Here is a 56318-nt window from a genome sequence, read left to right as displayed (position 1 = left end):
CCACGCCCGGCCGCTGGCCGTCGGGTTGAATTGTGCGCTTGGTGCGGCATTGATGAAGCCGTATATCCAGGAACTCGCGCGGGTGGCGGAAGGGACGTACATCAGCTGTTATCCGAACGCCGGGCTGCCCAACCCGATGAGCGAGACGGGTTTCGACGAGACGCCGCAGGACACCTCCCGGCTGCTGCACGGGTTTGCAGCGGAGGGGCTGGTCAACATCGTGGGGGGCTGTTGCGGCACGACACCGGACCACATCGCGGCGATTGGCGCGACGGTCGCTGGTTGCGCGCCGCGTGCGGTGCGGTGGCATCGCGACGAATGATCGCCGGCGCAGTCGCCCGAACGGGCGGTGCGCGTATACTTGGTCGCACGGCCGTCGTCGTGCGCGGGGGAGGGAGTTGCTCGCGTCAACGCGGGCCTTCCTAACCCATGAGCTTGCCCACCTTGCGCCTGGACCATGCCCGAGCCCTGCTTCGGCAGGCCGGGGTTGCGCTGCCGGAGCCCGGCGCTGGCGCGGCGGAGCTCCAGGCGATCATTGATGCCTTGTGCGAGCTGAGCGAGCGCGATCCGCTGACGGGACTGCCCAACCGACGGGCGTTCATGGCCCGGCTGGCGCAAGAGCTGGACCGCTCCAGTCGATCCGGCGAGGTGGCGTTGCTGTTGATGTTGGACATCGATCACTTCAAGGCGGTGAACGATCGCTTCGGGCATCTTGCCGGCGATGCGGTGATCCGCGCCGTGGCCGATACGTTGAAATCGCACATCCGCCCCATGGATACCGTGGGGCGTCTGGGGGGCGAGGAGTTTGGGGTGGTCTTTCCGAATTGCGGCCCCGGGTCCGGCGCGCAGTTGGCCGAGCGATTGCGCGCTGCGGTGGAAGCCGCTCACGTCCCTTTGCCGGATGGGGTGACGGCGTTGCGCGTGACGGTCAGCGGCGGTGGGGCGTACGCGCCGGCGTGGGTGCGCTCGTCCATCGAGCATTGGATGGAGCGGGCCGATCGCCAGCTCTACGAGGCCAAGCGCCAAGGCCGCAACCGCGTCCTGATCGAGCCGGTGGCGCACAGCGAGGTCAGCGCCGAGGAAAAGGAGCGGTTGTTTGCGTGGCCCGATGCGGACGGGCTTATCATCGACCCCGCCGACGCGATCTGAGCGTCGGATGACCAACCGTGACATGAACACACCCCTGACCACTGCCCCAACCCCTGCACCCGCCGCGGACAGCGGGGGCGTGCTGCTGCGGCCGAGCAAGGGTCGGGTGATCGCGATCACCAGCGGCAAGGGCGGGGTGGGCAAGACCTTCCTCTCGGCCAATCTGGCTGCGGCGTTGACCCGGCGCGGGCTGCGCGTGCTGGTGCTCGATGCCGATTTGGGGCTGGCGAACCTGGACGTGGTGCTCAACCTGTACCCCAAGTTGACGCTGCACGATGTGTTCACCGGCAAGTGCGAGCTGGATGACGCGATCATCAAGGCCCCGGGTGGGTTTTCGGTCCTGCTGGCAGGCTCGGGGATGGTGGAGTACTCGCGCCTGACGCCGGAAGTGCGGGAGGACTTCCTGCGTTTGATGGGGCAGGTCGTGCCCCGATTCGACGTGGTGCTGCTCGACACCGGGGCGGGGATATCGGATGTCGTCTTGTTTGCCTTGTCGCTGGCGAGCGAGATTTTGCTGGTCGCCACACCCGAGCCGACCTCGCTGACCGACGCCTATGCGACCATCAAAGTGTTGGCCACCCAGCAGCAGCGCCAGTTGGTGCGGCTGATCGTCAACCAGGCCGTGCGCCCGGGCGACGGTCGGGCCATCACGGCGCAATTGCAAGCCGTGTTGAACCGGTTCGTTGGCGGAGGGGCGGCCACCGGGGATGCCAAGCCAAAGGCGATTCGGCTCGTCCACATGGGGGACATCCCCGTGGACAAAGCCGTCAAGGAGGCGGTGATGCGCCGCCAGCTGCTGCTGCTGCACACACCGGGTTGCCCGGCCAGCTTGGCGGTGGGGCAGATCGCTGGTCGGCTGGTGGATACGGTGCTGCGCGCGCAAGAGCACGCTTGACGTCCGTGGGTTGACCCCCGGCGCACAACCCGTGGCGGCGTCCCCGGATGGCCGATGGCGAAGGCCGGTCAGTCCGGGGTGGAAGCGGCGGCGGAGGCCGGTGGTGCAATGGCCGTGACTTCGATTTCGACCCGTGCGCGCGGCTCGACCAGGGCGCTGACCTCGACAGCGCTCATGGCGGGGTAGTGGCGACCGATCACCTGGCGGTACACCGCGCCGAGTTCGGGCAGGCGGCGCACATATTCCTCGCGGTCGGTCAGATACCAGGTCATGCGCACGATGTGCTCGGGGCCGGCACCGGCGCAAGCCAGCACCGCACAGACGTTGCGCAGGGCCTGCCGGCATTGGTCGATGAAGTCGTCGCTGTCGAAGATTTGCCGGGCATTCCAGCCGATCTGGCCGCCGACGAACAGCCAGCGCGCGCCCGGTTCGGCGCTGACGGCGATGCCATTGGCGTATCCCTTGGGAGGGGTCCAGTCGGGGGGCTGCAAGAGGGTCAGGGTGGGCATGGGGCGCTCGGGGGACTAGGGGGTGGTCGATGCCTGCTGGCGCAGCACGTAGCGCTGCAGCTTGCCCGTCTCGGTGCGCGGCAGCCGGTCGACGAAAGCGATCTCGCGCGGGTATTTGTACGGGGCCAGCGTCTGCTTCACATGCTCCTGCAAGGCGCGCACCAGCTCCAGGGACGGGGTGTGGCCGGGTTTGAGGACGCAGAAGGCCTTGACGATCATGCCCCGCTCCTCGTCGGGCTGCCCAACGACGCCGCATTCGGCGACGGCCGGGTGCAGCAGCAGGGCGTCTTCCACCTCCGGGCCGGCGATGTTATAGCCGGACGAAATGATCATGTCGTCCGCGCGGGCCTGGTAGATGAAGTAGCCGTCCGCATCCTGCACGAAGGCGTCGCCAGGGTAGTTCCAGCCCCCGCGCACATAGGCGGTCTGCCGTTCGTCGTCCAGGTAGCGGCACCCGGTGGGGCCGACCACGGCGAGCTTGCCGACGCTGCCGCGCGGGACTTCATGCCCATCGTCATCGACCACGCGGGCGCGGTAGCCGGGCACGACGCGGCCGACGGCGCCGCGACGCACCTCGTCCCCCGCGGCGGAGATGAAGATGTGGAACATCTCGGTCGAGCCGATGCCGTCGATCATCTCCAGCCCGGTGACGTTCTTCCAGAGCTGCCGGGTGGTATCGGGCAGGCCTTCGCCGGCGCTGACGCTCAGGCGCAGCCCGGGGATGCCCCCCTGGGCCTGGGCGAACGGGGCCATCTGTCGGTAGAACGAGGGCGAGGTATAGCAGATCGTCACGCCTTGCCGGGCCAGGGTCTGCACCATACCTTCGGGCGACAGCGGACCCGCCGGGTAGTACACCGAGGCCCCGGCCCACATCGGGAAGATCAGCAACCCGCCCAGGCCAAAGGTGAAGGCCAGCGGCGGGGTGCCCGCCACGATGTCGTCGGGGCGTTGTTGCAGCACATGGCGCGGCCAGCACTCGCAGGCCGCCAGTACGTCCAGGTGGGTGTGCACGGCCGCCTTGGGTTTGCCGGTGGTGCCCGAGGTGAAGGCCAGCAGTGCGATGTCGGTGGCCGCCGTGGGGCAGGCGGGAAAGTCGCTGGACTCGCGCGCGGCCCAGGTTTCCAGCGCGGCCTCCCGGGCCGGATCCCCATCGGGCACGGCGAAGGGAATGATGGGCAGGCCGCCGGCCGCACGGGCCGCCGTGTCCAACTCGTCCTGCAAGGCGTGTTCGCACAGCGCCAGGCTGGGGCGCGCTTTGGCCAGGATGTCGCCCAGCTCCTTGGCGCGCAGCAGGGGCATGGTGGCAACGGCGATCAGGCCGGCCTTGACCACGGCCAGCCACGCCAGCGCCAGGGCCACCCCGTTGCGCCCACGCAGCAGCACCCGGTTGCCGGGCACCAGGCCGTGCCGGTGGATCAGCACATGGGCCAGCCGGTTGACCTCGTCGAGGGCCTGTGCGTAAGTCAGGGTGCGACGGTCGTCGCGGAACAACACCCGCGCGCCCCAGCCCCGCTGATGCACGGCGTCGTCCAGCAGCCGTGCCACCAGGTTGACCTGGGGCGGGAACTGCAGTTCCGGCAGATCGTAGATGAGCTGCGGCCAGCGCTCGGGCGGCGGCAGCCGGTCGTGCACATAGCGGTCGATCTGGGCGCTTTTGCCGGGGGCGAGGGTCATGGCGAACCTCCTGGGGGTCAACCGGCGGCGGCGAGGACCGCCTTGCCGAGAATGAGCAACTGCACCTCGGTCGCGCCTTCGTAGATGCGCAGCGCACGGATGTCGCGGTAGAGGTGCTCCACGGTCTGGCCGCTGCGCACGCCCAGCCCGCCGTGCATCTGCACCGCCATGTCGATGACGCGCTGGGCATTTTCGGTGGCGACCATCTTCGCCATGGCCGCGGCGGCGCTGGCCTCGCGGGGCAGGGGGGCATCCGGTGGCGCCTGATCGCGCAACCAAGCGGCGCGGTAGGACAGCAGCGCACCGGCATCGATCAGGGCCTGCATTTCCCCCAGGCGGGCCTGGGTGAGTTGGAAGTCGGCCAGCGTCTGGCCGAACATGCGCCGGCGCTTGGCATGGGCCACCGCCTCGGCGAGGGCGCGCCGCGCCATGCCCAGGGCCGCCGCGGCCACCGAGGGACGGAAAATGTCTAGCGTGCGCATGGCCAGTTTGAAGCCGCCGTTGACCTCCCCCAGCAGGGCATCCGCTGGCAGCGCGCAGCCGTCGAAGCGCAGGGTGGCCAGCGGGTGGGGGGCCAGGAGGGGGATGTGTTCTCGCGTGTCCAGGCCCGCCCGGGGTGCGGGCACGATGAAGGCGCTGATGCCGCGGGCGCCGGTGTCCGGATCGGTTTTGGCGAAGGTGACGTAGAAGTCCGCCAGGTCGCCGTTGCTGATCCAGGTCTTGGTGCCGTCGAGTCGCCAGCCGCCGGCCACCGGGGTGGCGCGGGTTTGCAGGGCCGCGACGTCGGAGCCGGCCTCGGGCTCGCTCAGGGCAAAGGCGGCGATTTGCTCGCCGCGCGCGACCGCTGGCAGGTGGGCCGCGCGCTGCGCAGCCGTCCCCGCCAGGGTGATGGCGCCGGAACCCAGCCCCTGCATGGCGAAGGCAAAGTCGGCCAGCGGGGAGCGGTAGGCCAAGGTTTCGCGCGCGATCACCAGGGCGCGCGAGTCCAGCCGCGGCAGTGCGCCGCCGTCGGCGGCCGGCACGCAATAGCGCAACCAGCCGCCCGCGCCCAGGCGCCGCACCCAGTCGCGGCAGGCGGCGCGGTCGTCCCGTTCGTCCACCACCTGTTCCACGGCCCAGGCCGCCAGGGCGGGCCCCAGGGTGCGGTGCGCCTCGTCGAAGAAGGGTAGCGCCAGGTGGCCCAGGGACGGTGCCGCCGGCAGGTCGGCGTGCGGATGGGGGGTGTCGAAGGCCACCATGTCAGTCGCCCTCGAAGACAGGGCGCTGCTTGGCGACGAAGGCCTCGTAGGCGCGGCGGAAGTCCTGCGTCTGCATGCAGATGGCCTGCGCCTGGGCCTCGGCCTCGATGGCCTGCTCGACGGTCATGGCCCACTCCTGGTTCAGCATGGTCTTGGTCATGCCGTGGGCAAACGACGGTCCGCTGGCCAGCGACGCGGCCAGTGTGTGCGCCGCCTCGGCCAGCGCCTCGGGCGCGTGCAGGGCGTTGAAAAAACCCCAGGCCAGCCCCTCGGCGGCGGTCATGGTGCGGCCGGTGAAGAGCAGCTCGGCGGCGCGGCCCTGTCCAATCACCCGGGGCAGCAGCGCGCAGGCCCCCATGTCTGCCCCCGCCAGGCCGACCCGGGTGAACAGGAAGGCGGTGCGCGCGCGCTCGGTGCCGAGCCGCAGGTCGCTGGCCAGCGCGAGCATGGCGCCCGCGCCCGCGCACACGCCGTCGATGGCCGCGACGATGGGCTGCGGGCAGGCGCGCATCGCCTTGACGACGTCCCCCGTCATGCGGGTGAAGGCCAGCAGCTCCGGCATGGTCATGCGGGTCAGCGGTCCGATGATCTCGTGCACGTCACCGCCCGAGCAGAAGTCGTCGCCGGCGCCGCGCAGCACGACGGCGCGTACGTCCGTCGCGAAGGGCAGGGCGCGGAACCAGTCGCGCAGCTCGCCGTAGGAGTCGAAGGTGAGGGGGTTTTTGCGTTCCGGGCGGTTGAGCGTCACGGTCGCGATGCCGCCGTCCACCGTGCAGGCGAAGTGACGCGGGCGGGTGTCGGCGGCCGCCCGGAATTGCGGCCGCATGGGGTTGTGTTCGGGGATGGGGGGCTTCATGGCGGGGTCTGTCCGTGCTTGACCTTGGCCAGCAGCCGGTAGAGCTGCTCGGCGTCGCGGGGGCCGAGGCGCGCGAAGGCCTCGACGATCCATTGCTCGTGCGCGTGCGCCATGCGCGCGAACGCCGCGCGCCCGGCGGGGGTCAGCCGCACCCGGTAGGCGCGGCGGTCGTCGGGGACGCTCAGGCGCTCGACCAGCCCCTCGCGCACGAGCTGGTCGGTCACGCCGGTGACGTTGCCGCCCGTGACCATCAGCCGGCGCGAGAGCTCCTTCATCTGCAGCCCCTCGGGGTGCCGTTCCAGCTGGGCCATGAGGTCGAAGCGCGGCAAAGTGGTCTGGAATTCGGTGCGCAGCCGCCGCCGCACGCGCTGCTCGACGAGCTGGGTGCAGGTCAGCATCCGCAGCCACAGGCGCAGCGCCTGCGGGTGCTCGCTGTGCAGCCGGGCCTCCAGGTCGGCGGGGGCGGGGTGTCGGTCCATGGGGTCAGGCGCTGCGCTGGCGCGCCAGCTCGCGATAGAGTTGGTCGCGGCCGCTCAGGTACGGCAGCGGCCAGTCGATCCAGGGGCTGCCCAGCCGGGCCGCCTCGTGCAGCGTCCAGGCCGGATCGGCCAGATGCGGGCGGGCAATGGCCACCAGATCGGCACGGCCGGCGGCGACGATGCTGTTGGCGTGGTCGGCCTCGGTAATGGCGCCCACGGCCATGGTGGCGATGCCCACCTCGTTGCGGATGCGGTCGGCGAACGGCGTCTGGTACATGCGGCCGTAGACGGGGCGGGCGTCCCGCGTGGTTTGACCGGAGGACACGTCGATCAGGTCGCACCCGGCGGCCTGGAACAGGCGCGCCATGGCGACGGCATCGTCCGGGGTGTTGCCGCCCGGGGCCCAGTCGTGGGCGGACAGGCGCACGCTCATCGGGCGATCGGCGGGCCAGACCGCGCGCATGGCGGCAAACACCTCGAGGGGATAGCGGCAGCGGTTTTCCAGCGAGCCGCCGTAGGCATCGTCGCGCCGGTTGGTCAGCGGGCACAAAAAGCTGGACAGCAAATAGCCGTGGGCACAGTGCAGCTCCAGCCAGTCGAAGCCGGCTGCGGCCGCGCGCCGCGTGGCCTCGACGAAGGCGTCGCGGATGCGGTCCATGTCCGCGCGGGTCATGGCGCGCGGCACTTGGTTCTGCGGCCCGTAGGGGATGGCGCTGGCGGCCAGCAGCGGCCAGTTGGGGGGGGCGTCGGGGCGGCCGTCGGCGTTGGGCAGGGGCTCGTCGATGGCCTCCCAGCCGCGCTGGGTGGAGCCCTTGGGGCCGCTGTGCCCGAGCTGCAGGCCGATGGCGCAGTGCCCGTGGCGGTGCGCGAAGTCCACCACGCGGGCGAAAGCGGCGGTCTGCGTGTCGTTCCACAGGCCTGGGCAGCCGGGGGTGATGCGCCCGTCGGGCGTCGGGCTGGTCATCTCCACCATGACCAGTCCGGCGCCGCCCAGCGCCCGTGCCCCCAAGTGGACCAGGTGGTAGTCGCCGACCACCCCGTCCTCGGCGCTGTACTGCGCCATGGGCGAGACGACGATGCGGTTTTTGAGCGTGAGGCCACGCACCCGGTACGGCAGCAGCATGGGGGGCGGGGGTGGGCGGTCGGCCGGCACCGCCAGCCCCGCGCGCGCGGCCAGCCAGCGTTCGTAGCCCTCCAGCCAGGTGCGGTCGCGCAGGCGCAGGTTCTCGTGGCTGATGCGTTGGCTGCGCGTGAGCAGCGAATAGGCAAACTGCTCGATCTCCATCGCGGTGTAGCGCTCGACGTGCTCGAACCACTCGGTGGAGTTGCGCGCCGCGTTCTGGATTTTGAGCACCTCGACGCGGCGGTGGTCCTCGTAGCGTTGCAGCACGGTCTGCAGCGATCCGCCGGCCGCGAAGGACTCGGTCAGGTCGATGGCATCCTCCAGCGCCAGCTTGGTCCCGCTGCCAATCGAAAAATGCGCGGTGTGCGCGGCATCGCCCATGAGCACGATGGGCACGCGGCGGCCATCGGGCAGGTCCTGCCAGTGCACCCAGCGCCCGCAGATGACGCGCGGAAAGCGGATCCAGATCGCCGAGCCGCGCAGGTGCGCGGCGTTGCTCATCAGCGCATGGCCGTCCAGGTGGCGGGCGAACAGCCGCTCGCAAAAGGCAATGCCCTCCTCCTGGCTCATCGCGTCCAGGCCATGCGCTTTCCAGACGGGCTCGGGCGTCTCCACGATGAAGGTCGAGGTCTGCGCATCGAACTGGTAGGCGTGCGCCTGAAACCAGCCGTGCTCGGTCTGCTCGAACGCAAAGGTGAAGGCGTCGAAGGTCTTGCGCGTGCCCAGCCACACGAAGCGGCAATGCCGGGTGTCGATGTCGGGCTGGTAGGTGTCGGCGTAGCGCTGGCGGATGCGGCTGTTGATGCCGTCACTGGCGATCACGAGGTCGGCGCCCATCTGCACCGCGAGCGCCTGGTCGTCGGTGACGTCGGTCTCGAACACCAGCTCCACCCCCAGCGCCTGGCAGCGCGCCTGCAGAATGTTGAGCAGGTGCTTGCGCCCGATGCCGCAAAAGCCGTGGCCGCTGGAGCGCACCGAGCGGCCCTTGAAAAATACCTCGATGTCGTCCCAGTGGTTGAAGGCGGTGCCGATTTCCGCCGCCGTGGGGGCGTCCGCGGTGCGCAGGTGGTCCAGCGTGGCGTCGGAAAACACCACCCCCCAGCCAAAGGTGTCGTAGGGGCGGTTGCGCTCGACGACGACGACGCGCGCATCGGGGCGCTGTCGCTTCATCAGCAGCCCGAAGTACAGGCCGGCCGGGCCGCCGCCGATGCACAGAATGTTCATGCCGCACCCCCAAATAATTGAGGTTTGAAGGATTTGCCCCCATTGTGGGGTGGGCAGGGTTCGGCGCGCAGCGGGGAAACCCTAGGCCGCGATCCCGAGGCCCGGGGCAAGACGGGGTCGATGGCGGACGGGGCCGGCGTTGGCGTGCCGCACCGAACGGATCACAATGAGGGGGCGCAGCCTGCGCGCCCACAACCCCGTCAGGAGAGTGCGATGCTGTACCGATTCAAGTCCAAAGCCACCGGCGATGTGGTGATGCTCCAGCCCAACGGTCGTCGCGTGCTGGAGATCCTGGGCAAGGACCCGGAGGGGCCGGGCATCATCCTGCCGGAGCAGATCCCTGCGGCCATCGAAGCCCTGCGCGCGGCGGTCGCCGCCGAAGAGGCGGAGGCCGAGCGCAAGCGGCTGGAGGCCGAGGCGCAAGGCGAAGAGCCCCCCGTCCCCCCCGAGGAGCGCGTGCCGCTGCGCGCCCGGGTCGCGCCCTTCATCGAGATGCTGCAGCACTGCCAGCGCGAGGGCTGCGAAGTGGTCTGGGGCGTTTGAGCCCCGCGCGGTCAGTCGGCGTACTGGCCCGCGGCGTCGACCACCGCCTTGATCTTGGCCATCTCGCTGGCGACGAAGGCCTTGTGGCCTTCGGGCGTGACGCGCTTGTCGTTCGGCGCGGCGACGATGGCGCCCAGCGCCTTTTGCTTCTGGACGAAGTCGGGGTCGCGCAGTGAGGCCCGCAGCGCCTCGTTGAGGCGGTTGAGCACCGGGGTCGGCGTGCCCTTGGGCGCGTACATGCCGTGCCAGATGGTCAGGTTGAAGTCTTTCAGCCCCATCTCCTGCAGCGACGGGTAGTGCCGCAGGATGGGGTGGTCGGACAGCGGTTTGGCCGTCGTCACCGCAAAGGCCTTGATGCGCCCCCCCTCGATCTGCTGCGTGGTGTTGGTGGTCTGGTCGCACATCACGTCGATGGTGCCGCCGATCAGGTCGTTCATGGCCGGGGCCGTGCCGCGGTACGCGATGGTGGCCATCGACTTGTCGAGCTTGACGGCGTACTGCCACATCAGCCCGCACAGGTGCGAGGCCGACCCCAGCCCGGCATGGCCGAGGTTGAGCTTGCCCTGGTTGGCGCGGATGTAGTTTTCGAAATCGCGGTAGGTGTTGGACGGCAGTTGCGGCTTGCCCACCAGCGTCATGGGCACATCGTTGATGATGCCCAGGTATTCGAAGTCCTCCAGCGGCTTGTACGGCATCTTGCGGTACAGCGCGGGGGCGGCGGCCATGCCGATGTGCCAGACCAGCAGCGTGTGCCCGTCGGGCGCGGCGCGCGCCACCTTGTTGGCCCCGATCGTGCCGCCCGCGCCGGCGGCATTCTCGACGACGATCGTCGCATTGTTGAGGTGCTTGCGCATCGTCTCGGCCAACTGGCGGGCGACGGTATCGGTCGGCCCGCCGGCGGCGAAGGGCACCACGAAGGTGATGGGCTTGGACGGGAACTCTTGGGCGGCCGCCGCAAAGGCAACGGTCGACAGCGTCAGGGCGAGTAGCGCTTTCATCGGTGGGGGCTCCGGTCGGTGGAATGAACGCGCCGGATACTAGCCCGGGTGGCGCGGGTTGCGCCATTCGGGAAACCACACCCCCCGGGGTCAGATTTCGATTTTGGCGCCCAGCTCGACCACGCGGTTGGCCGGCAGGTTCAGAAAATCCGCCACCGACGCCGCGTTGCGGTGCATGCTGGCAAACAGCTTTTCGCGCCAGGTCATCATGCCCGCGCCTCGGCGGGGCAGCACGATCTCGCGCGAGAGGAAGTACGACGTCTCCATGTCGTTCAGCTGCACCCCGTGGCTGCGCAGCAGTTGCAGGGCTTCGGGCACGTCCGGGTCGTTCTTGAAGCCAAAGTGCAGCACCACGCGCCAGCAGTCGTGGCCCAGCGGCTCCACCTCCACCCGCTTGTCGAAGCCGATCCAGGGCACCTCGTGGTGGCGCACGGAGACAAAGAGGTTCGTCTCGTGCAACACCTTGTTGTGCTTGAGGTTGTGCAGCAGCGCGTTGGGCGTCACGCCGGTCTCGGCGTTGAGGAAGACCGCCGTGCCCGGCACGCGTGCCGGCGGGCTGAGAAAGACCGAATCCAAAAACGGCTTGAGATCGATGGCTTCTTCGCGCAGCCGCTCCGCGAGCAACTGGCGCCCGCGCTGCCACGTGGTCATCAGCGTGAACATGACGATGCCGATGGCCAGCGGGAACCAGCCGCCGTTGATCACCTTGACCGCGTTGGCGGAGAAAAACAACACGTCCACGACCAGAAAGGTCCCGGTGGCCGCCACGCACAGCAGCCACGGATAGCGCCACGCATAGCGGATGACGAAGAAGGTCATCACCGTGGTGATCAGCATGTCGATCGTGACCGCGATGCCGTAGGCCGACGCCAGCGCGCTGCTGGAGCCGAACAGCAGCACCGCGGCCACGATGCCGCCGTACAGCGCCCAGTTGACGAAGGGGACGTAGATCTGGCCCGTGTCGCGCACGGAGGTGTGCAGGATGCGCTGGCGCGGCAGATAGCCCAGCTGCACGACCTGCTTGGTGACCGAATAGGCCGCCGAAATCAGCGCCTGGGAGGCGATGACCGTGGCGCAGGTGGCCAAGCCGATCAGCGGGACCAGGGCCCAGGAGGGGGCCATCTCGTAGAACGGGTTGCTGACGTTTTCCGGGTGCTGCAGCAGCATCGCCCCCTGCCCGAAGTAGTTCAGCAGCAAGGCCGGCATCACCAGCCCGAACCAGGCGAGCCGGATCGGCCGCTTGCCGAAGTGGCCGAGGTCGGCATAGAGCGCCTCGGCCCCGGTGACGCAGAGCACAATCGCCCCCAGCGAAACGAAGGCCAGGCCGGGGTTGTCGAGGATGAAGCGCAGCGCATGGTGCGGCAGCACCGCCTGCAGCACCGCCGGGTTGCGCACCAGGTGCATCAGGCCCAGCAGCGCCAGCACCACGAACCAGACCGCGGTGATCGGTCCGAACAGCTTGCCGACGCTGGCGGTCCCGCGCTTTTGCACCGCGAACAGGGCGGTCAGCACCACGAGGGTCACCGGCACCACGAAGGGTTCGAGCCCCGGGGCCGCGACTTCCAGGCCTTCCACGGCCGAGAGCACCGAAATGGCGGGCGTGATGATGCCATCGCCAAAAAAGATGGCGGTGCCGAAGATGCCGATGGCGAGCAGCCGCCGGCGCAGGCGGGGCCGGTCCTCGACCGCCATCGAGGCCAGCGCGAGCATGGCCACCAGCCCCCCCTCGCCGTTGTTGTCGGCCCGCAGAATCAGTGTCACATACTTGAGCGAGACGATGATCGTCAGCGTCCAAAACACCAGCGACAGGATGCCGAAGATGTTTTCGGGCGTGACGGCGAGGTTGCCGTGGGCGAAGACTTCCTTGAGCGCGTACAGCGGACTGGTGCCGATGTCGCCGTACACGACGCCGAGCGCACCGAGCGTCAGCGCTGCCAGCCTGGAGCCGTCGGTCGCGGAAGAAGAGGGATGCGCCAAGGGTCGCCGGGGTGGTTGCGAGGCCGCCATTGTGCGCCTGTCCCGCCACGGGCGCGGCGGGATGTTGCGTTGCAGCAACGGTGACCGCCCAGCGGTCGGTCCAAGGTGGGTCAGTCGTAGGTGCGGGCGTCCTCGATGACCTTGCCGTCGTTGGGCAGCGCGCCAACGGTCAGCAGCTCGACGTCGCCGCGCAACTTGGTTACGTCGCGCAGCGACTCCTGCAGCGCACGTTGCAGCGCCTCCGACGGGGTGTCGGTTTCCACGCGCAGGGCCATGCGGTCCTCGGCCATGCGGCCGCTGACCACCAGCCGCGCGCGCCGCACCTCGGGGTGGCGGCGCAGCACCTCGGCCACCTGCGAGGGGTGGACGAACATGCCCTTGATCTTGGTGGTCTGGTCCGCGCGCCCGAGCCAGCCGCGGATGCGGGTGTTGGTGCGCCCTGTCGGGCACGGGCCGGGCAGCACTGCCGACAGGTCGCCGGTGCCAAAGCGGATCAGCGGATAGTCGGGGTTGAGCGCCGTGACCACCACCTCGCCGACCTCGCCATCGGGCACGGGGTCGTCGGTTCCGGGGCGCACGATTTCCAGAATCACCCCTTCGTCCAGCACCAGCCCCTCGCGGGCCGGGGTTTCGTAGGCGATCAGGCCAACATCGGCCGTCGCGTAGGCCTGATACGCCGCGATGCCGCGCTCGGCCAGCCAGTCGCGCAGGCTGGGCGGGAAGGCCTCGCCGGACACCAGGGCCTTGCGGATGGGCAGGCGCACGCCCGCGGCCTCGGCTTTTTCCACGAGGATGCGCAGGAAGCTCGGCGTGCCGCAGTAGCCCACCGGCTTCAGATCCATGATCGCGGCGAGCTGCTGCTCGGTGTTGCCCACCCCGCCGGGGAAGACCGTGCAGCCGATCGCCTGCGCGCCGGCTTCCATGATCCACGCGCCGGGCGTCAGGTGGTAGCTGAAGGCGTTGTGGATCAGGTCGCCGGCCTCGAAGCCGGCTGCGGTGAGTGCCCGGGCGCTGCGCCAGTAGTCGGTGCCCTGGCCCTCGGGCTCGTAAATGGGGCCGGGCGATTGGAAGACGCGCCGCGCCCCGCGTGCCTGCAGCAGCCCGCGCCAGCCGATCGTGGACAGCCCTGCGAAGGGGTCGCCGCCGGCGGCGCGGCTGGCGTGCTGGCGCTCCATCAGATCGTGCTTGCGCAGCACGGGCAGGCGCGCCAGTTCGGCGCGCGAGGTGACGCGCGCCGGATCGACGTCGGCCAGGCGTTCGGCCCACGCAGCGCCATGCGCGCGCGCATGGGCGATCAGGTCGGGCAGGGCGGCGAAGAGGGCGGCCTCGCGTTCGGCGGGGGCGCGGGTCTCGAGGGAATCGTGGTAGGCGGGCATGGCGGGCAAACGGCGCAGCGACGGGCGAACTCGACGGGGGCAGGGGGTCAGGCCAGCCAGCGCTTGCGGCGCTTGTAGCTCTTGACGTCGCGGAAGCTCTTGCGCTCGCCGCCGCCCATGCCGAGGTAGAACTCCTTGACGTCCTCGTTGTTGCGCAGGTCCTCGGCGGCGCCGTCCATGACGATGCGGCCCGACTCCATGATGTAGCCGTAGTTGGCGTAGCGCAGCGCCATGTTGGTGTTCTGCTCGGCGATCAGGAAGCTGACCTTCTCCTTCTGGTTCAGGTCCTTGACGATCTCGAACACCTCCTCCACGATCTGCGGCGCCAGGCCCATCGACGGCTCGTCCAGCAGCACGACGCTGGGGTTGGCCATCAGGGCGCGGCCGATCGCGCACATCTGCTGCTCGCCGCCGGAGGTGTAGGCGGCCTGGCTGGTGCGGCGCGTCTTCAGGCGCGGGAAGTAGGTGTAGACCTTCTCCAGGTTGGCGGCGATCTCGCCCTTGTCCTTGCGCGTGTAGGCGCCGGTCAGCAGGTTTTCCTCGATCGTCAGGTGGGCGAAGCAGTGCCGCCCCTCCATCACCTGTACCACGCCGCGCTTGACGAGGTCGGCGGGCGTGAGGTTCTCGATGCGCTCGCCGCGCAGCTCGATCGAGCCCTTGGTGACTTCGCCGCGCTCGCCCTTGAGCAGGTTGGAGATGGCGCGCAAGGTGGTGGTCTTGCCGGCGCCGTTGCCGCCCAGGATGGCGGCGATCTGGCCCTCGGCGAGCTGCAGCGAGACGCCCTTGAGCACGAGGATGACGTGGTTGTAGATGACCTCGATGCCGTTGACGGTGAGGACGGGAGTGGGTGTCGTCATGGGGTGACCTCGGTAACGTGGCTGGGTGCGCAGGCACCACACGTCAGCGCCGCGGACCGACGCTGGCGGGTGGTGGCGGGGGCTGCGGAACGCCTGCCCCCACCGCGGGGTGGTCGGCATGGACCGACCGACCCCTGCCCGGACCATCAGGACTGGCAGTCCTGCGGCGTGCGACGCTGGATCTTCTTCTCGGCGGCGTACTTGTCCGCCGCGGCGCGCACCATCGGCTTGAGGATTTGCTCGTCCGCCTGGTACCAGTCGCTGGTGAACTCCCAGCGGCTGCCGTTCCAGGTGTGGATGCGCGCCCAGGCCGCCCCCATGTGGTCCTGGCAGCTCGTGGAGATCGGCCGCATCACGCCCTTGAAGCCGAGGGCGTCGAGCTTGGCCTGCGTCAGGTTCAGGTTCTCCAGACCCCAGCGGACCTGCTCGCCGGTCATGACCTTGCCCTTGCCGAAGCGCTCCTGTGCCGCGCGCACACCCTCGACGGCGAGCATCGCGCTCATCGCTCCGCGCACGTACAGCACCGAGCCGACCTCATCCTTCGGCCCCGTGCCTTGGCCCTTGCCGTGCACCTTCTCCAGGATCTCCTTGACGAAGGGGGCGTTGGGCTCGGCGCCGTGTTGCATGGTGATCGCGTTGTAGCCCTTCGCGCCTTCACCGATGTCCTTGACGTCCGGCTCGGCGCCGGCCCACCAGACCCCGTAGATCTTGTCGCGCGGGTAGCCGACCGCCTGCGCTTCCTTGAGCAGGGTGGAGTTCATGACGCCCCAGCCCCAGTTGACCACGTAGTCGGGGCGCTGCTGGCGGATCTGCAGCCAGGTGGACTTCTGCTCGACGCCGGGGTGCGGTACCGGCAGCAGAATCAGCTGGTAGCCGTGCATCGAGGCGCGCTCCTGCAGGATCGGGATCGCCTCCTTGCCGAACGGGCTGTCGTGGTAGACCAGGGCGATCTTTTTGCCCTTGAGCTTGTCGGCGCCGCCTTCCTTCTTGGCGATGTGCTGGATGATCACGTCGCCGGCCACCCAGTAGGTGCCCGCGAGCGGGAAGTTCCACTTGAAGACGCCGCCGTCCTGCGATTCGCTGCGGCCGTAGCCGGCGGTGATCAGCGGAATCTTGTCGATCGGCGCCTTCTCGGTCAGCGCGAAGGTGATGCCGGTGGACAGCGGCTGGAACATCGTCGCGCCGCCGTTCTTGCCCTTGAGGCGCTCGTAGCACTCGACGCCGCGGTCGGTCGCGTAGCCGGTTTCGCACTCTTCGTAGGAGATCTTGACGCCGTTGATGCCGCCGCGCGCGTTGGTGAGCTTGAGGTAGTCCACGAAGCCGTTGGCCCAGGGCACCCCGTTGGGGGCGTACGCGCCGGTGCGATACACCAGCACGGGGAAGAACTGCTCCTTCGCCTGCGCGTGCGCGGCGGTGCCCACCAGCGCACTGGACAGGGCGGCAGTCGCTGCCGCGGCAGCGAGGATCACGGGACGTAGCTTCATGGTCTGTCTCCTAGTGTGGTTGAAGCACGGGTGGGGGAATCGAGGATCAGTGCGGGAACGGCCAGATGCGCAGCTTCTGCTTGCCGACGCTCCACAGCTTGGCCAGGCCGTGCGGTTCGACGATCAGGAACCACACGATCAGCGCGCCGAAGATCATGTACTCGGCATGGGACACCGCGGCGGTCGAGACGTCAATCCCGAACAACCCGCCCAGCCAGGGCAGGAACTGGTTCAGGAAGATGGGCAGCACGACGATGAAGGCCGCCCCGAAGAAGCTGCCCATGATCGAGCCCAGGCCGCCGATGATGACCATGAACAGCAGCTGGAACGAGCGGTCGATCGAGAAGGCCGCCGGCTCCCACGAACCCAGGTGGATGAAGCCCCACAGCGCGCCGGCCACGCCGACGATGAAGGAGCTGACCGCGAACGCCGACAGCTTGGCGTACACCGGGCGGATGCCGATGACCGCAGCGGCCACGTCCATGTCGCGGATCGCCATCCACTCACGCCCGATGGTGGAGCGCACGAGGTTTTTGGCCAGCACGCCGAAGACCACGACGAAGCCCAGGCAGAACAGGTACTTCTCCACCGGCGTGTCGATGCGCCAGCCGAGCACACTGAGGTTGGACACCGACACCGAGCCCGACGGGTTGTTGTTGGTGAACCAGCCGATGCGCAGGAAGGCCCAGTCGCAGAAGAACTGTGCCGCCAGCGTCGCCACGGCCAGGTACAGCCCCTTGACGCGCAGGCTGGGGATGCCGAAGAACATGCCCACGACCGTGGCGCACAGACCGCCGATGAGCAGCGCGGCGATGAGCGGCATGCCCTCGAAGCGCACGAAGGCGTTGTAGGCCATGTAGGCGCCCACCGCCATGAACGCGCCCGAGCCGAGCGAGATCTGGCCGCAGTAGCCGACCAGGATGTTGACCCCGATGGCCGCCAGCGACAGGATCAGAAACGGAATCAGGATGGCGCGAAACAGGTACTCATCCGCCAGCAGTGGCACACCGATGAAGGCGAAGGCGACGAGGGCGAGGATGGCCCAGCGGTCTTGTGCGATCGGGAAAATCTGCTGATCCGCGTGGTAGCTGGTTTTGAACTGGCCGTTTTCTCTGTAGAACATGATCCCTTACCTCACACGCGGTCGATGATCTTTTCGCCAAACAGGCCCTGGGGACGGAACAGCAGGAACACCAGCGCCAGGACGTAGGCGAACCAGATTTCGATGCCGCCGCCGACCAGGGGCCCCAGATAGACCTCGGAGAGCTTTTCGCCCACGCCGATGATGAGGCCGCCGACGATGGCGCCCGGCACCGAGGTCAGGCCGCCGAGGATGATGACCGGCAGCGCACGCAGGGCGACGGTGGTGAGGGAGAACTGCACCCCGAGCTTGGAGCCCCAGATCATCCCGGCGACGAGCGCCACGACCCCGGCCACGCACCACACGATCACCCAGATGCGGTTGAGCGGGATGCCGATGGACTGCGCGGCCTGGTGGTCGTCGGCCACCGCGCGCAGGGCGCGGCCGGTGGCGGTCTTCTGGAAGAACAGCGACAGCGCCGCCACCAGCAGGGCCGCGATGCCGGCGGCGATCAGGTCCTCCTGGTTGAGCAGGATGCCGCCTTCGAACATGCCCTCCAGGATGAAGATCGGGTCCTTGGGCATGCCGATGTTGATCTGGTAGATGTCACTGCCGAAGATGGTCTGCCCGGCGCCGTCGAGGAAGTAGGTGATACCGAGCGTCGCCATCAGCAGCGTCGCGCCTTCCTGGTTCACCAAGTGCCGCAGCACCAGCGCCTCGACCAGCCACGCCACGGCAAACATCAGCAGCGCCGCCACGGCAAACGCCAGCAGGTTGGCCAGCAGCAGGCTCTCGAAGCCCAGCCAGCGCGGCAGCCACTCCGAAAAGCGCGCCATCGCCAACGCGGCAAACAGCACCATCGCGCCCTGCGCGAAGTTGAACACGCCAGAGGCCTTGAAGATCAGCACGAAGCCGAGCGCCACCAGCGAATACAGCATGCCGGCCATCAGGCCGCCGAAGAGGGTTTCCAGAAAAAATCCCATGTCCGTGGCTCCTCAGTGGCTCGTGCCCAGGTAGGCGCGGATGACGTCTTCGTTGTTGCGCACCTCGTCGGGCGTGCCGTCGCCGATCTTCTTGCCGTAGTCCAGCACGACGACGCGGTCGGAGATGTCCATCACGACGCCCATGTCGTGCTCGATCAGCACGATGGTCGTGCCGAACTCGTCGTTGACGTCGAGGATGAAGCGGCACATGTCCTGCTTCTCCTCGACGTTCATGCCGGCCATCGGCTCGTCCAGCAGCAGCACCTGCGGCTCCATCGCGAGCGCTCGGCCCAGGTCCACGCGTTTTTGCAGGCCGTAGGGCAACTGGCCCACGGGCGTCTTGCGGTAGGCCTGGATTTCCAGGAAGTCGATGATGCGCTCCACCACCTCGCGGTGCGCGACTTCCTCGCGCTCGGCGGGGCCGATGCGCAGCGCCTGCAGGAAGAGGTTGCTCTTCATGCGCAGGTTGCGCCCGGTCATGATGTTGTCCAGCACGCTCATGCCCTTGAAGAGAGCCAGGTTCTGGAAGGTGCGCGCGATGCCCATCTCGGCCACCTGGCGGCTGTTCATGTGCTTGAACGTCTGGCCGCGGAAGGTGATCGAGCCCTCCTGCGGCGTGTAGACGCCGTTGATGCAGTTGAGCATGGAGCTCTTGCCCGCGCCGTTGGGGCCGATGATGGCGCGGATCTCGTGCTCCCGGACGTTGAACGAGATGTCGGTCAGCGCCTTGACGCCGCCGAATCGCAGGCTGATGTTCTGGACGTCGAGGATGACGTCACCGATTTGCTTGTGGGCCATGGGGCATCCTGAAAGGTCGAAGTGCCGTCGGGCGCGTGCTTTAGGCCGCGGCCTTCAGGGGGGCGAAGGTCTTGGCGTCCACGATCCGCAGGGTCGCGCTGATCTGGCCGGTGCGGCCGTCCTCGAACTTGACCTGGGTCTCGATGTACTGCTCGGTCTTGCCGCCGTACAGCGCGTCGACGAGCACGCCGTACTTCTCGCCGATGAAGCCGCGGCGGACCTTGTTGGTGCGCGTGAGTTCCCCGTCGTCAGCGTCGAGCTCCTTGTGCAGGATCAGGAAGCGGTGGATCTGGCAGCCGGCCAGCATGGCGTCTCGGCTCAGGTCGGCGTTGACTTTCTCGACGCACTCCTGGATCAGCGCGTAGACCTCGGGCTTGCCGGCCAGGTCGGTGTAGCCCGCGTAGGGCAGGCCGCGCTTCTCGGCCCAGTTGCCCACCGCCTCGAAGTCGATGTTGATCATCGCGCAGACCTTCTCGCGCCCGTCGCCGAAGGCCACCGCCTCCTTGATGTACGAGAAGAACTTGAGCTTGTTCTCCACGTACTTGGGCGCGAACATGGCCCCGTCGTTGGGCCCGCCCTTGAGGCGCCCCACGTCTTTGACGCGGTCGATGATCTTCAGGTGCCCGGAGCTGTCCAGGAAGCCGGCGTCGCTGGTGTGGTACCAGCCGTCGGCGTCCAGCACCTCGGCGGTGGCCTTGGGGTTTTTGTAGTACTCCTTGAGCAGCCCGGGCGAGCGCACCAGGATCTCGCCCTGCTCGGACAGCTTGATTTCTACCCCCTCGCACGGCACGCCGACGGTGTCGGCCTTGACCTCGTGGTCGGGCTGCAGGCAGACGAACACGGCCGTCTCGGTGGAGCCGTAGAGCTGCTTGAGGTTGATGCCGATCGAGCGGTAGAAGGTGAACAGGTCCGGGCCGATGGCTTCGCCGGCGGTGTAGGCCACCCGCACGCGCGAAAAGCCCAGCGTGTTGCGCAGCGGGCCGTAGATCAGGATGTCGCCCAACGCATACAGCAGCCGGTCGCCCAGACCGACGGGCTTGCCGTCCATCAGCTGCGGGCCGACGCGGCGGGCCACGTCCATGAAGGTGTGGAACAGCTTGCGCTTGAGGGCGCCGGCGTCCTCCATGCGGATCATGACGCTGGTCAGCAGCCCCTCGAACACGCGCGGCGGCGCAAAGTAGTAGGTCGGCCCGATTTCCTTCAGGTCGATCATCACGGTGCTGGCCGATTCGGGGCAGTTGACCACGTAGCCGCACGCCAGCCACTGCGCGTAGCTGAAGATGTTCTGCCCGATCCACGCCGGCGGCAGGTAGGCCAGGACCTCTTCCTTTTCGGTCAGCTTGTCGAACTTGGCGCCCACTTCGGCGCGGTTGAGCAGCGTGAAGTGGGTGTGCACCACGCCCTTGGGGTTGCCGGTGGTGCCGGAGGTGAAGAACATCGCCGCGACGTCGTCCGGGCGGGCCTTTTCCACCTCTTCCTGGAAGAAGTCGGGGTGCTCCTGGCAGAACACGGCGCCCGCGGCCTCGATCTCCTTCAACCCCGCCAGGCCGGGCTCGTCGTAGTTGCGCAGCCCGCGCGGGTCGTCGAACAGGATGTGCGCAAGCTGCGGGCACTGCGGCCGGATCTCCAGCATCTTGTCGACCTGCTCCTGGTCTTCCACGACGACGAAGCGCACCTCGGCGTTGTTGATCGGGAAGACGCATTCGGCCGCCACGGCGTCCTGGTACAGCGGCACCGGGATGGCGCCGAGCGACTGCGCCGCGAGCATGGTGGCGTACAGGCTGGGGCGGTTGGCCCCGATCACCACCAGGTGCTCGCCCCGTTGCAGGCCCAGCTGGTGCAGGCCGGCGGCAATGTGCCGCACGCGGTCGAGCATCTGGCGCCAGGTGGTCGTTTGCCAAATGCCGTATTCCTTTTCGCGCATGGCGGGCGCGTCCGGGCGCGCGCTCGCGTGCTGGATCAGCAGGCGGGGAAATGTCGTTTGCATACAGGCTCCTCTGCCGCGGCGGTCGTGTCAACACGAGGCGGTGCCGCTGTGTTGCCGCAAATGTACGGGTGCGTTTGACGCTGTTCTGTCTGTCCGTTGACAATCTAGGGGTTGCCCTAACTGGGACTTTCCCTAGGTGCTTTCGGGCGCGGGAGAGCGTGGGCGAAGAATGGCGACACCACAGCGGGAGTTCGAGGGACCACCGTGAGCCAAGCCAATCGACTGCGGCAGCGGGCGCGCGCGCTGAGCGCCGCCGAACTGGACAGCATCCCCTGGATCGGGCCGCTGGAAGAGCCCGCGCGGGAGCGTGCGCAGGCCGCGCTCGTGGTCAGCGAGGTGGATCCGGGGGACTTCATCTGCCGCGTCGGCCGGCCGGTGACGTACTGGTTTGGCCTGATCGATGGCTTGCTCAAGATGAGCAACGACGACAGCCAGGGGCCGATCATGACCTTTACCGGTGTGGCCCCGGGCGGCTGGTTTGGCGAGGGCACGGCGCTCAAGCGCGAGGCGTACCGCTACAACATCCAGGCGCTGCGGCGCAGCCTGGTGGCGGGGCTGCCGGTGGAGACCTTCCACTGGCTGCTGGACCACTCCATCGGCTTCAACCGCTTCGTGATGAACCAGCTCAACGAGCGGCTGGGCCAGTTCATCGCCGCGCGCGAAATCGACCGCATCACCGATCCGGACGTGCGCGTCGCGCGCAGCCTGGCCAATCTGTTCCACCCGGGGCTGTTTCCGGGCGTGGGGCAGGTGCTGCGCATCACCCAGCAGGAGCTGGCCTACCTGGTCGGCCTGTCGCGCCAGCGCGTCAACCAGGCGCTGGCGCGCTGGCAGCAGGCGGGGGCGATTCGGGTGGAGTACGGGGGGCTGCGCGTGCTGGATCTGGACACGCTGCGCAGCGCCGGGCGCGGGATGGATTGAGGCGGGCCGCGGGCGCACCCGGGGGCGGGTTACAGTCCCGGCATGAGCATGCGTTTGAACAAGCGGCTGGCGGAGCTGGGCCTGTGCTCCCGCCGCGAGGCCGACGACTGGATTGCGCGCGGTTGGGTGCGCGTCAATGGCCAGCCGGCCGTGCTGGGGCAGCTCGTCGGCGAGGCCGACCGCGTGGAGGTTGCGCCGCCGGCGCGCGCGCAGCAGCGCCAGCAGGCCACCATCCTGCTGCACAAGCCGGTGGGCTATGTCAGCGGCCAGCCGGAGGACGGTCACCCCAGCGCCGCGACCCTGATTCGGCCCCAGACCCGCTGGCGCGAGGACCGCTCCCCGCGGCGCTTCGAGCCGGCGCACACCCGCGGGCTGGCGCCGGCGGGCCGGCTCGACATCGACTCCACCGGGCTGCTCGTGTTGACGCAGGACGGCCGGGTGGCCAAGGCCATCGTGGGCGAACGCTCGGCGGTGGACAAGGAGTACCTGGTGCGCGTGCAGTGGGCTCCACGCGGCCCCAAGGGCCCCGGGGTGGTGGCGCAGAATGTGCAGGCCGTCTTTCCGGCGCAGGCGCTGGCGCGGCTGCGTCACGGGCTGGCGCTGGACGGGGTGCCGCTGCGCCCCGCGCAGGTGGAGTGGATCAACCCCGAGCAGTTGCGCTTCGTGCTCACCGAGGGCCGCAAGCGCCAGATACGCCGCATGTGCGAGCTGGTGGGTCTGCATGTGGTGGGCCTCAAGCGCGTGCGCATCGGCCGCGTCGCGCTCGGGGCGCTGCCGCCCGGCCAATGGCGCTATCTGGGCGAGCACGAGCGCTTTTGAGCGGGCCTTGAAACGGCGGCGCCCGCCCCCACCTGTGCGGCGGCAAGGGGCGCGTGCGCACAGGGTATGCGCGCCCCACCGTCATCGCTTGGACTCTCCGCCTAACCATCGAGCCCCATGAGCAAGCACACCCACGCCTTTCAGGCCGAAGTGGCCCGGCTGTTGCACCTGGTCACGCATTCGCTGTACTCCAACCCCGACATCTTTTTGCGCGAGCTGATCTCCAACGCCTCCGACGCCTGCGACAAGCTGCGCTTCGAGGCGCTGGCCGACGCCTCGCTCTACGAGGACCAGCCCAACCTGGAGATCCGCGTCGCCTTCGACAAGGCGGCCAAGACCATCACCATCACCGACAACGGCATCGGCATGAGCGAGGCCGAGGCCATCGAGCACCTGGGCACCATTGCCAAGAGCGGCACGCGCGACTTTTTGCAGCGGCTCTCGGGCGACCAGAAGCAGGACGCGCAACTGATCGGCCAGTTCGGCGTCGGCTTTTACTCGGGCTTCATCGTGGCCGACCGCATCACGGTGGAAAGCCGCCGCGCCGGCCTGCCGCCCGAGCAGGGCGTGCGCTGGAGCAGCGACGGCAGCGGCGCCTTCGACACCGAGACGATCACCCGCCCCGCGCGGGGCACCAGCGTCATCCTGCATCTGCGCGACGACGCCAGCGAATACCTCAACCGCTGGAAGCTCAAGTCCATCATCGGCAAATATTCCGATCACATCAGCCTGCCCATCCTGATGCAGAAGGAGGTCTGGGACAAGGACAAGGGCGAGTACGTGCTCCAAGACGAGTGGGAGGCGGTCAACAGCGCCAGCGCCCTGTGGACGCGGCCCAAGAAGGACATCAGCGACGAGCAGTACATCGAGTTCTACAAGAACCTGAGCTACGACAGCGAAGCGCCCCTGGCGTGGAGCCACCACCGCGTCGAGGGCAGCACCGAGTACACCCAATTGCTCTACATCCCGGCCAAGGCGCCGTTCGATCTGTGGAACCGCGACAAGCGCGGCGGGGTGAAGCTGTACGTCAAGCGCGTCTTCATCATGGACGACGCCGAATCGCTGATGCCGGCGTACCTGCGCTGGGTCAAGGGCGTGATCGACTCGGCCGACCTGCCGCTGAATGTCAGCCGCGAGCTGCTGCAGGAAAGCCGCGACGTCAAGGCCATCCGCGACGGCAACACGCGCCGCGTGCTGTCCATGCTGGAGGATTTGGCCAAGAAGGACGTGCTGCCCACCGGCGAGGCGTGGGAGCAGCTCAGCGCCGACGAGAAGGCCGAGGCCGAGCGGCAGGCCGGCAAGTACAGCCGCTTCTATGCCGAATTCGGCGCCGTACTCAAGGAAGGGCTGGGCGAGGACTTTGCCAACCGCGAGCGCATCGCCAAGCTGTTGCGCTTTGCCTCCACCCACAGCGACGCGGTCAGCGTCAGCCTGGCCGACTACAAGGCGCGAATGAAGGAAGGCCAGGAGGCCATCTACTACATCACCGCCGACACGCTGGCTGCCGCCAAGAACAGCCCGCAGCTCGAAGTCTTCCGCAAGAAGGGCATCGAGGTGCTGCTGATGACCGACCGCGTCGATGAATGGGCGCTGTCGTTCCTGCACGAGTTCGACGGCACGCCGCTGCAAAGCGTGGCCAAGGGCGCGGTGGATTTGGGCAAGCTGCAGGACGAGGAAGAAAAGAAAGCGGCCGAACAGGCGGCCGAGACCTTCAAGCCCGTGCTCGACAAGCTCAAGGACGCCCTCAAAGACAAGGCCAAGGATGTGCGGGTGACGGCGCGGCTGGTCGATTCGCCCGCCTGCCTGGTGGTGGAGGACGGCGAATACTCCATGCAATTGGCGCGGCTGCTCAAGCAAGCGGGCCAGAAAGCGCCGGAGGTCAAGCCCATCCTGGAGGTCAACCCCAGCCATGCGCTGGTGCAAAAGCTCGAGTCGCACCCGCGGTTCGAGGACCTGGCGCACATCCTGTTCGACCAGGCGCTGCTGGCCGAAGGCGGCCTGCCGGAGGATCCCGCCGGCTATGTGCGCCGCGTCAACGCGCTGCTGATGGCCTGAGCGCCGCCCCCGGGCGGGGCCCGCGGCGGGGTGGACACTGCCCGCCGCGTAAGATGCGGCGTGGCGATCGGCCAACCGATCGCCGAACCCACTGGAGGCATGGCGCATGGGGGCGGAACACCTGACGTTGTGGGACCGGTACTGGTCCCAACCGGTGCTGCAGGCCAATCTGCTGGTGTTTGCCAACCTGCTCGGCGCCCTGGCGTTGGGTTTGCTGGTGGGCTACGAGCGCTCGTACCGCGGCCGGGCGGCGGGCATGCGCACCTACGGCATCGTCTGCATGGCGTCGGCGGCGCTGACGGCCCTGCTGATGCTGTGGGGCGGCCGCATCGAGGCGCGGCTGCCGGCGCTCTCCGCGCTGGCGGTGACGCTGACGTTCCAGCGCGAGGCCCCGCCCGACGAGGCGCGCCTGCGCGCCGCGTTGTCGGAGTGGGGGTTTGCGCTGGCCGACGGCTCCATGCAAATCCACAGCGACGGGGCGGGCAGCCGCTGGCATTTCGTCATGGTGGCGGGCCGCACGGACCTGACCGTGTCCCTGCCAGAGGTGGCGCGGCGCCTGCGCGCGATCGCCGGGGTGGAGTCGGTGGACGTGGCCCACGCCCGCAACTGACGGCCGGGCCGCCCCGGAGGGCCGGCGCCTACCCCAGCGTGCCGGCAAACTCGATGATCTTGCGGTGATCCGGGGGCAGCAGCGTGTACTTGATGCCTTCAGCCGCCAGGAGGGTGCGCATCTCGTTGTCCATCTCGCGCGCGCGGTTTTCGTCCTGCAAGCGTCCGGCGCGGATGTAGGGCTTGTCCGGGTCGCGCTGGGCAAAGACGTTGACGTTGTCGAACTGCCGGTACCACTCCAGGATCTGGCGGCGTGTCTTGTCCACGTCGCAGACGTTATCCGGGTGGCGCGCGTTGTAGTAGAGCAATTGCGGCAGCCCGCCTTCGGTCACCAGGTACTGCACCTGACCGTCGAGCACCTCCAGCAGGCGGAACTGGTGCAGCGCGATGCCGTACTGGTTGCGCAGCGCTTCGTGGTCGCCCTGCCAGACCAGGGTCTTGGCCACCTCGGGTACCAGCTCCACGGTCTTGTGCATCAGGTGCAGCTTGAGGATGATGGCCGAGGAGTACAGGGACTTGTCACAGCCCGGGCCGCCGACGATGTTGATGACCTTGGTCGGGTAGCGCCGCAATTTGTTTTCCGGCAGGTTTGGCGTCACGTAGCCGACGATGGTGCCCATGGCAGTCTCCTCAGCCGGGCCGCAGCCCCGGTCGGTTTCAATCCTAGCACCGCCGCGGGCGCCTGTGTGTCGCGGGGGGCGACCCCGGCCGTATGATCCGCCCATGACCCGATCCCCATCCCCCCGGCGCCCGCCCGCGGGGCCGCCCCCCGAGGTGCTGGCCGAGCTGCATCCCGGCCAGTCGATTGCGCTGTTGCAGGAGCTGCACATCCTGACGCGCGATGGGCGGCTCAATCAGGATTCGCGGCGCAAGCTCAAGCAGGTCAATCACCTGCTGCAGTTCATCGAGCCCTTGCTGCAGGCGGCTGTGGCCGAACGCGGCGACGTGACCGTGGTGGATCACGGCGCCGGCAAATCGTATCTGGGCTTCTTGCTCTATGACCGCTTTCTGGCGGCGCGCTCGGTGGGCAGCGTCTGGGGCGTGGAGGCGCGGCCGGAGTTGGTCGAGCGCGCCGCCGCCCTGGCGCAGCGGCTGGGCTTTGCGCGCATGCACTTCGTCGCCGCCACCGTGCGCGAGGCGATGGATGCGCTGCCGCCAATGGTCGACATCGTGACGGCCCTGCACGCCTGCGACACCGCCACCGACGATGCCATCGACTTCGCCCTGCAGCGCCAGACCGGTGCCATCGTCGTGGTGCCGTGCTGCCAGGCCGAGGTCGCCGCCGCGCTGCGCCGTCACAAGGCGCTGCAGCTGGCGCGCACGCCGCTGGCCGAGCTGTGGCGCCACCCGCTGCACACGCGCGAGTTCGGCAGCCAGGTCACCAATGTGCTGCGCTGTCTGCGGCTGGAAGCGAGCGGCTACGACGTGACCGTGACCGAGCTGGTGGGCTGGGAGCACTCGATGAAAAACGAGCTGATCGTCGCGCGCCGCACCGGCCGGCGCAAGCGCAGCGCGGCCGAGCGCCTGGCCCGCATGCTCGATGAACTGGGCCTGGAGGAACTGCGCGCGCGTTTCGCGGTCGCATGACCATGGCTGGTTTCGATCCGAAGCTGGCGGCGCTGGTCGTGTGGCCCGCGCTGCTGTGGCTGGCCTGGTGGCTGGCCGAGCGTGCCCATCCGCGCGGCGTGCCGCGGGTGAGCGTCTATGTTGCGGTGGGCTTGGTCGGCAGCGCCATCGGGTTGACGCCGGGCTCGGTGGCGGAGGGCGGGGGCGCGGCGCTGCTGGCCCAGTTTGCGCTGTCGTTGGTGCTGTTCGAGCTGGGCTGCCGCATCCATCTGGGCTGGTTTCGCCACAACCCGTGGGTGTTGCTGACCGGGGTGGCGCAGTCGGTGGCGATTTTTGCGGCGGTGGCCTGGGCCCTGGGGGCGGTAGGCGTGGCGGCCGAGTGGCGGCCGCTGGTGGCCGCGGTGGCGGTCGCGGCGTCGCCGGCCAGCCTGCTGCGGGTGGCCAACGATTTGCGTGCGGCCGGGCAGGTGACCGAGCGTGTGCTGCATCTGGCGGCCATCCAGGCCGTGATGGCCGTGTTGTTCGTCAAAGGCGTGTCCGGGTACTGGCACCTGAGCGCCCAAGGCGACTGGATGCAGGCCGCTCTGAGCAGCGTGTATGCCGTCGGCCTGTCGGTGGCGTTGGGCGTGGCGCTGGCGGTGATGGTGACGGCACTGGTGCGCGGGCCGTTCGGCACGTCCACCGCGCCCACGGTGGGCTATGCGCTCGCGCTGGTGTGGCTGACCGTGGTCTCGGACGCGCTGCGCCTGTCGCCGCTGTTGGCGGCATTGAGTTTTGGCGTGCTGCTGCGCGAGCGCCGGGTGTTCGTTGCCAACGCCCAGCGCGATTTCGGCACCCTGGGGTTGTTGCTGGGGGTGTTTTTGTTCGTTTACGTCGGCTCGCGCATGTCGTGGGGCGCGCTGACGCAGGGGGCGGTGTGGGCCGCCGCGGCGGTGGTGCTGGCCGCGCGGGTGCTGATCCCGGTGGTGTTCAACGCCGCGCTGGCCGTGCCCAGCGGCACGACCGTGCGCAAAGGCGTGCTCACCGGCGTGGCGCTGCTGCCCATGTCCGCCATGACCCTGTTGCTGCTGGAGCGCAGCATCGCCCTGGGGCTGCCGCCCGCGACCGAGGCCTTGTGGCACCTGACGGCCGCCCTGCTGTGGCTGGAGCTGCTCGGCCCCTGGGTGAGCCAGTGGGCGCTGGTCGCCGCGCGCGAAGCCGTGCTGGCCCCGAGCGGGCCGGACCGTGGGGGGGCGTCCGCGTCCCCGCCGCAGTGAGGAGTGGTCGATGCCGCTGGAGCCGTTCAAGCAGTCCGATGCGCTCTCGATGGGGGTCGAGCTGGAGCTGCAGATCGTCAACACCTACGATCAGGATCTGTCGAGCAGTGCGGACGACCTGCTCGCGCTGCTCAAGCGCGCGCCGTTTCCGGGCAGCGTCACGCCCGAGATGACGCAGAGCATGATCGAGATCGCCACCGGCGTGCACACGCGCCACGATGCGCTGCTGGCGCAGCTGCGCGCGATCCGCGACACGCTGCTCGCGGCGGCCGAGCGGCTCAACGTCGAGCTGGCCGGCGGCGGCACGCATCCGTTCCAGCGCTGGTTCGAGCAGCGCATCTTCGACAAGCCGCGCTTCCAGCAGCTCTCGGGCCTGTACGGGTACCTGGCCAAGCAGTTCACGGTGTTCGGGCAGCACGTGCACATCGGCTGCCGCTCGGCGGACGAGGCGCTGTTCCTGCTGCATGCGCTCAACCGCTACGTGCCGCACTTCATCGCGCTGTCGGCCTCCTCGCCGTTCTTACAGGGCGTGGACACGCTGTTCGACTCGGCGCGGCTGAACTCGGTGTTCGCGTTTCCGCTCAGCGGCCGCGCGCCGTTCGTGCTGCGCTGGGACGACTTCGAGCAGGGGTACTTCCGCAAGATGGAGTCCACCGGGGTCGTGAAGTCGATGAAGGACTTCTACTGGGACATCCGCCCCAAGCCCGAGTACGGCACGATCGAGCTGCGCGTCTGCGACACGCCGCTGACGGTGGAGCGCGCCGCGGCGCTGGCCTGCTACCTGCAGGCGCTGTGCCGCCACTTGCTGGAGGGCGGCGAGCCGCCGCCGCAAGAGGACGACTACCTCGTCTACACCTACAACCGCTTCCAGGCGTGCCGCTTCGGGCTCGAGGGCACGATGGTGCACCCGCGCACGCGCGAGCCGCTGTCGATCCGCGAGGACATCCTGGCCACGCTGCGCCGGCTGGAGCCGCACGCGCAGGCGCTGGGCAGCGCGGCGGCGCTCACAGAGCTGGAGGCCGTGGCCGGCGCGGCCGGCAACCACGCGCGCCAGCTGCGCGCGGTGCACGCGCGCACCGGCAGCATCCAGGCGGTGGTGCGCGCTGCGGTCGACGCGCTGCGCGACGGCGTGCTAAGCTGACCGGCACGCGCCCCGGCCTGCCGCCCCATGCCCCCGGGCCCCGCCGGCGCGGGGGGCGCCCGCTCCCCCGCATCCAACACCCAGGAGACGACACCGATGCCCGGCCTGCTGCCCCACATCGACCCGGACGGTCTGCTCGAATTCTCGGTCGTCTACACCGACCGCGCGCTCAACCACATGTCCAGGCGCTTCCAGCGCGTCATGACCGACATCGGCGGCATCCTCAAGGAGGTGTACGGCGCGCAGTCGGTGGCGCTGGTGCCGGGCAGCGGCACCTTCGGCATGGAGGCGGTGGCGCGTCAGTTCGCCGCCGACCGGCGCGTGCTGGTGATCCGCAACGGCTGGTTCAGCTACCGCTGGACGCAGATCTTCGACATGGGCCGCATCCCGGCTGAGGCGCACGTGCTGAAGGCCCGCCGCGTGGCCGAGGAGCCGCAGGCGCAGTGGGCGCCGGCGCCGCTGGACGAGGTGGTGCGCACGATCCACGCCCTGCGCCCGGCGGTGGTGTTCGCGCCGCACGTGGAGACCGCCGCCGGCATGATGCTGCCGGACGACTACCTGCGCGCGGTGGCCGAGGCCGCGCACGCGGTGGGCGGGCTGTTCGTGCTGGACTGCATCGCCTCCGGCGCGATGTGGGTGGACATGCGCGCCACCGGGGTGGACGTGCTGATCTCGGCGCCGCAGAAGGGCTGGAGCGGCTCGCCGTGCTGCGCCATGGTGATGCTGTCGCCGCGCGCGCGTCAGGCCATCGACGGCACCACCAGCACCAGCTTTGCCTGCGACCTGAAGAAGTGGCTGCAGGTGATGGAGACCTATGAGCAGGGCGGGCACGTTTACCACACCACGATGCCGACCGACGCGCTGGCGCGCCTGCGCGACGTGATGCAGGAGACGCGCGAACACGGCTTCGCCGCGATGAAGGCGGCGCAGGCGGAGCTGGGCCGGCGCGTGCGCGAGCTGTTCGAGGCGCGCGGGCTGCGCAGCGTGGCGGCGCCGGGCTTCCAGGCCCCGGGCGTGGTGGTCAGCTACACCGACGACGCGGAGATCGCCAGCGGCCGCAAGTTCGCCGCCGTCGGGCTGCAGACCGCCGCCGGCGTGCCGCTGATGTGCGACGAGCCGGCGGACTTCCGCACCTTCCGCGTCGGCCTGTTCGGGCTGGAAAAGCTCCTGCAGGTCGAGCGCACTGTCGGCCACCTGCGGCAGGCGCTGGACGCCATCGGCCTGCACGAGCGCGCGCCAGCCGCCGTGGCCTGACGGGGCGGCGCTCCGGGGGGCGGGGCATTCACGCAAAAATGCGAAAGCCATCCTAGAATTCGCTAAAAACCCTCCGTCCATCGCCCCGTCGTGCCATGCTGACCGAACCCCTCGTCGCCTTCACCCCCGACCCCGCGCCGGCCGCCGTGCAGCGGCTGGCCGCCGAAGCGCTGGCGCAGGGCGCGCGCGGCCTGATCGTCTGGGCAGCCGACGCCAACGGCCTTGCGCCCGCCGACGTCGACGCGTGGCTGGCGGGGCTGCCGGTGCCGGTGGCCGGCGGCGTGTTCCCGCAGCTGATCCACGGCGGCGAGAACCACGAGCGCGGCTACGTCGTCGTCGGCTGGCCCAGCGCCTTCGAGGTGGTGCACGTCGACGGCCTGTCGGGCGACGACACCGACGCTGCGGCGGCGCTGGCGCAGGCGCTGCCGGCGCCGGACGGCGTGGCCGCCGTGATGGTGTGGGTCGACGGGCTCGCGCCGCGCATCGCCGCCGCGCTGGACGCGGTGTACGACCAGTTCGGCAGCGACGTCACCTACTTCGGCGGCGGCGCCGGCAGCCTCAGCTTCCAGCCGCACCCGTGCCTGTTCAGCCGCGAGGGGCTGCGCGCCGACGCGCTGCAGCTGGTGCTGCTGCGCGAGCGGCTGGCGCTGGGCGTGGACCACGGCTGGCAGCCGCTGGCCGGCCCGTTCGTCGTCACCGGCGGCCACGGCCCGGTGATCGAGTCGCTCGACCACCGCCCGGCCTACGAGGTCTACCGCGCCGCGGTGCGCGGCGACGCCGGGCGCGACCCGGCGCCGGAAGGCTTCTTCGACGTCGCCAAGGGCTACCCGTTCGGGCTTGACAAGCCCGACGGCCGGCTGGTGGTGCGCGACCCGATCACCATCGAGGGCGGCGGCCTGCGCTGCGTCGGCGACGTGCCGCCGTACAGCCTGGTGCACCTGCTGCGCGGCGACCCGCAGGCGCTGGTGCAAGCGGCGGCGCGCGGCGCGCAGGCCCTGGCCGGCACGCGCGGGCCGGTGCTGGTGGCCGACTGCATCAGCCGCGTGCTGTACCTGGAGCAGCGCTTCGGCGAGGAGCTGGCCGCCATCCGCGCCGTCATCGGCGCGCGCGCGCTGGCCGGCGTGCTGACGCTGGGCGAGGTGGCCAACGGCGGCGACACCTGTCTGGAGTTCTACAACAAGACCATCGTGCTGGCCGCGCTGGCCGCCGACGCCGATGCCTGAACAGCTGCTGCGCCGCAACCTGGCGATCGTCTCGCTGCAGTACGAGCTGGCGCTGTCGATCGGGCAGGATCTGCACCTGGAGCCGATGCTGCGCCGCTTCGTGCCGACGGCGCTGAAGCTCCTGGGCGCGCGCGCCGGCGCGGTGTGGGAGGGCGACGCGGCGCCGGTGCTGGTCTACCCGGCACGCGTGCGCGAGCACCTGCCGCCGCCGCAGGACTGGCCGCCGCCGGCGCTGGGCGCGGCGCGGCCGGCGCACGACGGTGGCGTGTGGCAGCGCGCGGCGCTGCCGGGCTTCGGCTGGATCGCGTGGCTGCGCTCGCAACCGGTGGACGACGACGTCGAACGCGCGCTGCTGCCGATCTGGCAGCGGCTGGCGCTGGCCTGCCGCGCCTGCCGCCAGCACGAGCAGACCGAGGAGCTGCGCGCCCGCGCCGAGGCCGCCAATGTCGCGCGCGGGCAGTTCCTGGCCAACATGAGCCACGAGATCCGCACGCCGCTCAGCGGCGTGGTCGGCATGCTGGAGCTGGCGCTGGACCAGACCGCCGAGCCGGCGCTGCGCGAGACGCTGGCCACCGCGCTGGGCGCGGCGCGGCACCTGATCGACATCGTCAACGACATCCTGGACCTGTCCAAGATCGAGGCCGGCCGGCTGGAGCTGCGCGACGAACCGTTCGACCCGCGCGCGCTGCTGCGCGACATCGAGGGCGCGATGCAGGCCTCGGCGCGCCTGAAGGGCTTGACGCTGACGGTGCAGGGCGGCGAGGCGCTGCCGAGCCGCGTGCGCGGCGACGCCACGCGGCTGCGCCAGGTGCTGTTCAACCTGGTCGGCAACGCTATCAAGTTCACCGACCGCGGCGGCGTGACGCTCGTGGTGCGCGCCGAGCCGCAGCCGGACGGCCGCTGGCGCACCGAGTGGGCGGTGCACGACACCGGCATCGGCATCCCGCCGGCGCAGCTGGCGCGCATCTTCGACCCCTTCGTGCAGGGGGAGGGCGCCGCCAACCGCCGCTACGGCGGCACCGGGCTGGGGCTGGCGATCAGCCGCGAGCTGGTGCAGCGCATGGGCGGCGCGCTCACCGTGCAGAGCACGCCGGGGCAGGGCAGCACCTTCACCGTCACGCTGCCGCTGGCGCCGGCCGAACCGGCCCCGGACGCCGCCGCCCCGCCCGCCGCGGCGCCGGCGCCCGCCGGCGAGGAGGACGAGGGCGCGCTGCCGCTGGACATCCTGGTGGCGGAGGACCACCCGGTCAACCGCCGCGTGATCGAGGCGCTGCTGACGCGCGCCGGCCACCGCGTCACCTTCGCCGACGACGGCCGCGCCGCGGTGGCGCTGGCGCAGCAGCGCGCCTTCGACCTCGTGCTGATGGACATGCAGATGCCGGAGATGGACGGCCTGCAGGCCACCGAGGCGCTGCGCCGCTGGGAGGCCGCGCAGCCGGACCGCGCGCCGCTGCGCATCGTCGCGCTGACCGCCAACGCCTTCGGCGAGGACCGCGAGCGCTGCCTGGCGGCCGGCATGGACGGCTTTCTGGCCAAGCCGATCGAGCGCGCCGCGCTGCAGCAGGTGCTGGCCGACGCTCAGCGCGCAAAGCGCCGCCGCGTCAGCGCCAGCGCCACCCAGAACGCCGCGAGCGCATAGCCGGCCAGCACCGCCACGTGCCGCGCCGCGTCGGCCGGCCAGTGGTCGAGGAAGAGCGGGCGCACCAGCTGCACCGCGTGCGTCAGCGGCAGCGCCTCGCCGACCGCCTGCACCCAGCCGGGCAGCTGCTCGCGCGGGAAGAACACGCCCGAGACGAACATCATCGGCGTCAGGAACAGCGTGAAGTAGTAGGTGAAGAAGTCGTAGCCCCTGGCCAGCGCGTTGAAGATCAGCGCTAGGCTCGCGAACGTCACGCCGGTCAGCGCCAGCACCGCCCACGCCAGCACGAGCTTGGGGCTGTGGCCGATGCCCAGCAGCAGCATCACCAGCAGGATCGCGCTGGCGGTGAACAGCGCCTTGAACGCCGCCCACAACATCTCCGCCAGCACGATGTCGTCCAGCGTCACCGGGGCGTTGAGGATGCCGTCCCAGGTGCGCTGCACGTGCATGCGCGAAAACGCCGAATACAGCGCCTCGAAGGTGGCGGCGTTCATCGTGCTCATGCAGACGCTGCCGCTGGCCAGGAACACCAGGTACGGCACCGGCTGCGCGCCGCCGCCGGGCAGGGGCAGCGTGACGCTGCCGACCAGCGCGCCCATGCCATAGCCGAACGCCACCAGCCAGATCAGCGGCTCGGCGATGTTGCCGACCAGGCTCGGGATCGCCAGCTTGCGCCACACCAGCAGGTTGCGCTGCCACACGGCCACGAAGCGCGTGCTGGCCCGCGGCGGGGCCCAGTAGGCGGGGTGGAAGGCGTCACGCATCGGGGTCATCCTTCGGCGCGGATCTGCCGGCCGGTCAGGCGCAGGAACAGATCCTCCAGGTTGGCCGGGCGGTGCAGCAGCCGCAGCTGTGGCCGCCCCGCCAGTCGCGCCAGCAGCGGGCGCGCGTCGCGGGTGTAGAGGAAGGTCGTCTCGCCGTGCGTCTCGACGCGGCCGGCCAGCGCGCGCGCCTCGTCGTCCAGCAGCGCGGCCACGTCCGGCTGGCCCTGCTCGCCGTACAGCTCGATCACCTCCGGCTCCAGATGCTGCGCGATCAGCGCGCGCGGGGCGCCTTCGGCGATGCGCCGGCCGTGGTCGACGATCACCAGCCGGTGGCACAGCCGCTCGGCCTCGTCCATGAAGTGCGTCGTCAGCAGGATGCTCTTGCCCTGCTGCAGCAGGCGCTGCAGCCGCTCCCACATCAGGTGGCGCGCCTGCGGGTCCAGCCCCGTGGTCGGCTCGTCCAGCAGCAGCAGCGCCGGGTCGTTGACCAGCGCGCGCGCCAGGCTCAGGCGCCGGCGCATGCCGCCGGAGAGTTCCCCAGGGCGCGCGTCGGCCTTGTGCGAAAGCGCCGCGAACTCCAGCAGCGGCCCGATGCGCGCGCGTAGCGGCGCGTCCGGCAGGCCGAAGTAGCGCCCGTAGACCAGCAGGTTCTCGGCGCAGGTGAAGTCCGGGTCCAGCGTGTCGAACTGCGCCACCACGCCCAGCCGCGCCTTGATCGCGCGCGCCTGCTGCGGCATCGGCAGGCCGAACACGCGCACCGAGCCGGCGTCCGGCGCCACCTGCCCCAGCGCCATGCGCAGCGTGGTCGTCTTGCCCGCCCCGTTGGGCCCGAGCAGCCCGACGCACTCGCCCGGCTCGATCGAAAACGACAGGTCTTCCACCACGGCGCGCCCGCCGTAGTGCTTGGTCAGCCCGTCGATCTGCAGCAAAGCCTCGGTCATGGGTGGATTGTGCCGCGGTCCGATGCTGCCAATTGCTAGACTCCGGGGCGGAGGTCCCGAGGCCACATGCCCACACTGAACTGGATCGGCAAAGAAGCCGTCGTCAAGCATCACAAGGAAGTGCCCTTCCGCCTCCTGGAGCCGGTGCCGGAACTCTCCTGCGGCGATGCCGGTAGCGGCAACCTCATCGTGCAGGGCGACAACCTCCATGCGCTCAAGGCCCTGCTGCCGCGCTATGCCGGCCAGGTGAAGTGCATCTACATCGACCCGCCCTACAACACCGGCAACGAGGGCTGGGTCTACAACGACAACGTCAACAGCCCGGAGATTCGCCGCTGGCTGGGCGAGGTGGTGGGCAAGGAAGGCGAGACGCTGGACCGGCACGACCGCTGGCTGTGCATGATGTACCCGCGCCTCGTACTGCTGAAGCAATTCCTCCGTGAGGACGGCGCGATCTTCGTGTCCATCGACGACAACGAGGTGGCGACGCTGCGCTTGTTGATGGACGAGATATTTGGAGCGAAGAACTTCGTGGCGACAGTCCTGTGGCAGAAGGTCTATTCGCCGAAGAACTCGGCACGTCATCTTTCTGAAGATCACGACTACATCGTCATCTACGCAGCCAAGGCCGACGCGTGGAAACCGAATCTGTTGCCGCGCACGGAAGAACAAAACGCAGCGTACAAAAATCCGGACAAGGACCCGCGCGGCGTATGGAAAACCAGTGATTTGTCGGCGCGCAACTATTACTCGGCGGGAACGTACTCGATCACCTGCCCCTCTGGGCGAGTGATTGAAGCTCCACCCAAGGGAATGTATTGGCGGGTTTCAAAGGAAAAGTTCGAGGAACTGGACCGCGACAACCGCATCTGGTGGGGCAAGGATGGCAATGCCATTCCGCAGATCAAGCGCTTCCTGCACGAAGTCAAGGATGGTCGGGTGCCGCAGACCATGTGGTTTTATCAAGAGGTCGGCCATACGCAGGAAGGCAAGAAAGAACTGCTCGAACTGGTCGACTTCAACACGTCTGACGACGTTTTCATCACGCCGAAACCCACCCGGCTCATTCAGCGCATCCTGCAGATCGCCACCGACAAGGACTCCATCGTCCTCGACAGCTTTGCCGGTTCTGGCACGACTGGCCACGCCGTGCTCAAGCAGAACATTGAGGACGGCGGCAATCGCCGCTTCATCCTCGTCGAAATGGACGAGGCCATCGCCCGCACCGTCACCGCCGAGCGGGTGCGGCGGGTGGCGCAGGGCTACACCAACGCCAAAGGACAAGCCGTAGAGGGGCTCGGCGGCGGCTTCCAGTTCTGCCGCCTGTCCACCGAACCCCTGTTCGACGCCAACGGCCAAATCCGCAGCGATGTGAGCTTCGCGCAACTGGCCGAGTTCGTCTGGTTCGCCGAGACCGGCACCGGCTACACGGGCCAGGCTGATTCGCCGCTGCTCGGTGTGCACGAGGGCCGCGCGATCTACCTGCTCTACAACGGCATCCTCAAGGACAAATCGGTTGCCGGCGGCAATGTGCTCACTGGCGCGGTGCTGGACGTTTTGCCGCCGTTTGCCGGTCCCAAGGTGATCTACGCCGCCGCCTGCCGCCTGGGCGGCGCGCGGCTGGCGCGCGAGGGCATCACCTTCAAGCAAACGCCTTATGCGCTGGCGGTGTAGCATAGCCCTGAACCCTGTTACCCGCGTGAGGAGTACGCCATGAGTACCGCAGAAATCATCGAGCGCGCCCTGCATTTGACGGCATCAGAACGCTATGCCTTGATTGAGCTGCTGCATCAAAGTCTCGACAAGCCCGATCCAGCGGTGGATCGGGTTTGGCAGGAAGAGGCATTGCGTCGCTTGCAGGCTTACGACGAAGGCCGGCTCGAGTGCGTTTCGATGGAAGAGGCCTTCAAGGACTTGTGATGGAGCTTGTTTTCGCCAAGGTGGCCCGCGCGGAAATGGCCGAGGCCAAGCGTTTCTACGAGTGGCAGCAACGTGGCTTGGGCGCGGCTTTTCAGCACGAGGCCATGGTGTCCGCCAGGCGCATTCTGGAACGCCCCTTGGCTTGGCAAGTCGAGATCGATCCGGTGCGGCGGTTTGTGTTCAACCGCTTCCCTTACAAAATGCTTTACGTGGTTCGTGGCGAACGCATCGTTGTGTTGGCAGTCGCCCACCAGCACCGCAATCCGGAATATTGGATCGATCGCATCGACCGCCATGAATAACTTCGCAGCGAAACGCTACCAACAGCGGGGGCTCGACGTGCTGCCGCCGTTTGCCGGCCCCAAGGTGATCTACGCCGCCGCCTGCCGGCTAGGCAGCGCGCGGCTGACGCGCGAGGGCATCACCTTCAAGCAAACGCCTTATGCGCTGGCGGTGTGAGCATGGGGCCACAGCGCAAGGTCATCCTCATCGCCGGGCCGAACGGGGCGGGAAAAACCACGTTTGCGCGCGAGTTTCTGCCCAACGAGGCAAGCTGCCCGACTTTCGTGAATGCCGATTTGATCGCTGCGGGGCTCGCCCCCTTTGCGCCGCAGACGGCCGCCGTGCAGGCCGGGCGGCTGATGCTGGAGGAGCTGGAGCGGCATTTCCGGGCAGGGCGCAGCTTCGCGTTCGAGACGACGCTGTCGGGCCGGGCGTATCTGCGCCATATCCGGCGCTGGCAGCAGGCGGGCTATTGGGTGGAGCTGATCTTCCTGCAGCTTGGCAGCGCCGACGAGGCGGTGGGGCGCGTGCAGCAGCGCGTGCGGCAGGGCGGCCATGACATCCCAGAGCCGGTGATCCGACGCCGTTTCGAGGCCGGGCTGGCCAATTTCCGTCAACACTACGCGCCGGCGGTGGATGCCTGGGCCTTGTATGACAACTCGGGCGAGTTGCCGGTATTGCTGGACTGGAGCGAACGATGAACGGCAAGACGATCGATCAGGCCAAGAGCGCGGATTTGCGGGGTTCGTGGCCGGCCCTGCTGCGGGCGGCGCGGCGGGCGCGCGAGCTGGCGGCGCAGACGGGGACCGAGCTTATCGTCATGCGTGATGGCGTGCTGCAACGCATCCGGCCGCAGCCGAACGAGGGCGCGACGCCTTCTGCCACGCCCGAGGGCAGGCCATGACGACCTTCGCGCCGAAGACTTACCAGCAGCAGGTGCTCGACAGTGTGGCGGCCTATTTCCAGGCCTGCCACGCGTTGCCCTCGCCCTCGGTGGCCTTCACTGCCACGACCGAGCGCCTGTGGGGACGTGGCAACCCGTATCACCCGCTGGTGGGCTTTCCGCCCGACATGCCGTACTTCTGCCTGCGCGTGCCCACGGGCGGCGGCAAGACCTGGCTGGCGGCAAAAAGCGTTCAGCTCGTGAACTCGCATCTCCTGCGCTGCGAGCACAGCGTGATCCTGTGGCTAACCCCCAGCAAGCCCATCCGCGAGCAGACGCTGAAGGCGCTGAAAGACCGCGGCCATCCCTACCACGCCGCGCTGCGCGAGGCGGGGCCGGTGACGGTGCTGGATTTGGAGGAGGCCAAGGGCGTCACCCGCGCCACGCTGGATACGTCCACCACGATCATCGTCGCCACCCGGCAGGCGTTCCAGGTGGAGGACGAGGAATCGCGCAAGGTGTATCAGAGCAGCGGCGCGTTGATGCACCATTTCGACCACCTCTCGCCGGCACAGCGCGAGGCGCTCCTGACCGAAGGCGAGGGCGGCGAGCGCACCACGCCCTATTCGCTGGCCAACGTGCTGAGGCTGCGCCGGCCGTTCGTCATCGTCGATGAGGCGCACAACAGCCGCACCGAGCTCGCTTTCGACATGCTGGCGCGCTTTCGCCCCAGCGGGGTCATGGAGCTGACCGCCACGCCCGACCTGACACGCACGCCCAGCAACGTGCTGCACAGCGTCTCGGCCGCCGAACTGAAGGCAGAGGAGATGATCAAGCTGCCCGTGGTGCTGGAGACGGAGCCCAACTGGCAGCAGTGCCTGGCCGATGCGATTGCCCGGCGCGAGGCGCTGCAAAAGCTCGCGGACGAAGAACGCCGCTGCGGCGCCCCTTACCTGCGCCCCCTGGTGCTGATCCAGGCCGAACCGCGCCGCGCGGGCGTGGAAACGCTGGACGTGGAGCGCGTGAAGAACGAGCTGATCGCCAACCACGGCATTCCGGCCAGCGAAATCGCCGTGGCCACCGGCGAGGAGAAGGGGCTCGCGCAAATCGACGCCGACTACAAGCTGGGCATTGCCGACCCGGCCTGCCCGGTGAAGTTCGTCATCACCCAGAAGGCGCTGGCCGAAGGCTGGGATTGTCCGTTCGCCTACATTCTGGTGAGCATGGCGGAGCTCAAGTCGGCCACGGCGGTGGAGCAACTGCTTGGGCGCGTGTTGCGCCAACCCAGCGCCCGCCAGCGGCAGGCCAAGGCGCTGAACCAGTCCTATGCCTTCGTGGTGTCGCGCAATTTTGCCGAGACGGCCAGCGCCCTGCGCGACCGGCTGGTGGAAGGCGCGGGCTTCGAGCGACGCGAGGTGCGCGAGTTCGTCACCGCCGCGCTGCCGCAGCAGGCGTGGCTGGACCTGGAGAGCCATGCGGGCCGCGTGGTGCTTCACCCGGTCACAGTCACGCTGCCGGAAAAGCCCGATCTCAAGCAGGTGCCCAAGCCGGTACGCGACAAGGTGAGCTGGGACAGCACATCCAACACGCTCACCCTCACCGCGCCGCTTGCGGTAAACGAAGCCGAGGCGCTCAAGGCTGCGGTCACGTCCGCAGCGGCGGCTGCAGCAATTGAACAAGCTGCCGAAGTCAGCCGTACCACGGCGATCGAGTTCTTCCAGACGCCGGCCGAGCGGGGCGAGCGCTTTTGCGTACCGCAGCTGGCCTTGCGCGTGCAAGGTGAGCTGCAGCTTTTCGACGACCCAGAGGTGCTGGAGTATCCGTGGGACATCTCGCCCTACGATGCCGCGCCGACGCCCGACGATCTGCAGGCCCTGGGCGCGGCCTTGAAGGTCTCGGAGGGTGGCGAGATCGACATCGATGAGGGCGGACGCGTCGTCTCGCGTTTTCTGCCCGAGCTGCAGCGCGATCTGGGACTTGCCTATCGGCCCGAACACTGGGACGAGGTGCGCCTGGCTGCGTGGCTGTGCCGCAACCTGCCGGAGCCGTCGCTCACCCACGCGAACAAGCAGGCCTTTGTGGCCAAGTGGCTCACCGAGCTGCTGCGCCGGGAGGGCTTTACGCTGGCGCGCGCGAACCTGCAGAAGTTCCTGATCCGCAACCTGCTAGAGGCACGCATCCGCGAACTGCGCCGGCAGGCGGTGGGGCGGGCCTACCAGCAGACCTTGTTCGGCGAGGGCGCGGCGGACCGGGTGGCGGTGACCGATCAATACGCCTTCGAGTTCCATGCGCAGGCCTACGCCCCCAGCCGCGACTATGACGGGCGAACGTCACCCTATGGCCACTTCGACTTCCGCAAGCATTTTTACGGCCGCATCGGCGACTTCGACAGCAAGGAGGAGTTCGAGTGCGCCTGCCAGCTGGACATGTGGGCGCAGCAGGGCCGCATTCAGTTCTGGGTGCGCAACCTCGTTCGGCGCGAAGGCTGTTCGTTTTTCTTGCAAAAAGCCGACGGGCGCTTCTACCCGGACTTTCTGTGCCAGCTGCCGGGCGATGCCGGCCAGCCCGGCCCGGTTCTGGCGGTGGAGTACAAGGGCGCGGACCGCTGGGCCAGCGCCGAGGATGACCGGATGATCGGCGGCCTCTGGGCCAGCCTTTCTGGTGGGCGCTGCCGCTTCGTGATGGTCAAGGATCGGCGGTGGGACTGGATCGAGGCCGAACTGATCTGATCGGTGAGACCTTTCCAGGGGCAGTTTGCCGACAGTGCTAGCATCACTTTTTGACCCGGCGTTCGACAAGGCGCATTCGGCCCCCTTTGCTACGTCTGTGCTCGCTGTGCGGAGGGGCGCGGGGGGCGTCGGTTTCTCCCCATGCCCAGACCCTTCTCCGAATCTTTGTTCCTTGCTCTCCAACACGCCCTGCCCAAGCGCGCGCTGACCGAGCTGGCCGGGGCGCTGGCGCGCCGGCCGCTCGGGCCGGTGACGCAGGCGGCGATCCGCCGCTTCATCGCGCGCTACCGCGTGGACATGGCTGAAGCGGCGCAGCCCGACCCGGCCGCGTACGCGACGTTCAACGACTTTTTCACGCGCGCGCTGCGCCCGGATGCGCGGCCGCTGGCGGTGGCCGACCTGGTCTGCCCGGTGGATGGGGCGATCAGCCAGTGCGGCGCGATCGAGCGCGACCGCATCCTGCAGGCCAAGGGTCACGGCTACACGGTGGCGGCGCTGCTGGGCGGCGACGCGGCGCTGGCGGCGGCGTTTGCCGACGGGACGTTCGCCACGCTGTATCTCAGCCCGCGCGACTACCACCGCATCCACATGCCCTGCGCGGGGCGGCTGCAGCGCATGGTGCACGTGCCGGGGTCGCTGTATTCGGTCAACCCGGTGACGGCGCGCGGGGTGCCGGGGCTGTTCGCGCGCAACGAGCGCGTGGTGTGCCTGTTCGAGGGACAGCGCCCCGACGGGCGGCGCTTTCCGTTCGTGCTGGTGCTGGTGGGGGCGACGATCGTCGGCAGTATGGCCACCGTTTGGCACGGCGTCGTCAATCCGCCGCGCCCGGGTATCGCACAGCGCTGGGATTACGACGACCGCGAGATCGCCCTGGCGCAGGGGGCGGAGATGGGGCGTTTTCTGCTCGGCTCGACTGTGGTGGCGCTGTTCCCGCCGGGTGTCGCTGCCTTGGCGGCGGACTGGGCGCCAGGCCGCCCGGTGCGCATGGGCGAGGCGATGGGGACGTGGCGGCCCTGACGGCGCCGCCGGGCCGGCGTTGCCGTCCCTCCCCCGTCATTGGAATGCCACTTCGGCAAAGCTGCGCAGCTTGCGGCTGTGCAGCTGGTCCACGCCCGCCGCGCGCAGCCGCTCGATGGCGCGCAGGCCGATGCGCAGGTGCTGGTCGACGCGCTCGCGGTAGAAGCGGTCGGCCATGCCGGGCAGCTTGATGGCGCCGTGCAGCGGCTTGTCGCTGACGCACAGCAGCGTGCCGTACGGCACCCGGAAGCGAAAACCGTTGGCCGCGATGGTGGCCGATTCCATGTCCAGCGCCACGGCCCGTGATTGCGAGAAGCGCCGCTGCGGCAGGTTGTCCGGCAGCAGCTCCCAGTTGCGGTTGTCGGTGCTGGCAACGGTGCCGGTGCGCAGCACGCCTTTGAGTGCCGCTCCGTCCAGCCCGGTGACGTCGGCCACCGCGGCTTCGAGCGCCTGCTGGATTTCGGCCAGCGCCGGGATGGGCACCCACAGCGGCAGCTCTTCGTCCAGCACATGGTCCTCGCGCACATAGGCGTGGGCCAGCACATAGTCCCCCAATTGCTGGCTGGTGCGCAGCCCGGCGCAGTGGCCCAGCATCAGCCAGGCGTGCGGGCGCAGCACGGCGATGTGGTCGGTGGCGGTCTTGGCGTTGCTCGGCCCCACGCCGATGTTGACCAGCGTGATGCCGCTGCGGTCGGCGCGCACCAGGTGGTAGGCCGGCATTTGGGGCAAGCGCGGGGGCGGGCCGCCTTCGGGGCCTGCGAGTGCCGCGCGTTCCGCCGCCGGCAGGCCCGCCCGCCAGGTGACGACGTTGCCCGGCTCCACGAATGCGACGCAATCGCTGTCCGGGCGCTGCATCTCCGCCAGCCCCAGGCGCACGAACTCATCGACATAAAAGCCGTAGTTGGTGAACAGCACGAAGTTCTGGAACCACGCCGGCGAGGTGCCGCTGTAGTGGCGCAGTCGCTGCAGCGAATAGTCGATGCGCGCGCCGGTGAACAGCGCCAGCGGTTGGGGGGCGCCCGGCGGCGGGGTGTGCGTGCCGTTGGCGATGCCGTCGTCCATCGCGGTCAGGTCGGGCAGATCGAACACCTCGCCCAGGCGCGCGCGGTGCAGGGCGTCCAGCTCGCCCTCGAAGTGGGCGTCCTCCCCCAGCGCGAAGTGCACAGGGATGGGTTCGCTGCCCAGGCCGATTTCCAAGGGCGCGCCGTGGTTGTCCAGCAACAGGCGAAACTGCTCGCGCCAGTAATCCGCAAACAGGTCGGGGCGGGTCAGCGTGGTTTCGTAACGGCCCGGGCCGGCCACGAAGCCATAGCTCAGCCGCCCGCCGGTCCCGGGGCGCATGGGCGCCATGGCCCGCTGTGTGCGCACGCGCACGAAGGGGTAGGTGGCCCGCACCCGGGTCAATGCGGTATCCGGCGCCAGGGGGGTGCGTACATAATCGGCCAAGGCCTCCCGCAGAAAGCCCACCGCGGCGTCGTAGAGTCGGCGCACCTGCGCCACGGCGGCGTCGGGGTCGGTGAAGGCTTGCGGGGCGACGAAGGCAGGGGTTTCGGGGTTTCGGTCCATGGCGCGATTGTCGCGGGCCGGAAGCGGTTGCATAGGAGAGCACGCGCGCAAATGGTCGATTCCGTGGCGGTGACCGAGGTGTCCGGTGCGGCCCGCGCCCTGGCGGCGGCGCTGGGGTGCGGCTTGCTGGTCGGGCTGGAGCGCGAGCGCCGCAAGGGGCGGGGCGCGACGCGGGTGTTTGCGGGCATCCGCACCTTCGCGCTGGTGTGCGTGCTGGGTGCTGCGGCCGCGCTGACGGGCAGCGTCGGGCTGGTGCCGGTCGGGGCGCTGCTGGTGGCGGGCTTGGCCGTGGTGTCGCACTGGCGCGACCGCTCCCCCGATCCGGGCGCGACCACCGAAATCGCCTTGTTTCTGACCTACCTGATCGGCGTGCTGTGCGCCTGGAGCCTGCCCCTGGCGGCGGCCGTGGCGGTGGGGCTGACCGGCGTGCTGGCCGCGCGCGAGCGTCTGCACCGCTTTGCCCGGCAGTGGCTGCGGCCGTACGAGGTGCGCGACGGGATCATTCTGGCGGCGATCGTTCTGATCGCGCTGCCGTTGATGCCCGATCGCACCGTGGCCGGCGAGGGGCTCAACCCCTATCAGCTCACCCGGTTGCTGGCGCTGCTGCTGGCCATCCAGTCGCTGGCGCATCTGAGCCAGCGGCTGCTGGCCGCGCGGGAGGCGATCGCCTTGTCGTCGCTGGCGGCCGGTTTTGTCTCCAGCACCGCCACCATCGCCAGCTCCGGGCTGGCCGTGCGCGAGGGTCGCGCCGGTGCGCGGTTGATGGCCGGTGCGGGCTTGCTGTCGTGCGTGGCGACGCTGCTACAGATGGCGGTGATCGCCGCGGCGCTGCAGCCCGCCTGGCTGGCGTGGCTGTGGCTGCCCACCCTGGTCGGGGCCACGCTGGCCTTGGGGCTGGGGCTGTGGCTGGTTCAGGGGGCCCTGGCTGGCGCCAATGCGGGGGCCAACGCAGGGGCACCAGCCCCGGTCGATGGCGCGCAGGCGCAGCGCATGTTCAGCCTGCGCAACGCCGCCGTGGTGGCCGGCGTGCTGACCCTGGTGCAGGTGGGGGTGCATGGGCTGGGCCGCTGGCTGGGCCCCGTGGCCGAGTCCGCCGGCACGCTGCTCGCGGCGCTGTTCGACCTGCATGCGGCGCTGGCGGCCATCTTCGTGCAAGGCACGCCGCCGGCCTCCGGTGCGCCCGACCGGCTGGTCTGGACGCTGGCGCTGGCCTTGCTGGTCCATGCTGCCAGCAAAAGCGCGGTGGCCTGGGCGTCCGGGGGGCGCGACTACGCGCGTTGGCTGGTGCCCATGCTGTGGCTGCACACGCTGCCGGCCGTGGCGCTCATCCTCTGGACACCGGTTCGCGCAGGGTGACCAACTCCTCGGCGATCGTCGGGTGGATGCCCAGCGTGGCGTCGAACTGGGCTTTGGTGGCCCCGCAGCGCAGCGCCACGGCAAAGCCCTGCACGATTTCGCCCGCGTCCGGCCCGACCAGGTGCAGGCCCACCACCCGGTCGGAGGCGTCGTCCACCACGAGCTTGACCAGGGTGCGCTCCTCGCTGCCGCTGAGCGTGTGGCGCAGGGCGCGGAACTCGCAGCGGTAGATGCGCAAGCGCCCATACCGCTCGCGGGCCTGCGCCTCGGTCAATCCCACCGTGCCCACGTTGGGCGCGGTGAACACGGCGGTCGGGATCAGATCGTAGTGTGCGCTGCGCGGGGCGGCCCCCGGGGCCGGCCCGTACAGGTGATCGACCAGCGCCATGGCCTCGGCCAGCGCCACCGGGGTGAGCTGCACCCGCGCGGTCACGTCCCCCAGCGCGTATACGCTGGGGACGTTGGTGCGGTAGTGCTCGTCCACCACGATGGCCCCCTGCGCCCCCTGGGCGACGCCCAGCGCCTCCAACCCCAGTCCCTGGACATTGGGCACCCGCCCGGTCGCGTACAGGATGGCATCGGCCACCAGCCGGTTGCCATCTTCCAGCACCGCGTGCAGGCCGTCCGCTTCGCGGTGCACGGCCACCACGCCGGTTCGCAGGCGCAGATCCACCCCTTTTTTGCGCATCTCGCCGGCCAGAAAATGCCGAACCTCGTCGTCGAAGCCACGCAGGATCTGCTCGCCGCGGTACAACTGCGTCACCTGCGCCCCCAGGCCGTTGAAGATGGAGGCGAACTCGCACGCGATGTAGCCGCCGCCGACCACCACCAGCCGCTGGGGGAAGGGGTCGAGGTCGAACACCTCGTTGGACGTGATGACATGCTCGCGCCCGTGAAAATGCGGCACATGCGGGGTGCCGCCGGTCGCGATCAGGATGCGCTCGGCGCGCCACGTCTGGTGCCCCGGGGTGCCGTCGGCGTTCAGCGTGGCCAGCTCGATGGTGTGGGCGTCGCGCAGCCGGGCCCAGCCGCTCAGCACGGTGACCCCGCTGCTGCGCAGCAGCCGGTCGTACACCCCGTTCAGGCGGGCGATTTCGGCGGCGCGCCGGCGCTTGAGCTCGGCCCAGTCCAGCGCCGCCGCGCCGATTTGCCAGCCGTAGCCGCGCGCCTCCTCGAAGGCTTCGGCGTAGTGGGCCGCGTAGCTGTAGAGTTTTTTGGGGATGCAGCCCACGTTGACGCAGGTGCCGCCCAGTCCGTCCAGGCCCTGGGCCTCGGCCAGCGCGACGCGCACGCCGCGCTGCGCCGCCATGCGCGCGGCACGCACGCCGCCGCTGCCGCCACCGATGACGAAGAGATCGAAGTCGAAACCACCCATGTGCGCCATCCGTCTGTCGTTGCGTTGCCATCCTGGTCGTCAGGGCCCCGGCGGGGTTGGTGCCCCGACGGGGTCCGCCCTATGATGCCAGCAAAGACACCTGCCCAGGAGCTTGCCCGATGCCGACGCTGTCCCGACCCCTGTGTGGCATGAGGGGGCGCCTGTGCGCGCTGGCCGCCGCTGCGCTGCCGGCGGCGGTGGCCGCGCAAGCGGCCCCCGATGCGGCCCCGCCCGAGCCGCCCCCACGCACCGTGCAGGGCTATGTGATCGGTGCGGCGCTGGTGGACGGACGCGACCCGGTCGGGCAGTCCGCGCGAACCTCGACCCTGCAGCCGGTGTGGGGGCTGTGGGTGGGGCGTTTTCGCCTGTCCAGCGGGGGCGCGGCCACGCTGTGGGGGGTTGGACGCGAGGCGCTGGTCGACGCCGGGCTGAGCACCACCCTCGTCAGGCGGTCGAATGCGTCGCTGAGTGCGTCCCTGCGCTGGGACGAGGGGCGCGAGACCGACGAGGACGATCCCCTGCTGCGAGGGGCGTCACCCGTGCGCGGCACCCTGCGCGGCCGGCTGTCGCTGGGCTATGCGCCGGCGCCGCGCTGGAGTCTGTCCCTGGGGGTCAGCCAGGATCTGTTGGGCCGGGCCGGTGGCGCACAGGTGTCGGCCGGGCTGAGCTATCGGCATCCCGTGTCGGCGCGCACCCATTGGGACCTCGGCGGCAGCATCCGCGCCGGCAACACCACCTATCTGCGCACCGTCTACGGCCTGTCGCCGCCCGCCGCCGCCCGTGTCGGCCGGCAGCCCTACGAGCCGAGTGCCGGCGCCGAGGCGGTGCAGCTCGACTGGCGGCTGGTGTCCGCGCTGGACCGCGACTGGGTGGTGTACGGGGGCGTCGGCGTGTCGCGGCTGGTGGGGGCGGCGGCGCGCAGCCCGCTCGTCGGTGCCCGCCAGGTCTGGAGCGCCCAGATCGGCCTGGCCTACCGGCACTGACGTGGTCACCCGCGCCCCAGCACCCGGGCCAGATAGCGCCCGGTGTGGCTGTCGGGATGGGCGGCGACGGCCTCGGGCGTGCCGCAGGCCACCACCGTGCCGCCGCCCGCACCGCCCTCGGGCCCCATGTCGATGACCCAGTCGGCCGTCTTGATGACGTCCAGGTTGTGCTCGATGACGACGATGGTGTTGCCCGCGTCGCGCAACTGGTGCAGCACGCGCAACAGCAGTTCGATGTCCCCGAAGTGCAGCCCCGTGGTCGGCTCGTCCAGGATGTAGAGCGTGCGCCCGGTGTCGCGCTTGGACAGCTCCTGCGCGAGCTTGACGCGCTGCGCCTCGCCGCCGGAGAGGGTGGTGGCGCTCTGGCCCAGCCGCAGGTAGCCCAGCCCCACGTCCAGCAGCGTCTGCAGTTTGCGCTGCAGGGCCGGCACGGCGCCAAAAAAGGCGTGGGCCTGCTCCACGGTCAGGTCCAGGATCTCGGCGATGTTGCGCCCCTTGTAGCGCACCTCCAGCGTCTCGCGGTTGTAGCGTGCGCCGCCGCAGACGTCGCACGGCACATACACATCGGGCAGAAAGTGCATCTCCACCTTGACCACGCCGTCGCCCTGGCAGGCCTCGCAGCGCCCGCCCGCGACGTTGAAGCTGAAGCGCCCCGGGCCATAGCCACGCTCGCGTGCGGCGGGCGTTTCGGCCATCAACTCGCGGATGGTGGTGAACAGGCCGGTGTAGGTGGCCGGGTTGGAGCGGGGCGTGCGGCCGATGGGGCTTTGGTCCACGGCGATTACCTTGTCGAAGTGCTCCAGCCCCTCGATGGCGTCGAACGGCTCCGGCTCGTCGTGGCTGCGGTAGAGGTGGCGCGCCACCGCCCGCAGCAGCGTGTCGTTGACCAGGGTGGATTTGCCCGAGCCGCTGACGCCCGTGACGCAGGTGAACAGCCCGACCGGAAACGCCACCGTCACATCGCGCAGGTTGTGCCCGCGCGCGCCGATCAGGCGCAGGGCTGCCGTGGACGGCGCCGCCGGATCGCGCTGCCGGGTGCCGGCACGGTCCGCGCGGCCGGGCCAGCCGCCGGCGCGCCGGGGTGCGGCTGCCGCGCCATCCGCGGCGCCGGGTTGCGTTGGCTGCCACGGCGTGCGCCGCGCGGGCACCGGGATGCGCCGCCGCCCCGACAGATACTGCCCCGTCAGCGAGGCCGGTTCCGCCGCCACCACCTCCCAGTGGCCCTGGGCCAGCACCTGCCCGCCGTGCACGCCGGCGCCGGGCCCCAGGTCGATCAGGTGGTCGGCCGCCCGCATCATGTCCTCGTCGTGCTCCACCACGATGACCGTGTTGCCCAGATCGCGCAGCCGCTGCAGGGTGCCGATCAGGCGGTCGTTGTCGCGCTGGTGCAATCCGATGCTGGGTTCGTCCAGCACGTACATCACGCCGCTCAGGCCCGAGCCGATCTGGCTGGCCAGGCGGATGCGCTGCGCCTCGCCACCGGAGAGGGTGTCCGCGCTGCGCGCCAGCGTCAGGTAGGGCAGCCCCACGTCGTTCAAAAAACGCAGCCGGGACCGGATCTCGCGCACCACCTTGTCGGCGATCTCGGCACGCGCACCCTGCCACTGCAAACCCTCGAAGTACGCCAGCGCCTCGGCCAGCGTCATCTGGCCGATGGCGTGGATGTGGCGGCGCTGCGCCCCCTCGCCCAGATAGACCTGCAGCGCCTCGCGCCGCAGCCGGGTGCCGCCGCAGCCCGGGCAGGCGTGGGTGCTGCGGTAGCGGCCCAGCTCCTCGCGCACGGTGGGCGAGTCGGTGTCGCGCCAGCGCCGCTCGAAATTGGGCAGGATGCCCTCGAAGGGGTGGCGCTTGGTCACCCGCCGTCCGCCGTCGGCGCCGTACTGGAAGGCGATGGCCTCGTTGCCGCTGCCGTGTAGCAGCACGTGGCGCACGGTCTCGGGCAGGTCCTGCCACGGGGTGTCGGGGTCGAATCCATAGTGCGCCGCCAGGCTCTCGATCAGCGCGAAGTAGTGGGGGTTGCGCCGGTCCCAGCCCTTGATGGCGCCGCCGGCCAGGCTCAGCTCCGGAAATGCCACCACGCGCGCCGGGTCGAACAGCTCCACATGCCCCAGCCCGTCGCAGCGCGGACAGGCCCCTTGCGGCGCGTTGAAGGAGAACAGCCGCGGCTCGGGCGTGGCCTGGGTGTGGTCGCACACCGGGCAGGCGTAGCGTGCCGAGAAGGCGTGCAGCGCCTGCGTGTCCAGGTCCAGCGCGCGCGCCTTGCCATCGCCCACGCGCAGCGCCGCCTCCAGACTCTCGGCCAGCCGCTGGCGCGCGTCGGCCCGCACCTTCAGGCGGTCGATCACCACCTCCAGCGTCGCGCCCGGGCGCAGCAGGGCCGCGGCCTCGTCGCCCTCGGCCACCGTGCCATCGACGCGGAAGCGCACATAACCCTGGGCCTGCCAGCCCCGCAACGCGGCGGCCGGATCGTCCGCCTGCCCGGCAGGCAGCGGCGCCAGCAGCATCAGCCGCGTCTCGGCCGGCAGGGCCAGCAAGGCGTCCACCATCTGGCTCACCGTCTGCGCGCGCAGCGGCAGGTCGTGTTGCGGGCAGTGGGGCACGCCCGCGCGGGCGAACAGCAGGCGCAGATAGTCGTGGATCTCGGTCACGGTGCCCACGGTGGAGCGCGGGTTGTGGCTGGTGGCCTTTTGTTCGATCGCGATCGCGGGGCTCAGGCCCTCGATCAGGTCCACATCGGGCTTGTCCATGCGCTCCAGAAACTGCCGCGCATAGGCCGACAGGCTCTCGACGTAACGGCGCTGGCCCTCGGCGTACAAGGTGTCGAAGGCCAGGCTGGATTTGCCCGAGCCGGACAGCCCGGTGATCACCACCAGCGCGTGCTTGGGGATGTCCAAGTCCAGGTTGCGCAGGTTGTGCGTGCGCGCGCCGCGGATGCGGATCGCGCGGTCGGCCGGGGGCGGGGACGGCGGGGCAGACATGGGCGAGACGGACCAGGGTACCAAGAGTGAGGGCAACCGCGCATCATAGAACGCGGGTCCGCCCGGTGCCTTTGATACACTCACCGCCATGTTCGCTGTCCGCAGCACCTTCGACGCCCGCCTGGCTGCCGCCCTCAAGACCGGCCGCCGGGAGGCCTGGCCCTGGCGCAAGCCAACGACGCGCGCCTGATCCCCTCCGCGCGCACGCGCCGCTGCCGCCGCGCAGCCGGTTTGCCGTGCCGCCCCCCTGTGCCGGTTGCCACCCGCGCCAGCCCCCGTTGGACCCCCAGGCCGTGCCGGCCATCCCGCCCGGGACCGCCCGCCGGCCCGCCCCGCCAGGAGCCCCGTTGCCGTGATCACCGAACTGGAATTCCGCAGCCTCGCCGCCGAAGGCTACAACCGCATCCCGCTGATCGCCGAAGCCTTCGCCGATCTGGAAACCCCCCTGTCCCTCTACCTCAAGCTGGCCCACGCCACCCACGGCGGCCGCAACAGCTTTTTGCTGGAGTCCGTCGTCGGCGGCGAGCGCTTCGGCCGCTACAGCTTCATCGGCCTGCCGGCACGCACCTGGCTGCGTGCCTACGGCTTCGGCGAAGCCGCGCGGACCGAGGTCGTGCGCGACGGCACCGTCGTCGAGACACTGGGCGGCAACCCGCTGGATGCCATCGCCGCCTACCAGCAGCGCTTTCGCGTGGCGCTCAGCCCCGGGCTGCCGCGGTTTTGCGGCGGGCTGGCGGGCTATTTCGGCTACGACACCGTGCGCCACATCGAGCGCAAGCTCGTCGGTACCTGCCCGCCGGATCCGCTCGATCTGCCCGACATCCTGTTGCTGCAGACCGAGGAGCTGGCCGTCATCGACAACCTCTCGGGCAAGCTGTATCTGATCGTCTATGCCGATCCCGCCCAGCCCGAGGCCTACGCCAGCGCCAAGCGCCGCCTGCGCGAGCTCAAGGACCGCCTGCGCTACTCGGTCAGCGCCCCGTCCGTCAAGGCCGGCGACGCCTACCCCGAGCAGCGCGAGCGCGGCCAAGCCGATTTCTTGGCGGCCGTCGACGAGGCCAAGGCCCTGATCCAGCAGGGCGACTTCATGCAGATCGTGATCGGCCAGCGCATCCACAAGCCCTACCGGCACAGCCCGCTGAGCCTGTACCGCGCGCTGCGCTCGCTCAACCCCAGCCCGTACATGTACTACTACAACCTGGCCGGGGCCGATGCGCGCGGCAGCGACCTGCATGTGGTGGGCGCCTCGCCCGAAATCCTGGTGCGCCAGGAGCGCACCGACGAAGGGGTGAAGGTGACCATCCGGCCCCTGGCCGGCACCCGGCCGCGCGGCGCCACGCCCGAGAAGGACAAGGCCGCCGAGCAGGACCTGCTGGCCGATCCCAAGGAGCGCGCCGAGCATGTGATGCTGATCGACCTGGCGCGCAACGACATCGGCCGCATCGCGCAGATCGGCACCGTCAAGGTGACCGAGGCCTTCGCGGTGGAGCGCTACAGCCACGTCATGCACATCGTCAGCAATGTCGAGGGGCTGCTGCGCCCGGGCCTGACCAGCATGGACGTGCTGCGCGCCACCTTCCCGGCCGGCACGCTCACCGGCGCGCCCAAGGTGCACGCCATGGAGCTGATCGACCGGCTGGAGCCGACCAAGCGCGGCATCTACGGCGGCGCGGTCGGCTACCTGAGCTGGGCGGGCGACATGGACTTGGCCATCGCCATCCGCACCGGCGTCGTGCACGACGGTACGCTCTATGTACAGGCCGCCGCCGGTGTGGTGGCCGACTCCGTGCCGGAGCTGGAGTGGAAGGAAACCGAGCACAAGGCCCGCGCCCTGTTGCGCGCCAGCGAACTGGTCGAGGAGGGGCTGGAATGAACCGCATCAAGCTGCTGATGGTGGACAACTACGACTCGTTCACCTACAACCTGGTGCAGTACTTCGGCGAGCTGGGCGCCGAGGTGGAGGTGTTCCGCAACGACGAGGTCACGCTGGAGGGCATCGCCGAGCGCGCGCCGGACCGGCTGGTCATCTCGCCCGGGCCGTGCTCGCCGGCCGAGGCCGGCATCTCCGTGGCGGCGATCCGCCACTTCGCCGGCCGCGTGCCGATCCTGGGTGTGTGCCTGGGGCACCAGAGCATCGGCGCGGCGTTCGGGGGGCGCATCGTGCGCGCGCGCGAGCTGATGCACGGCAAGACCAGCCTCATCACCACCACGCAGGAGGGGGTGTTCGCCGGCCTGCCGCGCCAGTTCACCGTCAACCGCTACCACTCGCTGGCCATCGAGCGCGCCACGCTGCCGCCGGAGTTGACCATCACCGCCTGGTGTGACGACGGCGAGATCATGGGCGTGCGCCACCGCGAGCTGCCGGTGCAGGGCGTGCAGTTCCACCCAGAGAGCATCCTGACCGAGCACGGTCACGCGCTGCTGCGCAACTTTTTGCAGTCCCCCTGACCCCCCCCCCGACCCCCTTTGCCGTTCCGCCCTCCAGGAGACCCCTCATGCCCCACCGACACGTCATCACGCCGCAGGAGGCCCTGCAGCGCACCATCGAGCACCGCGAGATCTTCCACGACGAGATGCTGCACCTGATGCGCCTGATCATGAGCGGCGAAATCTCCCCGCTGATGACCGCCGCAATCATCACCGGTTTGCGCGTCAAGAAGGAAACCATTGGCGAGATCACCGCCGCTGCCCAGGTGATGCGGGAGTTTTCCACCAAGGTGCATGTGGAGGACACCACCCACCTGGTCGACATCGTCGGCACCGGTGGCGACGGGGCGCACACCTTCAACATCTCCACCTGCGCCATGTTCGTCGCGGCCGCGGCGGGCGCCAAGGTCAGCAAGCACGGCGGGCGCAGCGTCAGCAGCAAGTCCGGCAGCGCCGATGTGCTGGAAAGTCTGGGCGTCAACATCAACCTGCCGCCGGCCGCCATCGCGCAGTGCATCCGCGAGGTCGGCATCGGCTTCATGTTCGCGCCCAACCACCATCCGGCGATGAAAAACGTCGCCCCCGTGCGGCGCGAGATGGGCGTCAAAACCCTCTTCAACATCCTCGGCCCGCTGACCAACCCGGCTGGTGCTCCCAACATCCTGATGGGGGTCTTCCACGCCGATCTGGTCGGCATCCAAGTGCGGGCGCTGCAGCGCCTGGGCACCCAGCACGCGCTGGTTGTCTATGGCAAGGACGGCATGGACGAGGTCAGCCTGGGCGCCGCGACCATGGTCGGCGAGCTCAAGGACGGCGAGATCATCGAATACGACATCCACCCCGAGGACTTTGGGCTGGCCATGGCCAGCCACCGGGCCTTCCAGGTGAGCACGCCCGAGGAATCGCGCGCCCTGCTGCTGGCCGTGCTCGACGGTCAGGGCGGCCCGGCGGCCGATATCGTCGTCCTCAACGCCGGCGTGGCGCTGTACGCCGCCAATGTGACCGATTCCATCGAAGCCGGCATCGCCCGCGCCCGCGCAGCGCTCGCCAGTGGCGCGGCCAAGGCCAAGCTGGAGCAATTCGTCACGGCCGCGCACCGGCTGGGCGCGGAGGCGGCCGCATGAGCGACATCCTGCAGCGCATCTGCGCCACCAAGCGCGAGGAGGTGGCCGCCGCGGCCGCGCGGGTGCCGCTTGCGGCCGTGCGCGCGCAGGCCGAATCGAGCCTGCGCGACGACCCGCCGCGCGACTTTGCCGGCGCGCTGCGCGCCGCGCAGGCTGCCGGGCGCGCCGCCGTCATCGCCGAAGTCAAGAAAGCCAGCCCCTCCAAGGGCGTGCTGCGCGCCGACTTCGATCCGGCGGCGATCGCCGCCAGTTACGCCCGCCACGGCGCGGCCTGCCTGTCGGTGCTGACCGACGTGCCGTACTTCCAGGGCCACCCCGATTACCTTCGCCAGGCGCGCGCGGCCACGTCGCCGCTAGCGCTGCCAGCGCTGCGCAAGGACTTCCTCGTCGACCCCTACCAGGTCTGGGAGGCGCGCGCGCTCGGGGCGGATGCCATCCTGCTGATTGCGGCCTGCCTGGACGACGCGCAGATGGCCGACTTCGAGGCCATCGCGCTGGAACTGGGCATGGCGGTGCTGGTGGAGGTGCACGACGCCGCGGAGCTGGAGCGCGCCCAGCGCCTGCGCACGCCGCTCATCGGCGTCAACAACCGCGACCTGCGCACCTTCGAGGTCTCGCTGCAGACGACGCTGGACCTGCTGCCGCGGCTGGAGCCGGGGCGGCTGCTGGTGGCCGAAAGCGGCATCGCCACGCGCGACGACGTGCGCCGCCTGCGCGACGCCGGCGTGCCGGCCTTCCTGGTCGGCGAGGCGTTCATGCGCGCCGACGACCCCGGCGCGGCGCTGGCCGCGCTGTTCGGCGCATGAGCGGGACGGCGTCAGTGGCGCCGCTGGCGGCCGTGCCGGGCCTCACGGCCCACCACCAGCCTTGTCCTGGTGCCACCACCGGCTTCGTCTTCATCTGCCCGGGCCGCTTCGAGGCGCAGCGCGGCTACCCTTGCGCCGCGGGCACCGGGGCCAACCTGGCGCGCGCGCTGGCCGAGTTGCATCGCCGGGATGCGGTGCGGTTTGCGTCCCCGCACCGCGCCGACTATGTCGTCACCAATGCGTGGCCGCAGGTCGAATACCCGGCGCTCACCGGCCGCTCGGTGCCCACGGTGGCCGAAGTGCTGCAGCCGGCCAATCTGGAGCGGCTGGCCGCCGAGCTGGCCGGCCTGCGCTGGGTGGTGGCCTGCGGGGCGCAGGCCCATGCCGCCGTGCGCGCGTTGCGCGACGCGGGGCGACTGACGGCCGACATCGCCTGCGAGCGCCACCTGAGCCAGCGGTCCATCAACAGCATCCGCGCCTGCGCCGACACCGCCGGCCGCATCGCGCACTGGTGCGCTGCGGTGCTGCAACAATTTTCCCCAGGGGTCGAAAACGCGCCGCAAATCGTGGCATAATTTGGAGCTCTCGCCGGAGGGGTGCCCGAGTGGCTAAAGGGGGCAGACTGTAAATCTGTTGGCTTACGCCTACGTTGGTTCGAATCCAACCCCCTCCACCAGCGATACCGGTTGTGTTGGCAAGAGAGAAGGCGGTGACGGCCCGTGTCCGAATCAGGCGGGGTTCGACGCGGGAGTAGTTCAATGGTAGAACCTCAGCCTTCCAAGCTGATGACGCGGGTTCGATTCCCGTCTCCCGCTCCAATGCAGCGCCGGTGCTGGACTTGGTGAACGATTTGTTGCGACGGCCGCAAGGCGGTCGCAGGCCCATGTGGCTCAGTGGTAGAGCACTCCCTTGGTAAGGGAGAGGTCGGCAGTTCGATCCTGCCCATGGGCACCAACGCTGTTGTCCTGGCCCCACGTCGGGGCGTGTGAGTGAGTTCGGCAAACATCCATTCGGAGCTGTAACGATGGCAAAGGAAAAATTCGAGCGGACCAAGCCGCACGTCAACGTGGGCACGATTGGTCACGTGGACCATGGCAAGACGACGCTGACGGCGGCGATCACGACGGTGCTGGCGGCCAAGTACGGCGGGCAGGCCAAGGCGTATGACCAGATCGACGCGGCGCCCGAAGAAAAGGCGCGCGGCATCACCATCAACACCGCGCACGTCGAGTACGAGACGGCCAACCGCCACTACGCGCACGTCGACTGCCCGGGCCACGCCGACTACGTCAAGAACATGATCACCGGTGCGGCCCAGATGGATGGCGCCATCCTGGTCGTCTCCGCGGCCGACGGCCCCATGCCCCAGACCCGCGAGCACATCCTGCTGGCGCGCCAGGTGGGCGTGCCCTACATCATCGTCTTCATGAACAAGTGCGACATGGTGGACGAT

Annotated in this window: 51 protein-coding genes and 3 tRNA genes (1 of these 54 running past the window's edge); 33 read left to right on the top strand and 21 right to left on the bottom strand. The window is 69.6% G+C overall.

The annotated features are described in order from the left end of the window. The 3 genes from A9O67_RS00540 to A9O67_RS00530 form a co-directional block, all read left to right on the top strand. Positions 1-322 carry the 3' portion of a homocysteine S-methyltransferase family protein gene (locus tag A9O67_RS00540; protein ID WP_068606314.1) on the top strand. It extends 740 nt beyond the left edge of the window, so 322 of the gene's 1062 nt are visible here — the last part of the coding sequence; its start codon lies beyond the left edge, outside the window; the stop codon is at positions 320-322. A 107-nt stretch (positions 323-429) separates the two neighbouring features. Continuing rightward, complete coding sequence (locus A9O67_RS00535; protein ID WP_068606311.1) at positions 430-1149, top strand: GGDEF domain-containing protein; 720 nt, start codon at positions 430-432, stop codon at positions 1147-1149. Between the two features lie 22 nt (positions 1150-1171). After that, positions 1172-2044, top strand: coding sequence for a MinD/ParA family protein (locus A9O67_RS00530; protein ID WP_068606322.1), 873 nt, complete (start codon positions 1172-1174; stop codon positions 2042-2044). 68 nt (positions 2045-2112) lie between these two features. On the opposite strand, the gene A9O67_RS00525 is transcribed toward A9O67_RS00530, so the two are convergent. Genes A9O67_RS00525 through A9O67_RS00500 form a run of 6 tightly spaced genes read right to left on the bottom strand, consistent with a single transcriptional unit; the run spans position 2113 to position 9147 of the window. After that, positions 2113-2544 carry a RidA family protein gene (locus A9O67_RS00525; RefSeq protein WP_185974489.1) on the bottom strand — a complete coding sequence of 144 codons (432 nt, stop codon included), beginning with the start codon at positions 2542-2544 and terminating at the stop codon, positions 2113-2115. Between the two features lie 24 nt (positions 2545-2568). Next, entirely contained in the window at positions 2569-4227 is a 1659-nt protein-coding gene (locus A9O67_RS00520) for an AMP-binding protein (protein WP_068606307.1), read from the bottom strand. A 17-nt stretch (positions 4228-4244) separates the two neighbouring features. Next, positions 4245-5465: an acyl-CoA dehydrogenase family protein gene (locus A9O67_RS00515; RefSeq protein ID WP_068606306.1), complete on the bottom strand. Its 1221-nt coding sequence runs from the start codon at positions 5463-5465 to the stop codon at positions 4245-4247. A 1-nt stretch (position 5466) separates the two neighbouring features. Next, positions 5467-6321, bottom strand: coding sequence for an enoyl-CoA hydratase family protein (locus tag A9O67_RS00510; protein WP_068606304.1), 855 nt, complete (start codon positions 6319-6321; stop codon positions 5467-5469). After that, the gene (locus A9O67_RS00505; protein WP_068606302.1) at positions 6318-6800 is read right to left on the bottom strand and encodes a MarR family winged helix-turn-helix transcriptional regulator; all 483 of its coding nucleotides are present in this window, start codon (positions 6798-6800) and stop codon (positions 6318-6320) included. The genes A9O67_RS00510 and A9O67_RS00505 overlap by 4 nt, the downstream gene beginning before the upstream one ends. A 4-nt stretch (positions 6801-6804) precedes the next feature. Beyond that, on the bottom strand, positions 6805-9147 hold the full coding sequence (locus A9O67_RS00500) for a bifunctional salicylyl-CoA 5-hydroxylase/oxidoreductase (RefSeq protein ID WP_068606299.1): 2343 nt from the start codon (positions 9145-9147) through the stop codon (positions 6805-6807). Positions 9148-9360: 213 nt separating this feature from the next. On the opposite strand from A9O67_RS00500, the gene A9O67_RS00495 reads away from it, so the two are divergent. After that, the gene (locus A9O67_RS00495; RefSeq protein ID WP_068606297.1) at positions 9361-9690 is read left to right on the top strand and encodes a DUF1840 domain-containing protein; all 330 of its coding nucleotides are present in this window, start codon (positions 9361-9363) and stop codon (positions 9688-9690) included. Between the two features lie 11 nt (positions 9691-9701). Here the strand turns inward: A9O67_RS00495 and A9O67_RS00490 are convergent, their stop codons facing one another. The 9 genes from A9O67_RS00490 to A9O67_RS00450 all read right to left on the bottom strand — a co-directional run bounded on the left by A9O67_RS00490 (position 9702) and on the right by A9O67_RS00450 (position 21231). Beyond that, positions 9702-10688, bottom strand: a complete 987-nt coding sequence (locus A9O67_RS00490) for a tripartite tricarboxylate transporter substrate-binding protein (RefSeq protein ID WP_068606296.1) — start codon at positions 10686-10688, stop codon at positions 9702-9704. A gap of 90 nt (positions 10689-10778) precedes the next feature. Further along, complete coding sequence (locus A9O67_RS00485; RefSeq protein WP_082955238.1) at positions 10779-12695, bottom strand: potassium transporter Kup; 1917 nt, start codon at positions 12693-12695, stop codon at positions 10779-10781. Positions 12696-12775: 80 nt separating this feature from the next. Further along, positions 12776-14041 (bottom strand): phenylacetate--CoA ligase family protein, encoded by a 1266-nt coding sequence (locus A9O67_RS00480; protein ID WP_068606294.1) that lies wholly within the window; start codon positions 14039-14041, stop codon positions 12776-12778. Between the two features lie 47 nt (positions 14042-14088). Next, entirely contained in the window at positions 14089-14898 is an 810-nt protein-coding gene (locus A9O67_RS00475) for an ABC transporter ATP-binding protein (protein WP_068606293.1), read from the bottom strand. Positions 14899-15044: 146 nt separating this feature from the next. Then, positions 15045-16382 carry an ABC transporter substrate-binding protein gene (locus A9O67_RS00470; RefSeq protein ID WP_068606291.1) on the bottom strand — a complete coding sequence of 446 codons (1338 nt, stop codon included), beginning with the start codon at positions 16380-16382 and terminating at the stop codon, positions 15045-15047. 46 nt (positions 16383-16428) lie between these two features. Beyond that, positions 16429-17505, bottom strand: a complete 1077-nt coding sequence (locus A9O67_RS00465) for a branched-chain amino acid ABC transporter permease (RefSeq protein WP_068606289.1) — start codon at positions 17503-17505, stop codon at positions 16429-16431. Between the two features lie 11 nt (positions 17506-17516). Continuing rightward, positions 17517-18446, bottom strand: a complete 930-nt coding sequence (locus tag A9O67_RS00460; RefSeq protein ID WP_068606287.1) for a branched-chain amino acid ABC transporter permease — start codon at positions 18444-18446, stop codon at positions 17517-17519. Positions 18447-18458: 12 nt separating this feature from the next. Beyond that, positions 18459-19244 (bottom strand): ABC transporter ATP-binding protein, encoded by a 786-nt coding sequence (locus A9O67_RS00455; protein WP_068606285.1) that lies wholly within the window; start codon positions 19242-19244, stop codon positions 18459-18461. Between the two features lie 40 nt (positions 19245-19284). Further along, complete coding sequence (locus tag A9O67_RS00450) at positions 19285-21231, bottom strand: AMP-dependent synthetase/ligase (RefSeq protein ID WP_068606283.1); 1947 nt, start codon at positions 21229-21231, stop codon at positions 19285-19287. Positions 21232-21435: 204 nt separating this feature from the next. Here A9O67_RS00450 and A9O67_RS00445 point away from each other — a divergent pair, with 204 nt between their 5' ends. The 4 genes from A9O67_RS00445 to A9O67_RS00430 all read left to right on the top strand — a co-directional run bounded on the left by A9O67_RS00445 (position 21436) and on the right by A9O67_RS00430 (position 25636). Further along, positions 21436-22152, top strand: a complete 717-nt coding sequence (locus A9O67_RS00445; RefSeq protein WP_068606281.1) for a Crp/Fnr family transcriptional regulator — start codon at positions 21436-21438, stop codon at positions 22150-22152. 48 nt (positions 22153-22200) lie between these two features. Continuing rightward, positions 22201-22971: a pseudouridine synthase gene (locus tag A9O67_RS00440; protein ID WP_082955240.1), complete on the top strand. Its 771-nt coding sequence runs from the start codon at positions 22201-22203 to the stop codon at positions 22969-22971. 117 nt (positions 22972-23088) lie between these two features. After that, complete coding sequence (htpG, locus tag A9O67_RS00435; protein ID WP_068606275.1) at positions 23089-25026, top strand: molecular chaperone HtpG; 1938 nt, start codon at positions 23089-23091, stop codon at positions 25024-25026. A gap of 106 nt (positions 25027-25132) precedes the next feature. After that, complete coding sequence (locus A9O67_RS00430; protein WP_068606274.1) at positions 25133-25636, top strand: MgtC/SapB family protein; 504 nt, start codon at positions 25133-25135, stop codon at positions 25634-25636. Between the two features lie 28 nt (positions 25637-25664). Here A9O67_RS00430 and A9O67_RS00425 read toward each other — a convergent pair whose 3' ends face one another. Further along, complete coding sequence (locus tag A9O67_RS00425; RefSeq protein ID WP_068606272.1) at positions 25665-26255, bottom strand: DEAD/DEAH box helicase family protein; 591 nt, start codon at positions 26253-26255, stop codon at positions 25665-25667. A 103-nt stretch (positions 26256-26358) separates the two neighbouring features. Between A9O67_RS00425 and A9O67_RS00420 the strand changes: the two genes are divergently transcribed. The 6 genes from A9O67_RS00420 (at position 26359) to A9O67_RS00395 (ending at position 33714) form a co-directional block, all read left to right on the top strand. Continuing rightward, positions 26359-27222: a class I SAM-dependent methyltransferase gene (locus A9O67_RS00420; protein WP_068606270.1), complete on the top strand. Its 864-nt coding sequence runs from the start codon at positions 26359-26361 to the stop codon at positions 27220-27222. A gap of 2 nt (positions 27223-27224) precedes the next feature. Then, positions 27225-28457, top strand: a complete 1233-nt coding sequence (locus A9O67_RS00415; protein ID WP_068606320.1) for a cation:proton antiporter domain-containing protein — start codon at positions 27225-27227, stop codon at positions 28455-28457. Positions 28458-28467: 10 nt separating this feature from the next. Then, positions 28468-29598, top strand: a complete 1131-nt coding sequence (locus A9O67_RS00410; protein WP_068606268.1) for a YbdK family carboxylate-amine ligase — start codon at positions 28468-28470, stop codon at positions 29596-29598. Positions 29599-29694: 96 nt separating this feature from the next. Then, on the top strand, positions 29695-30852 hold the full coding sequence (locus A9O67_RS00405) for an aminotransferase class V-fold PLP-dependent enzyme (RefSeq protein WP_068606266.1): 1158 nt from the start codon (positions 29695-29697) through the stop codon (positions 30850-30852). A gap of 95 nt (positions 30853-30947) precedes the next feature. Continuing rightward, the gene (locus A9O67_RS00400; RefSeq protein ID WP_068606264.1) at positions 30948-32075 is read left to right on the top strand and encodes an FIST signal transduction protein; all 1128 of its coding nucleotides are present in this window, start codon (positions 30948-30950) and stop codon (positions 32073-32075) included. Beyond that, the gene (locus A9O67_RS00395; protein ID WP_068606263.1) at positions 32068-33714 is read left to right on the top strand and encodes an ATP-binding protein; all 1647 of its coding nucleotides are present in this window, start codon (positions 32068-32070) and stop codon (positions 33712-33714) included. The genes A9O67_RS00400 and A9O67_RS00395 overlap by 8 nt, the downstream gene beginning before the upstream one ends. On the opposite strand, the gene A9O67_RS00390 is transcribed toward A9O67_RS00395, so the two are convergent. Continuing rightward, on the bottom strand, positions 33654-34478 hold the full coding sequence (locus tag A9O67_RS00390) for an ABC transporter permease (protein ID WP_068606262.1): 825 nt from the start codon (positions 34476-34478) through the stop codon (positions 33654-33656). The two genes, A9O67_RS00395 and A9O67_RS00390, sit on opposite strands and share 61 nt — an antisense overlap. 5 nt (positions 34479-34483) lie before the next feature. Next, entirely contained in the window at positions 34484-35419 is a 936-nt protein-coding gene (locus tag A9O67_RS00385; protein WP_068606261.1) for an ATP-binding cassette domain-containing protein, read from the bottom strand. Positions 35420-35485: 66 nt separating this feature from the next. On the opposite strand from A9O67_RS00385, the gene A9O67_RS00380 reads away from it, so the two are divergent. The 8 genes from A9O67_RS00380 (at position 35486) to asd (ending at position 42250) form a co-directional block, all read left to right on the top strand. Beyond that, positions 35486-37093 carry a site-specific DNA-methyltransferase gene (locus A9O67_RS00380; protein ID WP_068606259.1) on the top strand — a complete coding sequence of 536 codons (1608 nt, stop codon included), beginning with the start codon at positions 35486-35488 and terminating at the stop codon, positions 37091-37093. 39 nt (positions 37094-37132) lie between these two features. Further along, positions 37133-37339 carry an addiction module protein gene (locus A9O67_RS00375; RefSeq protein WP_068606257.1) on the top strand — a complete coding sequence of 69 codons (207 nt, stop codon included), beginning with the start codon at positions 37133-37135 and terminating at the stop codon, positions 37337-37339. Beyond that, on the top strand, positions 37339-37641 hold the full coding sequence (locus tag A9O67_RS00370; RefSeq protein ID WP_068606255.1) for a hypothetical protein: 303 nt from the start codon (positions 37339-37341) through the stop codon (positions 37639-37641). Before A9O67_RS00375 ends, A9O67_RS00370 begins: the two co-directional genes overlap by 1 nt. Further along, the gene (locus A9O67_RS13285; protein WP_156682206.1) at positions 37634-37798 is read left to right on the top strand and encodes a hypothetical protein; all 165 of its coding nucleotides are present in this window, start codon (positions 37634-37636) and stop codon (positions 37796-37798) included. The genes A9O67_RS00370 and A9O67_RS13285 overlap by 8 nt, the downstream gene beginning before the upstream one ends. 2 nt (positions 37799-37800) lie before the next feature. Continuing rightward, positions 37801-38322, top strand: coding sequence for an AAA family ATPase (locus tag A9O67_RS00365; RefSeq protein ID WP_068606253.1), 522 nt, complete (start codon positions 37801-37803; stop codon positions 38320-38322). Then, positions 38319-38525 carry a hypothetical protein gene (locus tag A9O67_RS00360; protein ID WP_068606252.1) on the top strand — a complete coding sequence of 69 codons (207 nt, stop codon included), beginning with the start codon at positions 38319-38321 and terminating at the stop codon, positions 38523-38525. The genes A9O67_RS00365 and A9O67_RS00360 overlap by 4 nt, the downstream gene beginning before the upstream one ends. Further along, positions 38522-41233, top strand: coding sequence for a DEAD/DEAH box helicase (locus tag A9O67_RS00355; RefSeq protein ID WP_068606250.1), 2712 nt, complete (start codon positions 38522-38524; stop codon positions 41231-41233). The genes A9O67_RS00360 and A9O67_RS00355 overlap by 4 nt, the downstream gene beginning before the upstream one ends. A gap of 141 nt (positions 41234-41374) precedes the next feature. Beyond that, on the top strand, positions 41375-42250 hold the full coding sequence (gene asd / locus A9O67_RS00350) for an archaetidylserine decarboxylase (RefSeq protein WP_068606246.1): 876 nt from the start codon (positions 41375-41377) through the stop codon (positions 42248-42250). Between the two features lie 36 nt (positions 42251-42286). On the opposite strand, the gene A9O67_RS00345 is transcribed toward asd, so the two are convergent. Next, positions 42287-43816 carry an AMP nucleosidase gene (locus tag A9O67_RS00345; RefSeq protein ID WP_068606318.1) on the bottom strand — a complete coding sequence of 510 codons (1530 nt, stop codon included), beginning with the start codon at positions 43814-43816 and terminating at the stop codon, positions 42287-42289. 51 nt (positions 43817-43867) lie between these two features. Here A9O67_RS00345 and A9O67_RS00340 point away from each other — a divergent pair, with 51 nt between their 5' ends. Continuing rightward, positions 43868-45172: an MgtC/SapB family protein gene (locus A9O67_RS00340; protein WP_068606244.1), complete on the top strand. Its 1305-nt coding sequence runs from the start codon at positions 43868-43870 to the stop codon at positions 45170-45172. On the opposite strand, the gene gorA is transcribed toward A9O67_RS00340, so the two are convergent. Beyond that, entirely contained in the window at positions 45141-46547 is a 1407-nt protein-coding gene (gorA, locus tag A9O67_RS00335) for a glutathione-disulfide reductase (protein ID WP_068606316.1), read from the bottom strand. The two genes, A9O67_RS00340 and gorA, sit on opposite strands and share 32 nt — an antisense overlap. A gap of 119 nt (positions 46548-46666) precedes the next feature. On the opposite strand from gorA, the gene A9O67_RS00330 reads away from it, so the two are divergent. Next, positions 46667-47530: a MipA/OmpV family protein gene (locus tag A9O67_RS00330; RefSeq protein WP_156682205.1), complete on the top strand. Its 864-nt coding sequence runs from the start codon at positions 46667-46669 to the stop codon at positions 47528-47530. Positions 47531-47535: 5 nt separating this feature from the next. Here the strand turns inward: A9O67_RS00330 and uvrA are convergent, their stop codons facing one another. Further along, a complete protein-coding gene (uvrA, locus tag A9O67_RS00325; protein ID WP_068606241.1) occupies positions 47536-50508 on the bottom strand; it encodes an excinuclease ABC subunit UvrA in 2973 nt (990 codons plus the stop codon). A 352-nt stretch (positions 50509-50860) separates the two neighbouring features. Here uvrA and A9O67_RS00320 point away from each other — a divergent pair, with 352 nt between their 5' ends. From A9O67_RS00320 to A9O67_RS00280, 9 genes are all read left to right on the top strand, one after another. Further along, the gene (locus A9O67_RS00320; RefSeq protein WP_068606239.1) at positions 50861-52381 is read left to right on the top strand and encodes an anthranilate synthase component I family protein; all 1521 of its coding nucleotides are present in this window, start codon (positions 50861-50863) and stop codon (positions 52379-52381) included. Then, positions 52378-52956: an aminodeoxychorismate/anthranilate synthase component II gene (locus tag A9O67_RS00315; protein WP_068606237.1), complete on the top strand. Its 579-nt coding sequence runs from the start codon at positions 52378-52380 to the stop codon at positions 52954-52956. Before A9O67_RS00320 ends, A9O67_RS00315 begins: the two co-directional genes overlap by 4 nt. A 47-nt stretch (positions 52957-53003) precedes the next feature. Then, positions 53004-54059 (top strand): anthranilate phosphoribosyltransferase, encoded by a 1056-nt coding sequence (gene trpD, locus A9O67_RS00310; protein ID WP_068606235.1) that lies wholly within the window; start codon positions 53004-53006, stop codon positions 54057-54059. After that, positions 54056-54865 carry an indole-3-glycerol phosphate synthase TrpC gene (gene trpC / locus A9O67_RS00305; protein WP_068606233.1) on the top strand — a complete coding sequence of 270 codons (810 nt, stop codon included), beginning with the start codon at positions 54056-54058 and terminating at the stop codon, positions 54863-54865. Before trpD ends, trpC begins: the two co-directional genes overlap by 4 nt. Continuing rightward, positions 54862-55440, top strand: a complete 579-nt coding sequence (locus A9O67_RS00300; RefSeq protein ID WP_156682204.1) for a hypothetical protein — start codon at positions 54862-54864, stop codon at positions 55438-55440. Before trpC ends, A9O67_RS00300 begins: the two co-directional genes overlap by 4 nt. 15 nt (positions 55441-55455) lie before the next feature. Further along, a tRNA-Tyr gene (locus A9O67_RS00295) sits at positions 55456-55541 on the top strand. A 68-nt stretch (positions 55542-55609) separates the two neighbouring features. After that, a tRNA-Gly gene (locus A9O67_RS00290) sits at positions 55610-55683 on the top strand. Between the two features lie 61 nt (positions 55684-55744). Beyond that, positions 55745-55819: transfer RNA gene (locus A9O67_RS00285), tRNA-Thr, on the top strand. Between the two features lie 70 nt (positions 55820-55889). Next, the coding region (locus A9O67_RS00280) for a GTP-binding protein (protein ID WP_156682203.1) at positions 55890-56318 on the top strand (429 nt) is incomplete at its 3' end.

Origin of the sequence: Tepidimonas fonticaldi (assembly GCF_001675355.1) — a bacterium.
GTDB lineage: Bacteria > Pseudomonadota > Gammaproteobacteria > Burkholderiales > Burkholderiaceae_C > Tepidimonas > Tepidimonas fonticaldi.
Note: the sequence above shows the minus strand (reverse complement) of the source record. Positions and strands in the feature narration are given on the sequence as shown.

Coding starts and splice junctions, on each gene's coding strand:
- A9O67_RS00430 (WP_068606274.1), top strand. CDS start 25,133: ATGGGGGCGGAACACCTGACGTTGTGGGACCGGTACTGGTCCCAACCG.
- A9O67_RS00455 (WP_068606285.1), bottom strand. CDS start 19,244: ATGGCCCACAAGCAAATCGGTGACGTCATCCTCGACGTCCAGAACATC.
- A9O67_RS00460 (WP_068606287.1), bottom strand. CDS start 18,446: ATGGGATTTTTTCTGGAAACCCTCTTCGGCGGCCTGATGGCCGGCATG.
- A9O67_RS00495 (WP_068606297.1), top strand. CDS start 9,361: ATGCTGTACCGATTCAAGTCCAAAGCCACCGGCGATGTGGTGATGCTC.
- A9O67_RS00520 (WP_068606307.1), bottom strand. CDS start 4,227: ATGACCCTCGCCCCCGGCAAAAGCGCCCAGATCGACCGCTATGTGCAC.
- A9O67_RS00415 (WP_068606320.1), top strand. CDS start 27,225: ATGGCTGGTTTCGATCCGAAGCTGGCGGCGCTGGTCGTGTGGCCCGCG.
- A9O67_RS00340 (WP_068606244.1), top strand. CDS start 43,868: ATGGTCGATTCCGTGGCGGTGACCGAGGTGTCCGGTGCGGCCCGCGCC.
- A9O67_RS00385 (WP_068606261.1), bottom strand. CDS start 35,419: ATGACCGAGGCTTTGCTGCAGATCGACGGGCTGACCAAGCACTACGGC.
- A9O67_RS00360 (WP_068606252.1), top strand. CDS start 38,319: ATGAACGGCAAGACGATCGATCAGGCCAAGAGCGCGGATTTGCGGGGT.
- A9O67_RS13285 (WP_156682206.1), top strand. CDS start 37,634: ATGAATAACTTCGCAGCGAAACGCTACCAACAGCGGGGGCTCGACGTG.
- A9O67_RS00530 (WP_068606322.1), top strand. CDS start 1,172: ATGAACACACCCCTGACCACTGCCCCAACCCCTGCACCCGCCGCGGAC.
- A9O67_RS00535 (WP_068606311.1), top strand. CDS start 430: ATGAGCTTGCCCACCTTGCGCCTGGACCATGCCCGAGCCCTGCTTCGG.
- A9O67_RS00390 (WP_068606262.1), bottom strand. CDS start 34,478: ATGCGTGACGCCTTCCACCCCGCCTACTGGGCCCCGCCGCGGGCCAGC.
- trpC (WP_068606233.1), top strand. CDS start 54,056: ATGAGCGACATCCTGCAGCGCATCTGCGCCACCAAGCGCGAGGAGGTG.
- A9O67_RS00440 (WP_082955240.1), top strand. CDS start 22,201: ATGCGTTTGAACAAGCGGCTGGCGGAGCTGGGCCTGTGCTCCCGCCGC.
- A9O67_RS00480 (WP_068606294.1), bottom strand. CDS start 14,041: ATGCCCGCCTACCACGATTCCCTCGAGACCCGCGCCCCCGCCGAACGC.
- gorA (WP_068606316.1), bottom strand. CDS start 46,547: ATGGGTGGTTTCGACTTCGATCTCTTCGTCATCGGTGGCGGCAGCGGC.
- A9O67_RS00470 (WP_068606291.1), bottom strand. CDS start 16,382: ATGAAGCTACGTCCCGTGATCCTCGCTGCCGCGGCAGCGACTGCCGCC.
- A9O67_RS00400 (WP_068606264.1), top strand. CDS start 30,948: ATGCTGACCGAACCCCTCGTCGCCTTCACCCCCGACCCCGCGCCGGCC.
- A9O67_RS00450 (WP_068606283.1), bottom strand. CDS start 21,231: ATGCAAACGACATTTCCCCGCCTGCTGATCCAGCACGCGAGCGCGCGC.
- A9O67_RS00375 (WP_068606257.1), top strand. CDS start 37,133: ATGAGTACCGCAGAAATCATCGAGCGCGCCCTGCATTTGACGGCATCA.
- A9O67_RS00505 (WP_068606302.1), bottom strand. CDS start 6,800: ATGGACCGACACCCCGCCCCCGCCGACCTGGAGGCCCGGCTGCACAGC.
- A9O67_RS00515 (WP_068606306.1), bottom strand. CDS start 5,465: ATGGTGGCCTTCGACACCCCCCATCCGCACGCCGACCTGCCGGCGGCA.
- trpD (WP_068606235.1), top strand. CDS start 53,004: ATGCCCCACCGACACGTCATCACGCCGCAGGAGGCCCTGCAGCGCACC.
- A9O67_RS00490 (WP_068606296.1), bottom strand. CDS start 10,688: ATGAAAGCGCTACTCGCCCTGACGCTGTCGACCGTTGCCTTTGCGGCG.
- A9O67_RS00330 (WP_156682205.1), top strand. CDS start 46,667: ATGCCGACGCTGTCCCGACCCCTGTGTGGCATGAGGGGGCGCCTGTGC.
- A9O67_RS00465 (WP_068606289.1), bottom strand. CDS start 17,505: ATGTTCTACAGAGAAAACGGCCAGTTCAAAACCAGCTACCACGCGGAT.
- A9O67_RS00370 (WP_068606255.1), top strand. CDS start 37,339: ATGGAGCTTGTTTTCGCCAAGGTGGCCCGCGCGGAAATGGCCGAGGCC.
- A9O67_RS00475 (WP_068606293.1), bottom strand. CDS start 14,898: ATGACGACACCCACTCCCGTCCTCACCGTCAACGGCATCGAGGTCATC.
- A9O67_RS00425 (WP_068606272.1), bottom strand. CDS start 26,255: ATGGGCACCATCGTCGGCTACGTGACGCCAAACCTGCCGGAAAACAAA.
- A9O67_RS00410 (WP_068606268.1), top strand. CDS start 28,468: ATGCCGCTGGAGCCGTTCAAGCAGTCCGATGCGCTCTCGATGGGGGTC.
- A9O67_RS00420 (WP_068606270.1), top strand. CDS start 26,359: ATGACCCGATCCCCATCCCCCCGGCGCCCGCCCGCGGGGCCGCCCCCC.
- A9O67_RS00355 (WP_068606250.1), top strand. CDS start 38,522: ATGACGACCTTCGCGCCGAAGACTTACCAGCAGCAGGTGCTCGACAGT.
- A9O67_RS00345 (WP_068606318.1), bottom strand. CDS start 43,816: ATGGACCGAAACCCCGAAACCCCTGCCTTCGTCGCCCCGCAAGCCTTC.
- A9O67_RS00500 (WP_068606299.1), bottom strand. CDS start 9,147: ATGAACATTCTGTGCATCGGCGGCGGCCCGGCCGGCCTGTACTTCGGG.
- A9O67_RS00485 (WP_082955238.1), bottom strand. CDS start 12,695: ATGGCGGCCTCGCAACCACCCCGGCGACCCTTGGCGCATCCCTCTTCT.
- htpG (WP_068606275.1), top strand. CDS start 23,089: ATGAGCAAGCACACCCACGCCTTTCAGGCCGAAGTGGCCCGGCTGTTG.
- A9O67_RS00315 (WP_068606237.1), top strand. CDS start 52,378: ATGAACCGCATCAAGCTGCTGATGGTGGACAACTACGACTCGTTCACC.
- A9O67_RS00395 (WP_068606263.1), top strand. CDS start 32,068: ATGCCTGAACAGCTGCTGCGCCGCAACCTGGCGATCGTCTCGCTGCAG.
- asd (WP_068606246.1), top strand. CDS start 41,375: ATGCCCAGACCCTTCTCCGAATCTTTGTTCCTTGCTCTCCAACACGCC.
- uvrA (WP_068606241.1), bottom strand. CDS start 50,508: ATGTCTGCCCCGCCGTCCCCGCCCCCGGCCGACCGCGCGATCCGCATC.
- A9O67_RS00510 (WP_068606304.1), bottom strand. CDS start 6,321: ATGAAGCCCCCCATCCCCGAACACAACCCCATGCGGCCGCAATTCCGG.
- A9O67_RS00300 (WP_156682204.1), top strand. CDS start 54,862: ATGAGCGGGACGGCGTCAGTGGCGCCGCTGGCGGCCGTGCCGGGCCTC.
- A9O67_RS00365 (WP_068606253.1), top strand. CDS start 37,801: ATGGGGCCACAGCGCAAGGTCATCCTCATCGCCGGGCCGAACGGGGCG.
- A9O67_RS00380 (WP_068606259.1), top strand. CDS start 35,486: ATGCCCACACTGAACTGGATCGGCAAAGAAGCCGTCGTCAAGCATCAC.
- A9O67_RS00405 (WP_068606266.1), top strand. CDS start 29,695: ATGCCCGGCCTGCTGCCCCACATCGACCCGGACGGTCTGCTCGAATTC.